Origin of the sequence: Streptomyces sp. NPDC091292 (assembly GCF_044757265.1) — a bacterium.
GTDB lineage: Bacteria > Actinomycetota > Actinomycetes > Streptomycetales > Streptomycetaceae > Streptomyces.
The window spans coordinates 1-56576 of record NZ_JBIVUQ010000037.1 but is presented as its reverse complement, the minus strand read 5'-3'; the positions used below and the strand labels follow the sequence as shown (position 1 = coordinate 56576).

General features: G+C 68.1%; 55 protein-coding genes (1 of these 55 running past the window's edge). 30 read left to right on the top strand and 25 right to left on the bottom strand.

Annotation, left to right across the window (positions count from 1 at the left end):
- The 10 genes from ACIQNU_RS43030 to ACIQNU_RS42985 form a co-directional block, all read right to left on the bottom strand.
- Positions 1 to 175, bottom strand: the 5' portion of a protein-coding gene (locus tag ACIQNU_RS43030; RefSeq protein WP_401377988.1) for a helix-turn-helix transcriptional regulator. 92 nt of this gene lie to the left of the window's left edge; the window shows 175 of its 267 coding nt (coding positions 1–175); the start codon lies at positions 173 to 175; its stop codon lies off the left edge, out of view.
- A 417-nt stretch (positions 176 to 592) separates the two neighbouring features.
- A complete protein-coding gene (locus ACIQNU_RS43025) occupies positions 593 to 1384 on the bottom strand; it encodes a hypothetical protein (RefSeq protein ID WP_401377986.1) in 792 nt (263 codons plus the stop codon).
- The gene (locus tag ACIQNU_RS43020; RefSeq protein ID WP_401377983.1) at positions 1365 to 1949 is read right to left on the bottom strand and encodes an RNA polymerase sigma factor; all 585 of its coding nucleotides are present in this window, start codon (positions 1947 to 1949) and stop codon (positions 1365 to 1367) included. The genes ACIQNU_RS43025 and ACIQNU_RS43020 overlap by 20 nt, the downstream gene beginning before the upstream one ends.
- A 437-nt stretch (positions 1950 to 2386) precedes the next feature.
- On the bottom strand, positions 2387 to 2692 hold the full coding sequence (locus ACIQNU_RS43015) for a MazG-like family protein (RefSeq protein WP_401377980.1): 306 nt from the start codon (positions 2690 to 2692) through the stop codon (positions 2387 to 2389).
- Between the two features lie 84 nt (positions 2693 to 2776).
- Entirely contained in the window at positions 2777 to 3277 is a 501-nt protein-coding gene (locus ACIQNU_RS43010) for a hypothetical protein (protein ID WP_401377978.1), read from the bottom strand.
- Positions 3274 to 4227, bottom strand: a complete 954-nt coding sequence (locus ACIQNU_RS43005) for a nucleoside 2-deoxyribosyltransferase (RefSeq protein ID WP_401377976.1) — start codon at positions 4225 to 4227, stop codon at positions 3274 to 3276. The genes ACIQNU_RS43010 and ACIQNU_RS43005 overlap by 4 nt, the downstream gene beginning before the upstream one ends.
- A 23-nt stretch (positions 4228 to 4250) precedes the next feature.
- Entirely contained in the window at positions 4251 to 5093 is an 843-nt protein-coding gene (locus ACIQNU_RS43000; protein ID WP_401377973.1) for a PfkB family carbohydrate kinase, read from the bottom strand.
- A complete protein-coding gene (locus ACIQNU_RS42995; RefSeq protein WP_401377972.1) occupies positions 5086 to 5910 on the bottom strand; it encodes a hypothetical protein in 825 nt (274 codons plus the stop codon). Before ACIQNU_RS42995 ends, ACIQNU_RS43000 begins: the two co-directional genes overlap by 8 nt.
- Entirely contained in the window at positions 5907 to 6584 is a 678-nt protein-coding gene (locus tag ACIQNU_RS42990; RefSeq protein ID WP_401377971.1) for a hypothetical protein, read from the bottom strand. The genes ACIQNU_RS42995 and ACIQNU_RS42990 overlap by 4 nt, the downstream gene beginning before the upstream one ends.
- Before the next feature lie 16 nt (positions 6585 to 6600).
- Positions 6601 to 8121 (bottom strand): radical SAM protein, encoded by a 1521-nt coding sequence (locus tag ACIQNU_RS42985; protein ID WP_401377970.1) that lies wholly within the window; start codon positions 8119 to 8121, stop codon positions 6601 to 6603.
- Between the two features lie 524 nt (positions 8122 to 8645).
- Here ACIQNU_RS42985 and ACIQNU_RS42980 point away from each other — a divergent pair.
- Entirely contained in the window at positions 8646 to 9719 is a 1074-nt protein-coding gene (locus ACIQNU_RS42980; protein WP_401377967.1) for a hypothetical protein, read from the top strand.
- Between the two features lie 24 nt (positions 9720 to 9743).
- Here the strand turns inward: ACIQNU_RS42980 and ACIQNU_RS42975 are convergent, their stop codons facing one another.
- Positions 9744 to 10553, bottom strand: a complete 810-nt coding sequence (locus tag ACIQNU_RS42975) for an SDR family NAD(P)-dependent oxidoreductase (protein ID WP_401377965.1) — start codon at positions 10551 to 10553, stop codon at positions 9744 to 9746.
- Positions 10554 to 10729: 176 nt separating this feature from the next.
- Between ACIQNU_RS42975 and ACIQNU_RS42970 the strand changes: the two genes are divergently transcribed.
- From ACIQNU_RS42970 to ACIQNU_RS42925, 10 genes are all read left to right on the top strand, one after another.
- The gene (locus tag ACIQNU_RS42970; protein WP_401377962.1) at positions 10730 to 11425 is read left to right on the top strand and encodes an ATP-binding protein; all 696 of its coding nucleotides are present in this window, start codon (positions 10730 to 10732) and stop codon (positions 11423 to 11425) included.
- A 245-nt stretch (positions 11426 to 11670) separates the two neighbouring features.
- Complete coding sequence (locus ACIQNU_RS42965; protein WP_401377960.1) at positions 11671 to 11970, top strand: hypothetical protein; 300 nt, start codon at positions 11671 to 11673, stop codon at positions 11968 to 11970.
- A gap of 16 nt (positions 11971 to 11986) precedes the next feature.
- Positions 11987 to 12394, top strand: a complete 408-nt coding sequence (locus tag ACIQNU_RS42960) for a hypothetical protein (RefSeq protein WP_401377957.1) — start codon at positions 11987 to 11989, stop codon at positions 12392 to 12394.
- A gap of 86 nt (positions 12395 to 12480) precedes the next feature.
- Entirely contained in the window at positions 12481 to 13503 is a 1023-nt protein-coding gene (locus ACIQNU_RS42955; RefSeq protein WP_401377955.1) for a thymidylate synthase, read from the top strand.
- A 23-nt stretch (positions 13504 to 13526) separates the two neighbouring features.
- Positions 13527 to 14552 carry a nucleoside-diphosphate kinase gene (locus ACIQNU_RS42950; RefSeq protein WP_401377952.1) on the top strand — a complete coding sequence of 342 codons (1026 nt, stop codon included), beginning with the start codon at positions 13527 to 13529 and terminating at the stop codon, positions 14550 to 14552.
- Between the two features lie 62 nt (positions 14553 to 14614).
- Positions 14615 to 15727, top strand: coding sequence for a radical SAM protein (locus ACIQNU_RS42945; RefSeq protein ID WP_401377949.1), 1113 nt, complete (start codon positions 14615 to 14617; stop codon positions 15725 to 15727).
- A complete protein-coding gene (locus ACIQNU_RS42940) occupies positions 15724 to 16326 on the top strand; it encodes an exonuclease domain-containing protein (protein ID WP_401377947.1) in 603 nt (200 codons plus the stop codon). Before ACIQNU_RS42945 ends, ACIQNU_RS42940 begins: the two co-directional genes overlap by 4 nt.
- The gene (locus ACIQNU_RS42935; RefSeq protein WP_401377944.1) at positions 16323 to 16931 is read left to right on the top strand and encodes an AAA family ATPase; all 609 of its coding nucleotides are present in this window, start codon (positions 16323 to 16325) and stop codon (positions 16929 to 16931) included. The genes ACIQNU_RS42940 and ACIQNU_RS42935 overlap by 4 nt, the downstream gene beginning before the upstream one ends.
- On the top strand, positions 16928 to 17713 hold the full coding sequence (locus ACIQNU_RS42930) for an aldo/keto reductase (protein WP_401377941.1): 786 nt from the start codon (positions 16928 to 16930) through the stop codon (positions 17711 to 17713). The genes ACIQNU_RS42935 and ACIQNU_RS42930 overlap by 4 nt, the downstream gene beginning before the upstream one ends.
- A complete protein-coding gene (locus ACIQNU_RS42925; RefSeq protein WP_401377938.1) occupies positions 17713 to 18228 on the top strand; it encodes a hypothetical protein in 516 nt (171 codons plus the stop codon). The genes ACIQNU_RS42930 and ACIQNU_RS42925 overlap by 1 nt, the downstream gene beginning before the upstream one ends.
- Before the next feature lie 264 nt (positions 18229 to 18492).
- On the opposite strand, the gene ACIQNU_RS42920 is transcribed toward ACIQNU_RS42925, so the two are convergent.
- From ACIQNU_RS42920 to ACIQNU_RS42910, 3 genes are all read right to left on the bottom strand, one after another.
- Positions 18493 to 19368: an SGNH/GDSL hydrolase family protein gene (locus tag ACIQNU_RS42920; protein WP_401377935.1), complete on the bottom strand. Its 876-nt coding sequence runs from the start codon at positions 19366 to 19368 to the stop codon at positions 18493 to 18495.
- Positions 19369 to 19845: 477 nt separating this feature from the next.
- Positions 19846 to 20742 (bottom strand): SUMF1/EgtB/PvdO family nonheme iron enzyme, encoded by an 897-nt coding sequence (locus tag ACIQNU_RS42915; RefSeq protein WP_401377932.1) that lies wholly within the window; start codon positions 20740 to 20742, stop codon positions 19846 to 19848.
- Complete coding sequence (locus tag ACIQNU_RS42910) at positions 20739 to 22154, bottom strand: sulfatase (protein ID WP_401377929.1); 1416 nt, start codon at positions 22152 to 22154, stop codon at positions 20739 to 20741. The genes ACIQNU_RS42915 and ACIQNU_RS42910 overlap by 4 nt, the downstream gene beginning before the upstream one ends.
- Positions 22155 to 22494: 340 nt before the next feature.
- Here ACIQNU_RS42910 and ACIQNU_RS42905 point away from each other — a divergent pair, with 340 nt between their 5' ends.
- The 6 genes from ACIQNU_RS42905 to ACIQNU_RS42880 all read left to right on the top strand — a co-directional run bounded on the left by ACIQNU_RS42905 (position 22495) and on the right by ACIQNU_RS42880 (position 30360).
- Positions 22495 to 23547 (top strand): LacI family DNA-binding transcriptional regulator, encoded by a 1053-nt coding sequence (locus ACIQNU_RS42905; RefSeq protein WP_401377927.1) that lies wholly within the window; start codon positions 22495 to 22497, stop codon positions 23545 to 23547.
- Positions 23544 to 24818 carry a sugar ABC transporter substrate-binding protein gene (locus ACIQNU_RS42900; RefSeq protein WP_401377924.1) on the top strand — a complete coding sequence of 425 codons (1275 nt, stop codon included), beginning with the start codon at positions 23544 to 23546 and terminating at the stop codon, positions 24816 to 24818. The genes ACIQNU_RS42905 and ACIQNU_RS42900 overlap by 4 nt, the downstream gene beginning before the upstream one ends.
- Positions 24819 to 24820: 2 nt before the next feature.
- Positions 24821 to 25759 (top strand): carbohydrate ABC transporter permease, encoded by a 939-nt coding sequence (locus ACIQNU_RS42895; protein ID WP_401377921.1) that lies wholly within the window; start codon positions 24821 to 24823, stop codon positions 25757 to 25759.
- The gene (locus ACIQNU_RS42890) at positions 25756 to 26610 is read left to right on the top strand and encodes a carbohydrate ABC transporter permease (RefSeq protein WP_401377918.1); all 855 of its coding nucleotides are present in this window, start codon (positions 25756 to 25758) and stop codon (positions 26608 to 26610) included. Before ACIQNU_RS42895 ends, ACIQNU_RS42890 begins: the two co-directional genes overlap by 4 nt.
- A gap of 112 nt (positions 26611 to 26722) precedes the next feature.
- A complete protein-coding gene (locus tag ACIQNU_RS42885) occupies positions 26723 to 28279 on the top strand; it encodes a glucoamylase family protein (RefSeq protein WP_401377916.1) in 1557 nt (518 codons plus the stop codon).
- Positions 28280 to 28527: 248 nt separating this feature from the next.
- Entirely contained in the window at positions 28528 to 30360 is a 1833-nt protein-coding gene (locus ACIQNU_RS42880) for a glycoside hydrolase (protein WP_401377914.1), read from the top strand.
- Here the strand turns inward: ACIQNU_RS42880 and ACIQNU_RS42875 are convergent.
- From ACIQNU_RS42875 to ACIQNU_RS42865, 3 genes are read right to left on the bottom strand one after another with little or no spacing between them, the layout of a single operon-like run.
- Positions 30313 to 31107, bottom strand: coding sequence for an MAB_1171c family putative transporter (locus tag ACIQNU_RS42875; RefSeq protein ID WP_401377911.1), 795 nt, complete (start codon positions 31105 to 31107; stop codon positions 30313 to 30315). The two genes, ACIQNU_RS42880 and ACIQNU_RS42875, sit on opposite strands and share 48 nt — an antisense overlap.
- Positions 31059 to 31619, bottom strand: a complete 561-nt coding sequence (locus tag ACIQNU_RS42870; RefSeq protein ID WP_401377908.1) for a hypothetical protein — start codon at positions 31617 to 31619, stop codon at positions 31059 to 31061. The genes ACIQNU_RS42875 and ACIQNU_RS42870 overlap by 49 nt, the downstream gene beginning before the upstream one ends.
- 17 nt (positions 31620 to 31636) lie before the next feature.
- Positions 31637 to 32182 (bottom strand): regulator component, encoded by a 546-nt coding sequence (locus ACIQNU_RS42865; protein WP_401377905.1) that lies wholly within the window; start codon positions 32180 to 32182, stop codon positions 31637 to 31639.
- 347 nt (positions 32183 to 32529) lie between these two features.
- Here ACIQNU_RS42865 and ACIQNU_RS42860 point away from each other — a divergent pair, with 347 nt between their 5' ends.
- Positions 32530 to 33372, top strand: a complete 843-nt coding sequence (locus ACIQNU_RS42860; RefSeq protein ID WP_401377903.1) for a helix-turn-helix domain-containing protein — start codon at positions 32530 to 32532, stop codon at positions 33370 to 33372.
- Between the two features lie 47 nt (positions 33373 to 33419).
- On the opposite strand, the gene ACIQNU_RS42855 is transcribed toward ACIQNU_RS42860, so the two are convergent.
- On the bottom strand, positions 33420 to 33866 hold the full coding sequence (locus tag ACIQNU_RS42855) for a Secondary metabolite protein (RefSeq protein WP_401377902.1): 447 nt from the start codon (positions 33864 to 33866) through the stop codon (positions 33420 to 33422).
- 428 nt (positions 33867 to 34294) lie between these two features.
- Between ACIQNU_RS42855 and ACIQNU_RS42850 the strand changes: the two genes are divergently transcribed.
- The 10 genes from ACIQNU_RS42850 (at position 34295) to ACIQNU_RS42805 (ending at position 49021) form a co-directional block, all read left to right on the top strand.
- Positions 34295 to 34651 (top strand): transcriptional regulator, encoded by a 357-nt coding sequence (locus ACIQNU_RS42850; protein WP_401377900.1) that lies wholly within the window; start codon positions 34295 to 34297, stop codon positions 34649 to 34651.
- A gap of 1 nt (position 34652) precedes the next feature.
- Positions 34653 to 35672, top strand: a complete 1020-nt coding sequence (locus ACIQNU_RS42845; RefSeq protein ID WP_401377999.1) for a hypothetical protein — start codon at positions 34653 to 34655, stop codon at positions 35670 to 35672.
- Positions 35672 to 36373, top strand: coding sequence for an ATP-binding protein (locus ACIQNU_RS42840; RefSeq protein ID WP_401377897.1), 702 nt, complete (start codon positions 35672 to 35674; stop codon positions 36371 to 36373). Before ACIQNU_RS42845 ends, ACIQNU_RS42840 begins: the two co-directional genes overlap by 1 nt.
- A gap of 117 nt (positions 36374 to 36490) precedes the next feature.
- Positions 36491 to 37057, top strand: a complete 567-nt coding sequence (locus ACIQNU_RS42835) for a WhiB family transcriptional regulator (protein ID WP_401377894.1) — start codon at positions 36491 to 36493, stop codon at positions 37055 to 37057.
- A complete protein-coding gene (locus ACIQNU_RS42830; RefSeq protein WP_401377892.1) occupies positions 37054 to 38046 on the top strand; it encodes a DUF2637 domain-containing protein in 993 nt (330 codons plus the stop codon). Before ACIQNU_RS42835 ends, ACIQNU_RS42830 begins: the two co-directional genes overlap by 4 nt.
- 202 nt (positions 38047 to 38248) lie before the next feature.
- Positions 38249 to 38371 carry a hypothetical protein gene (locus ACIQNU_RS42825; protein WP_401377890.1) on the top strand — a complete coding sequence of 41 codons (123 nt, stop codon included), beginning with the start codon at positions 38249 to 38251 and terminating at the stop codon, positions 38369 to 38371.
- Positions 38372 to 38499: 128 nt separating this feature from the next.
- Positions 38500 to 39042: a plasmid mobilization protein gene (locus ACIQNU_RS42820; RefSeq protein ID WP_401377888.1), complete on the top strand. Its 543-nt coding sequence runs from the start codon at positions 38500 to 38502 to the stop codon at positions 39040 to 39042.
- Positions 39042 to 40817: a relaxase/mobilization nuclease domain-containing protein gene (locus ACIQNU_RS42815; RefSeq protein WP_401377886.1), complete on the top strand. Its 1776-nt coding sequence runs from the start codon at positions 39042 to 39044 to the stop codon at positions 40815 to 40817. Before ACIQNU_RS42820 ends, ACIQNU_RS42815 begins: the two co-directional genes overlap by 1 nt.
- 126 nt (positions 40818 to 40943) lie before the next feature.
- Positions 40944 to 41300 carry a hypothetical protein gene (locus ACIQNU_RS42810; protein ID WP_401377883.1) on the top strand — a complete coding sequence of 119 codons (357 nt, stop codon included), beginning with the start codon at positions 40944 to 40946 and terminating at the stop codon, positions 41298 to 41300.
- A gap of 1175 nt (positions 41301 to 42475) precedes the next feature.
- The gene (locus tag ACIQNU_RS42805) at positions 42476 to 49021 is read left to right on the top strand and encodes a polymorphic toxin-type HINT domain-containing protein (RefSeq protein WP_401377881.1); all 6546 of its coding nucleotides are present in this window, start codon (positions 42476 to 42478) and stop codon (positions 49019 to 49021) included.
- 1283 nt (positions 49022 to 50304) lie between these two features.
- Here the strand turns inward: ACIQNU_RS42805 and ACIQNU_RS42800 are convergent.
- The 5 genes from ACIQNU_RS42800 to ACIQNU_RS42780 all read right to left on the bottom strand — a co-directional run bounded on the left by ACIQNU_RS42800 (position 50305) and on the right by ACIQNU_RS42780 (position 52429).
- Complete coding sequence (locus ACIQNU_RS42800; RefSeq protein WP_401377878.1) at positions 50305 to 50538, bottom strand: hypothetical protein; 234 nt, start codon at positions 50536 to 50538, stop codon at positions 50305 to 50307.
- Between the two features lie 302 nt (positions 50539 to 50840).
- The gene (locus ACIQNU_RS42795) at positions 50841 to 51170 is read right to left on the bottom strand and encodes an esterase (RefSeq protein ID WP_401377876.1); all 330 of its coding nucleotides are present in this window, start codon (positions 51168 to 51170) and stop codon (positions 50841 to 50843) included.
- 92 nt (positions 51171 to 51262) lie between these two features.
- Positions 51263 to 51475, bottom strand: coding sequence for a hypothetical protein (locus ACIQNU_RS42790; protein ID WP_401377873.1), 213 nt, complete (start codon positions 51473 to 51475; stop codon positions 51263 to 51265).
- Positions 51476 to 51531: 56 nt separating this feature from the next.
- On the bottom strand, positions 51532 to 51795 hold the full coding sequence (locus tag ACIQNU_RS42785) for a hypothetical protein (protein WP_401377871.1): 264 nt from the start codon (positions 51793 to 51795) through the stop codon (positions 51532 to 51534).
- A 292-nt stretch (positions 51796 to 52087) separates the two neighbouring features.
- Positions 52088 to 52429, bottom strand: a complete 342-nt coding sequence (locus tag ACIQNU_RS42780) for a DUF317 domain-containing protein (RefSeq protein ID WP_401377869.1) — start codon at positions 52427 to 52429, stop codon at positions 52088 to 52090.
- Positions 52430 to 52996: 567 nt separating this feature from the next.
- On the opposite strand from ACIQNU_RS42780, the gene ACIQNU_RS42775 reads away from it, so the two are divergent.
- Entirely contained in the window at positions 52997 to 53668 is a 672-nt protein-coding gene (locus ACIQNU_RS42775) for a hypothetical protein (RefSeq protein WP_401377867.1), read from the top strand.
- On the top strand, positions 53668 to 54168 hold the full coding sequence (locus ACIQNU_RS42770) for a hypothetical protein (RefSeq protein WP_401377864.1): 501 nt from the start codon (positions 53668 to 53670) through the stop codon (positions 54166 to 54168). The genes ACIQNU_RS42775 and ACIQNU_RS42770 overlap by 1 nt, the downstream gene beginning before the upstream one ends.
- 202 nt (positions 54169 to 54370) lie before the next feature.
- Here ACIQNU_RS42770 and ACIQNU_RS42765 read toward each other — a convergent pair whose 3' ends face one another.
- Positions 54371 to 55315, bottom strand: coding sequence for a DUF317 domain-containing protein (locus tag ACIQNU_RS42765; RefSeq protein ID WP_401377861.1), 945 nt, complete (start codon positions 55313 to 55315; stop codon positions 54371 to 54373).
- Between the two features lie 120 nt (positions 55316 to 55435).
- Positions 55436 to 56071 (bottom strand): hypothetical protein, encoded by a 636-nt coding sequence (locus ACIQNU_RS42760; RefSeq protein ID WP_401377858.1) that lies wholly within the window; start codon positions 56069 to 56071, stop codon positions 55436 to 55438.
- Positions 56072 to 56576: the final 505 nt, after the last annotated feature.

Sequence of the window (56576 nt, the reverse complement as noted above, 5' to 3'; positions counted from 1 at the left end):
CCCATGCGTCAAGGGCCGTGATGCGATACATCACGCGTCGGCCCATGCGGAAGCTCGGGGGCCCCTGGCGGCGATGACGCCAGACATAAAGGGTGTTGGGGGAGATGCCCAGATACTCGGCGGCCTTCGGGAGATTCAGGAAGGCGGTCTCAGATGCGTGGCTGCCCTGCGGCACGGGTGTACTCCTGTCGTGGTGAACGTGGCGACAGGGTGAGGATCCGGAGAAAGGGCGACTTGGCCGGGCCGGGGCTTTCTGGTAGACGGTGGTGTCGACTGGTGCAGCTCTGATGACACTTCGGTAGGGACTTTCACCTCAGACGTAGGGTCTGGGGACACCCGAGTTTCACTGTGGCCGTCCGCCGTTTCCGGGCTCCAGTCGACGTACGGTCACTCCGGGGAATGCCCCCACGGCACCCCACACCAGAATCCCGCACCGCAGATTGGCGCGGGTCCTGGTGTGTTCACTTTCTGCGGTTGTCGCACACCGTGACTACTGCCTGCCGAGTGAAGAGATGATGCCGACTGCTCGACATGAGCTGTGGTTATGCGCCAGTTGGAGGTTCGAAGCTGCCCGGCCCTCCGACGGCGTCATTCAAGCACGGGTTGCCAGTTCTCCGATGCGTTCGGCAAAGCCGGCCGTCGGCAGTGGGAGTTCGACGTCGTCGACGTACTCGATCGCTGTCGGCACGTAGCTGACCACTGCCGCAGCGGCCTGGGGAAGGACCACGTGTTTCCACGTGACCGTGGCCGTGGGCGGGTCGTCCTCCAGGCCGATGACCATCCGGGTCCAGGTCGTTGAAGTCCACGGGATGTCCTCCCACGCCCTGCCCGTGGGCATGGGTGGTTCCGGAACTGGTTCTACGGGACTGTCGGGCATCATCTGGTCGCGCCACCAGTCGGCTTCAGGAGTCTCTCCCAGAGAGAGGTGGTGCAGGTAGAGGCAGCAGGCTGCCGACATCTCGCCCGCGCCGGCGGCGAACTGCCACCAGAAGCGGGCATTGTCGTCGCGGGCGGCCAACTGCAGGACGCAGCCGAGGATGACGGCCCCGTCGGGGTCAAGGACGCGGTGTCCGACGAACGAGGCCATCTGATGCAGCGCGTCCGGCTGGCTCACCAGGCTCCGGCACAGGGCACGCAAGGCACCGGCCGCGTCGGTCCGCAGTTTCTCCTCCGGCTGCCAGGTCGCGAAGTCAGAGCTGTGTGTCCGAAGGGTCTGGGCGCGGGCCGACCTCATGTCGTCGTCGAAGGACAAGGCGCCGTGCAGCAGCCGGTCGGCGACGCGCGCGGTAATGCGTTGCTCGGCCGCCTCGATGTCCTCGGTGCTGTACACGGTGTCCTCCAGTCGTGCCTTGGCCAGGGTCCCTTCAATCGGCGACGGGCTCATCAAGCCTCCTCTCGTCCTCATCCAGTCCGAGACTCTGCTTCAGGCGCCGTTTGGCGTAGCGGGCGGTCGAGCGGACCCCGGCAACCGTGATTCCCATGACATCGGCTGTCTCCGAGGTGTCGTAGCCGAGGCAGTAGCGCAGCACGATCACGTCGAACTGCCGCTCCGGGAGTTGGTTGATCGCCTGGTAGATGCTGAGGGATTCCTCCAGCTCGCCGATCGGGTCAACAGCCCAGTGCAAGGCACGGGTCTCGAATGTGGCCACGTCTACGACGGAGGGACGTCGGCTGCGGCCTCGGGCCGCATCGATCGTGCGGTTCTTGACGACCCTCCACGCGTACGCCTCCGGCACCGGCTGCCGGAGCACATGAACCCAGTCGATGGCCAACTGCTCGAATGCACTGTCGACGGCTTCCTCGGCATCGGCTCGCGAGCCCAAGTGGGCCTCGGCCCAGCGCATATACCGGACGCGGCAAAGCTGGTGAAAGCGCAGAAGTCGGCGGCCAGCATGGGGGAAACCGTGCGAGTCAGGTGACTTGGGGACTTCGCGGTCACTGTCGTTCATCCCGCCTGTCGCAACGCCGCGGTCCGGGCCAGCTCGGCGTTCCCCAGCCGCACACCAGCCATAGCGGTACGGCGCAGCAGTAACCACGCATCTGCGCCGAACACCCCGGTCATCAGCGCGCCCGCAGCCCAGTCACCCATGGAGTGATTCATCACGAACCTTCAGGTCCCCTCCGTTGCCCGTACGGCGCGTCGCGCTCAGCGCCGGAGAGCGATTGGCCCTCTCCCTTTGAAAGCGACCGGGAGCGTCTGAACGTGCATCGGGTGACTTCAAAATCTCACTCGCCGCTACTGCTCGGTTACTTGTCTCCGAGTTGCCCAGTGCGATCACGGCGACTGTGTTCATGAGAACTCTCGTGATCAGGACACAGAGCAACGGCAGAAGTGAAGGCTGCGGTCTTGCCGCCTGGAGCGGCGTCAACCGAGTGGCGGGAAGACCTACGTGTCGCTCGTCCGGATCAGCGCGCCGTGCTCGTTCCGCTCGTACGTGCGGCGTGTGTTCTTCTCGATCTTGCGGACGACTTCGGCGTCCAGGTCGACGCCGTTCATCTCCGCGAGGGCCGTCAGGTAGAGGAAGACGTCGGCCAGTTCTTCGCCGAGGTCGGGCAGGTGCTTGCGCCAGGCGGTGAAGGCTTCGCCGACCTCGGCGGTGAGAAGGCCGAACTCCAGTGCCACGTCGGTGGTGTTGAACCCCTTATGGGTCTTGTTCTCCCAGGCGAGCTTCTGGGCGGCCCCGATCTCCAAGACTCCTCCAGCGGCGGCGGTACGGCAGGTGCGCCCGAAGCCTAGCGGGAGCGGTGTGCCGGGCGGGCCGGCTTCGGCAGGCGGTCATCCTGCTGAGGGGAGTTCGAGGGTCGTGGTGTCGAGGGTGAGCACGCGGGTGTAGTCGGCGAGCGTGGAGAAGACCCTCTCGTAGCCTGCCGCCAAGGCGGAGACTTCCTCCAGGCTGACCGCCTCGCCGTCGCGCGCGAGAAGGCGTCGGCGTATGACGGCTGGTGGCGCGGTCAGGTACACCAGTACGCCGGTTCGCTCGATGACGCTCTCGGCCAGGTCGATCGCCTGGCTCCAGTTGATCCGGGAACGGCCTCGGTGGAGAGGGCCGTAGACCAGCTCACTGATGAAGCAGCGATCGAAGAGGATCCGTCCGGTCCCGGCGAGGATGTTCCGGTAGCGGCCGACCAGGTCGAGGTGATCGGGAGTTTTCGGGGAGTGCACGACGACGAAGCCGTGGTGTGTCGACAAGCGTGCGCCGAGCGTGCTCTTGCCGACTCCGTCGCAGCCTTCCAGGACCAGGGTCTGGTACTCGCCGGCGATCTCGTCAAGGTTCATGTGGCCAGCCAGGACATGACGGCGTCGCGGTTGTCGAGGTGCGCGTCGGCGGCGTACTGGACCATGAGGTTTCGCCAGTTGGGCTCGCGGCCGTGGGCGTGGGTGAAGGTCGGGCGCGGCTGGAAGGCCGCGACGGGTACGCCGCTGGCCACAGCCGCGCCGATGAGCAGGGCGGTTCCCGGGGGTGTTTCCGGGCCGGAGACGTCGGCCAGCAGCCGGGCAGCCGAGCAAACCGCGGTCAGATCGGCCAGGGCCCCCGCCACAGGGTCCGGCGCGGTGAAGCGCTGGGGCACCACCACGGTGTGGCCGACATCCACACATGCCTTGGCCAGGTGATCTCGGCCCCATGCCGTGTACGGCGACGCCTCGACATACACGGGCGCGCCGATAACCGCGGGCGAACCTACGAGGCGCGGAGTGTCATCCGGCAGGTCGAGCAGTGCGTCGACCGTCGCATCGAGTGCCGTGATCGTCTGGGCCGCATTGCGTGCTTGGAAGCTCTGGAAGCGTGACTCGGTCTGAGTTGGCGGCGGAGTCGGTGGTCCGAGTTTGGGGACGCGCACGACGCGTGTGGCTACAGCCTGGAGCAGGGGGTCGGGGAAGTCGAGGTGAGGGCCGGCCTCGGACAGCGAGTAGGTCTGGAAGTCGGTGGTGAGCACGATGACCGGGACACCGGAAGCAGCGGCGTGCCCGATCTCCATGCAGACCCCGTCGTCAAGGCTCGGGCCGTGCAGGATGGCGACCATGGCGTCGAGACTGGCGAGGCGTTCGCGGTCCAGCTCGAACAGACGGCGCCCCTTGACCTCGGCGACCAAGTCCTCCTCGTCGGTGTCGCAGAACGGCAGGAAGACGCGATCGGGGCCGACCTTCGCGGCGATTCGGTCGGCGAGGCCGGCGGCGAGCGCACGGTCATGCGCGGAGAAGAGTCGGTGGGCTACGTAGATGGACACCGGAAGGCCCCCAAGTCGGTGGGTCAGCCGCGGCGGGGCGCGGGGATCGGAAGAGGAGGGGCCGCGACGTAGTCGGCCGCAGCGGCTGTCGCCTCTGCCAGAGCCTGGGCAGTCGTCGCACCTTGCCATCGACGGGCCAGAAACGTCCCGGCCAAGGCGTCTCCGGCGCCGGAGACCTCGCGCGGAGAACGCGGCGGCGGAACGGCGGAAGCGACCTGATGCCCGAAGCGGCGAACCACTGCGGCCCGGGGGCCATCGGTGATGACCACCTCCGGGAGCGTGGCGCAATCGATCGCTTGCTCCAGGAGCCGGTACTCGGCGGCGTTGACGAACACGGTCGTCGCCTTCGGCAGCCAGCGGGCGGTGGCGCGGATCATTGCTTCCGCGCTCGGCAGGAAGAAGTCGACGCTGAAGTCGGCGGCGTTCCCCGCGAGTCGGCCGAGCACTGCCGCCACGTCCAGCGGGCGGCGGCAGCAGACGTGGTAGGTGTCGCGCGGGTGCAGGTCCATGTGCCTGAGCGCATGATCGGTCAGCTCCTCGGCCACGCCATAGTTCGTGCCCACCCCCACCAGCTCGCCTTGGAGGTCGTACTCCAGGTCGAAGGCGGTGGACTTGCCGTCGGCCTGGGTCCGTGCCGACCAGTCGAGCGCGGACAGCTCCGGCGCCTCCGGAAGATGAGCGAGATCGTTTCCGAGAACGCAGACCGGGGCCGCCCGGCGGCCGGCCTTCGCCGCCGCCAACGACAGGAGCAGAGCACCGCCGCCGAGCCGGGTTCCACCACGGTGGTCGGGATAGCGGGTCAGGTCCCGGCTGATGTTGCCGATCACGGCGAGCCGTTCCGTGGTCACCCCCAGGAGGTCACTCATGGCGGGTGCGGTGTGCGCAGTCGACGACCTTGGTGCACACCGGTCGCCGACGGCAGAGCTGTGAGGCGGGACCGTTGAGGTACAGGCGCTTGAAGTAGATCAGGACGAGATGCACCCACCAGGTCGGCACAACCCCTTCGGGGATGGTGACCCGGTACTCGTTGTCGGTGACCAGCGAGCGGAACTCGGCCGAGTGGGCGTGTACGGCCGCCTCAAGGATGTGCCGCATGCGTTCATGAGCCACCGCTCCCGACGGAAGGGCGATGCCCAATGCCGGCGCCAGTTTGGTGACCATGCCGGAGTCCACCGGGATGATGCCGCAGTGATACCCGCGCGCGGTGAGCAGTGCGCACTGGGCGACCTTGTAGGACGCACCTCGCACCCGTGCGGCGAAGTCGAGGACCAGGGTGTCGCAGTCGGCTGACTGCGCCGTCGGGTTGGTCCCCTCCTTCTCCCAGCCACGGAGAAGTTCGGCGAGGGAGCGCAGGTAGTCGATCCGGGCCTGCGGCAGACCGATGGGACGTACCAGTGAGGCCAGTTCGGCGTCAGTGGCCGCAGCGAGGTTGTCGAAGCCATGGGCATCCGCCGATGTGATCACTCGGGCGTACGTCTCCACCATGCGATAGGAGACCCGGGTGGACCAACCGGCGGCGAGCATTCGTACGCGCGGATCGCTGATAGACGTCGGCCACCACCGGTTCTCGTCGTGATTGGCCTCGACCTCGGCCCGCACAGCCGGCAGGCCGGCGGCGCGGGCGACCAGCCGGTGGACGCGCCTGACCTCCAGCGGCTTCGCCTTTACACGTTCGATCGTCATGAACCGACTCCAGCACGGGCTCGGGCGGCCAGAAGTGCCATGGCGAGGTTGGACGAGAGCACTGGCTTCCCGAAGTTGTGCTCCAGCTGCGTGATCACCGGCAGGGTGTGCCACCCGGTGCACGACAGGACCACCGCTTCGGCGGACCCGACCGCGTCACCCGGTATCTGCCGCACCAGGGCGCGAATTTGATCCGTGGTGACTTCCGGGTAGCCGTCGGTCAGGCCCAGGCTCGCATGAGCCAGGACCTCGACGCCGACCTCAGCGAGCGCCGCACCTTCCGCTTCGGTCACCAGGGTGGGATAGGGCGTGACCAGTACCACGCGCGCCACGGCTGCCTCGGTCAGAGCCTGCACGAGGGCGTCGAAGGCGGTGAACACGCCGGGCGGCAGTGGCGGCCCGTCGGTGAAGCCCGCTGATGTGCACGCCAGCATCACCACGTCGAGCGGAATATGGGACAAAGAGTCCAGCGCCTGCGCTGATGCCTCACGCAGTCCGTGCCAGAACGAGGCGTCGATCGCCGTCGTCCTGGACTCGGGTACGAGTCGCGCGTGGTGGAAGAACGTGCGGCGCAGGCCGAGGCGGGCAAGTTCGGTCTCCACGGCGACGTTGGCCCAGGGCAGCAGCAGCCCCGCGCGGATCGTGCGGTCCGCCGCCGCGTCCAGGGCTGCCAACGTCGCGAGCGTCCCATCAGGAAGCTGAGGCAACACGTTCTCCGTAGATCTTGCGAGGAGCATGGCCTGTCACCACCAGGTCGCCAGTGGTGCCGAGCGGCACCGCCGCGTCGCGCTCGACGATCTGGATGGAGTACGAGCCCAATCGCCGCCACCAGGTGCCGCCCTGGTCGATGAAGTACGAGTGGAGACCTGGTACGCGCAGACCGGTCGGGTAGACCCGCTCCTTCATCGGCTGGTCCCAGGTGAAGTCGATGTCCGCCTTCCACGACGGGAAGTGCTCCGCCGACGGCAGCGGCTCCAGCTTGCCGAGCGCGGCCAGCGGGGTACCGGGGAAAGCGCGCGCCAGACGGACGTTCGTCCGATGGCACAGCAGCCCGGCATCGAGAATCTCCGCCAGGCCCCGCAGGTTCGCCACGTGGGTGCCGTGGGTCTCTCCGGGCAGACCATAGATCAGGTTCAGGCCCGGAAGGAGCATCGGCAGACCACCAGGACCACGGGCGGCACCCGCTTCGTTCACGTGCTCGACGGCGCGCTTCAGGATCTCGGGCGTGCAGGTGAGGGTGTTCCTCTCGATGACTGCCGGGTCGAAGCTCTCGATCCCCATCGGCGCACAGTTGCCCTCGGTGCAGTAGTCCGCCACCAGCTTCGCGATGCGCAGACCGACGGGAGCGGCCACAGCGAGGGGGTCCGCATTGTCGATGTGGAGGACCTCCAGCTCGGGGCAGCGCTCCCGGATGCCGCCGAGCAGGGCGCGGATCGCGTCCTCGTCCCGGTTGCGATAGGAGAAGAAGCAGGTCTGCTGGCCGAGTCGGAAGTTCCGGACCCCCGCCGTGTAGAGCTGGGCAGCCTCGGTGACGACATCGTCGACCTCGCGGAAGGCGACGAGGGGTGACTTCGCCGGCTCGTTGCAGAAGTCGCAGAACTTGCGCCGGGTGCAGCCGCGGTACAGCTCCAACTCGGCGATGGGGCGCCAGGGCATCTGCTCGACCAGGCCGGTGAACGAATCGCGCTCGCGCCACATCTGCCCGTAGTCGGCGGGGCGACGGCTACCGAGCAGAAGGTCGCCGGAGGTCACGGTGTGGGTATGCACGGCGTCGAACAGCCCTGCGTACTCCGCAGGAGCGGCGAGGGCGTAGGTGGACAACGGTCCGAGCAGGTACCGACGGCCTCGCGTGCAAGCGAGCGCACGGGCGATTTCCTCCAATGACCCGTTCACGGCGTGCAGATGGACGGACGGAACCGCGTCGCCAGCTACGACCACGACGATCTCGGCATCCCGGAGGAGCTGAATGGCGGCGTCGCGGTTGGCCGTTGTCGAGTAGGTGAACGGATCGCTACAGGGTGGTTCGACAGTGGGCTTGCCGCCCGCCAGACACCACCGGACATCGTCGATGGTCACGTACCGCACGTCCGCCTCCGGCCTTGCCCGCCGCAGCGCGGACCAGGCGTTCCGGACGTAGGTCGACAGGTATGGCGGTACGCCGAGACCGCTCGGTTCGACGGTGAAGCAGTCCAAGACCACTACTGGCTGCATGGTGTTCTCCCTCCGGTGCTGAAGGCGTTGGGGACGTTCCAGCAGCGTCCCCGCCGGGAAGGGGCCGTCGGCCCGCAGCCCTCTCAGTCTCAGCGCCAACGCGGCTACCGAGGAGGGGGCAACAGGGTTGTTCGGTTGTACGGGGGTTGTATTTATATGGCCCTGTGTCCAAAGACTGGGACGGAGAGTGATCAACAAGGCATCATCTACGCATGGGAAGTGCGAGGGGGACCGACAAGCCCAACGCCGCGCTCGCGGCTGTGATTCTGGAATCCGGTCGTTCGCATGCTGCACTCGCACGCAGGGTCAACGAACTGGCCGCGCTACAGGGCGTCGTCACGCGCTATGACAAGGCTTCAGTGACCCGGTGGCTGCATGGAATGACCCCTCGTGATCGCGCCCCGGAATTTGTCGCCGCTGCCTTGGCCGACTTCTTGGGCCGCCGTGTCACTCCTGTTGACATCGGTCTCCCGGAGCAACCCCAGCGCCCTGTCGTCGCAAGGGCTTTGACGTACCGTGAAGACGTGGGTGAAACAGTGCACACGCTCGCGGAGCTGGGCTCCACCGACATCTCGCGGCGCAGCCTCCTCGGGGCGGTGCCGTTCGTCGCGACGGCCCTGATGGACCCCCAGCGGCAGTGGCTTCTCTGGCTCCTTGAGGACGATCAGGCTCCCCGCCTGGCTGTTGTGGCCGATGGAGGCCCGGTCGCGCAGGTCCACGCCATGATCGACATGTTCGACGAGATGGACAACCGCTTCGGCGGAGGCGGAGTCCGAGCAAGCATCGTGCACTACCTGAGCACCCAGCTCGCCCCCATGCTGCAGCAGCGCGGCATGCCCACCCACCAGCGCCGACTCCTGTACACCTCGGCCGCGAAGATGGCGGCGACCGCCGGCTGGTGCTCGTACGACACCGCCGACTACGGACTCGCGGAGCGGTACATGATCCAGGCGCTCCGGCTGTGCGCCGAAGGCGGTGACCGGGTACTCGGCGGACAGATCCTGGCGGGCATGTCCCACCTTGCCACCAGCCTCGGCAACCCGGCCGAAGGAGTCTCGCTCGCCCGAGCGGGCATCGCGACTGCCAAGTCGGCGGGCAGCCCGCTCGGACTCATGCGTCTGCACGCCATGGCTGCCCGCGGTTACGCCGCTCGCGGCGAATCCCGTCAGGCCACGGCCTCTCTGAGTGCGGCCGACAAGGAGCTGGACATCAGCCGCGGGCCGGCCGAGGAATCGCCGTGGGTCCGCTTCCTGGACCACCACTATCTGGAAGCCGAGGCCGCCCTGGTCCACCGCGACCTCGGCGAGGCATCCGCGGCCGAGCGCCTCGCCAACGCGTCGGTGGAGGCGAACGGCGACCGGCGTCGCCGCCAGGCGATCAGCCGCTCGGTACTCGCCACGGCGTTCCTCCAACAGGACCGGCTGGACGAGGCAGTCGGCACCGCCGACAAGGCCCTGGGTCTGCTGAGCGGCGTTCACAGCGAGCGATCCGTCCAGGCCCTGCGCGACTTCCGCGCACGTCTTGTTCCTCACCGGGGCGAGCCGATCGTGCGCGAATTCGAACGCAATGCCAGGCCCATACTCGGCGCTGCGGCCTGACCGGTCCAGACCGCCGGTCGTCGGTCAGTAACCCTTCGGTGTGGGGGCGTTCTGCCCCTTGTCGACAGGGAGATTGACTCCCGTTACCCCCCGGGACTGGTCCGAGAGCAGGAACGCGATCGCGTCCGCCACCTCCTCCGGACGCACCAGGTCACCCCCGGGAAACTCTGCCCGGAAGCGGTCGAAAGCCGACGGGTCCTCTTGACGCATGCGGTCCCACCGCTTGCCCGGGATGAGCATCGACCCCGGCGAGACCGCGTTCACGCGGATGCCGTCCACGGCCAACTCCCTCGCCAGCGACGACACCATGTGGATCTGGGCCGCCTTCGCCGCGCCGTACTGAGCCTGTGGTCCCGGCTTCCAACCGGAGACCGAGGCCACCACGACGATCGGGCCGCCACCAGCCGCCCGCAGGTGGGGGGCGCTCGTCGCGACCAGCCGTGCAGCATGGCCGACGTTCACCTCCCACGTGGCCGACCAGTCTTGAGCCGTTGCCTCGGCGATTCCGCGACCACGCGCGCCCCCCGCACAGGCGACGACACCGTCCAGGCCGCCCAGCTTTGACGCGGCCTCGTCCACAAACCGCTCCAGCAGCTCCGGCACGGAGACGTCCAGAGGGCGAGTGAACAGCGTTTCCGGCGCATTGAGGGAACGGCGCAGCGCCTCCAGCGGCTCAGGCTTCCGGGCACATGTCGCCACGCGTGCTCCTTCCGACAGCAGCAGGCGCACGACGTGTTCGCCCAGCCCCCTGGAACCGCCCGTCACCACAATGCGGCGACCCTCGAATCGTCCCCTTGCCGCTGGCTGTCCCTGTTCAGACCCTGCGCTCGTCATCCGTACAACCCTTCACCAACCGTGCCGACCCGCGTGTCGGGAGACATCCTCTGTGCTCCCTTCTTACCGGGCCGCTGGAGCGGTTCCCTTATCGACGTACCCGGTCCGGGGACAACCGTGAGGTCGGCGATCAACCGGCGCCGGTTCCGCGGATCCGCAGACGGCGCGATCCCGGGATGTCGCCTGCCGCTTGCTCAACCGCCGAACCCGGGGCCGGCGGTCCCGTCACGAAACGAGCGAGAGCCGGCGAACGCACCCCCCGCGCTCCTCTCCCCACCGGGAGGCACACCATGTCCCAGGCACCACACCCGCGTAACAGTCTTACGTTGGCCGATACCCCCAACGCTGTCGGCTTGGCACGGCTGCACACCGCAGACGTTTTGTCCTGCTGGGGCGTGCACTCCGACACCGTTGACACGGTGCAGCTTCTGGTGTCGGAGCTGGCCACGAATGCCGTTCAGCACCCCAAGGAGGGCGAGAAGGACGCCTCCCTGTTCTCGGTACGGAGCAGGGTGCGGACCTTCCAGTTCACCCTGGAGATCATCGGCGACGCCGTGAGGGTGTCGGTGTGGGACCGCGACACGAGGCCGCCCGTGCTGAAGGAGGTTGGCGTCGAGGCGGCGGGGGGCCGGGGCATCTTCATCGTCGCGGCGATGAGCAGGCGCTGGGGCCACTATCCGACTCGCGGCAGCATGCCCGGCAAGGTGGTGTGGGCCGAGGTGGGTCTTGTCCCTGCCGGTCGAGTGGGGGAGGACGAGGGGCCGACGCGCTCGCTCGGCCCACCTACAACAGCCGGTCCCGGGCAGCCTAGGGCTGCACACGTCGACCCGAACTTGATCGGCCGTGTGCTCGTAGGCGTCAGGAGCATCTGAGTCGTGTTGGTGCGGATTGCCAGGCGCCGGCACCGAGCGGTTCCTGCGGGCGCGGCCTCCACGCCCTCCGGAGGAGTGGTTGCTTCGGGCCCGATCCGTCGGAGGGTCCAGCCCTCATCGCTGAAAGACCACCCGGCTCACCGCCACGCCAGAACCCCGTTGGGGCCCGCTCAGCGCCCTCGCCTACTTGCCGCACCTGCGGCTTCATGCCGACCTACCGCAACCACCGAAAGAGCCGATCGACGATGTCTCGCTTCCGAACCGTGCACCGCATCCGCGCCCAGCGCTCCCGGCGCAAGGACTACGAGCCGCACACTCTTATCGGCATCCTCATGGAGGATGCCCCTGACCAGTCGGTGCACCAGTCGTCCGTAGAAGTCTCGTTCCTCGGCTTTCGTGCGCGGTCCGACGGCAAGACGGGCTTCGCCGCGCTCAGGGCACTGCGCCGGGAGCACCCCGTACTGGTCCATGTGCTCGGTACCTACCTCAGCGTCACTTGGTTACTCGCCGCCGTCATCGCGGCCCACACGATCCGGGGCCGTTGACGATGCGGGTCACGCCGTGAAGTTCGACAGAGACACGCTTCAGCGTGTCATCAGCGATCCGGCCTATGCGAAGGTCTTGGCCCAGCGTCTGATCGATACGGGCGAGAGCGTTGCGGTCTGCGCCCGGCGGGGCCACTACCTCACTGCGAAGCAGATCGAGGCCGTATCCGCCATCGTCGCCGGCCCGGGTGCGGACGAAACCATCACCTTGAATTCCTGGTGCACTCTGCCTCCCCGCCACCGGGGCCCGCACCACCGCATCCTCCGCTACTTGGGCGGCGACCAAGTGGTCTGGGTGCGATGGCTTGGCCACTTGAGCGAGGTGGTCGCGCTCTCCGATTGCACCCGCTCCTCTCATCCTGACTTCGCCTGCTCGCTGTTCGCCGGGCACCTCGACGCCTGCCCCATTCCACGAAACGTCTGACGTTATCCGCCTGTCGGACCGAACCGGCGACGCATCGACCGTCCTGTCCACCACCCACATCTGCGGCTGTATCAGATGGAGAGCCCATGCTCACTGCACCGACCTTCCGCAGCCTGGAGGGGGCGTACCTCGCGTTGCTCGAACTGGTCCTGACCGCCCCCGAGCAGCACATCGAGGCGCGGGGCAACGCTGCCCGTGAGGTGATCGGTGTCGCCTTCCGGCTGCCTGATCCCCGTCAGAGGCTCCCGTACCTGGCGGCGCGCAAGGCCAACCCGGTCTTCCAGTTCGCCGAAGCGCTCTGGTACCTGGCCGGCCGCCGTGATCTGGAGATGATCGGCCACTACGCGCCGTCCATGGGCTCCAGTTCACCCGACGGCGTCAATCTCGGCGGCTCCGCCTACGGCCACACTCTGTTCAATCCGGCCGCGGGCGACACCGTCGCGCCGTTCGACCGGGTCCTGGACCTGTTGCGCACGGAGCCCGACAGCAAGCGCGGATACCTTCCCGTCTTCTCCGCGTCCGAGCTGGCCGTCGGCGACAACCCCGACATGGCGTGCCTGGCCGGGCTGCATCTGCTCGCGCGCGGCGGGCGCCTGCACATGGTGTGCCAGATGAGAGCCAACGACTTGGACTGTGGCCTGCTCAGCGACGTGTTCTCCTTCACGGTGATCCAGGAGTACGCGGCCGTTCAACTCGGCCTGGAACTGGGCTCGTACACCCACTTCATCGGCTCGGCGCACGTCAACGACCGCGACGCCGAGCGGGTAAAGTGGGTGCTGGAGGAGGCGGACGAGCGAGGAAGCCCACGACACTTCCCGTTCCCCGCGATGCCGGCGGCGACCACGCCCGCCACCATCGCCCGCGTCCTCGAACACGAGGAGCTGCTGCGTACCAACAAGACGCGGTACAGCGCGGGCGACATCGCCGCCCTTGACGTGGACCCGTACTGGCAGCAGGCGATCCTGCTGTTCGAGGTCCACCGGCAGATCGAGCACGACCGGACCGACACGGTCAGCCGTGACGTACTCGATGCGCTGCACCCGGGCCTGCGCTGGCTGGCCGGTCATCGCTGGCCGGCCTGCGCCGCGAGCACCGGGGGACACCGGTGAGCCGGAAGCCGAGGAGCGGCAGTGTGGTGGACGGCGTCGACTTCGACCGCTGGGCCGTCATCCTGTGCAAGCCGGATGCCGTCGAACGCGGCCTGGTCGACGCCGTGCTGGAGCGGATCGAGCGGACCGGGTTGTCCGTGGTGGCGCGTACGGAACTGGTGGCCGAGCCTTGGCAGGCTCACGTCGCGTACCGGGACATGCTGGCCGACCCGGGCCGTTTCCCGCCGGATCTGCCCGCGTACATCGACGCCGCTTATGCCGGCCGTCGGGTGGCGGTCGCGCTGGCGCACGGCGGGCCTGACGTCCACGGCCGGTTGCGGCGTCTGATCGGGCACACCGATCCGACGCAGGCCGTGCGCGGCACGATCCGGGGTGACCTCGGCGACGACAGCCTCACCGCCGCCGCCCTGGGCGGGCGCCTGGTGCGCAACCTCGTACACACCTCCGACGACGCTGCGGCGGCCCGCCGTGACTTCGGCACTTGGTACGGAGCCGGGCGTTCGCTGCGGGTCGGCGACTTCGAGTGGTGCTCGGTCATCCTGTGCAAGCCGGACGCCGTCGAGCACGGCCTGGTCGATGCCGTGCTGGAGCGGATCGCCGCCGGGGGTGTCACGGTCACCAACCGGTGCGAGGTCACGGTGCGGCCGTGGCAGGCACATGTGCACTACTGGGATCTGCTCGTGGACGCCGACTGGTTCCCCGACCGGGACATCCCCGCCTGCCTGGACGAGGCGTACGCCGGCCGCCAGGTCACTGTGGCGCTCGCGCACGGCGAACCCGGCATGCACGCCCAACTGTGCGACCTCCTGGGCCACTTCGACCCGACACACGCTGCGCGCGGCACGATCCGGGGTGACCTGGGCGACGACAGCCTTGCCACCGCGCTCGCCGAGAAGCGTCTCGTGCGCAACCTCGTACATACCTCGGACGACCCCGGCGCGGCCCGCCGTGACTTCGGCACCTGGTACGGAGCCGGGCGCCGGGACCTGATTCTTCCCGCGCCGCGCAGTGCGGACGCTGCTCCCCCTCGTCCTCTGGAGACACCATGACCGTCCCCGCGCCCCGTCGACGCCGTGACTTACCGATCCTGGTCCCTGACGACATCGCTCGCATGAAGCCGGAGTTGGCGGACGTCATCGAGTACCGCAAGTCCGGTCTCTCCCTGAACTGGATCGTCGGCTGCCCGCTGGACTGCGGGTACTGCGTGCGGCACCTCTTCGACAACTTCGAGATGAAGGTCCCGCGCCGGCTGATGAGCGACGAGGACGCCGTGGCCCGCCTTACCGGTCACCCGTACTTCCGCGCGCACAGGACACCCATCCAGCTCCTGAACCGTGCCACCGACCCGATGCTCCCGGTCGTGAAGCCACATCTCTTCAGCGTGCTGCGGCGACTGGACGCCCGGGGCCTGACCAACCATGTCCTGGTCATCACCCGGTGGCGTGTCACCCCGGAGGACTGCGCCGTCCTCAACAGCTTCGAGAACCTGCGCCTCACCGTCCTGGTGACCCACTCGAACATCCAGGACGCCAGGATCGAGCCGGTGAACAGCGAGATCGCCGCCGAGAGCCTGCTCACCCTCTACAAGCACGCCGAGCGGTACCGGACCGTTCTGTACTGGCGGCCCATCGTGCCCGGCCTGAACGACTCCGACGCCGACATCGAGCGGGCCCGTGAACTGTCCCGGCACGCACACGCCACCGTCTTCACCGGTTTGTTCTTCCGGGAGGAGATCGCCTCGTACTACGAGGCGCACGGTCTGCCCCTGCCGTACGGGGAGACGGCCCGGCGCAAGATCATGCCGGAGGCCGCCGAACGGCGGATCCTTTACGCCTTCGAGCGGGACGGCTCCTGGGGTGCGCTGTTCCGCAAGACCTCCTGCGGTGTGGCGTACGCGCATGGTGAGGCCGACTACAACGGGCACTACGGCATCCGCGAACTGTGCGACATCTGCCCGCCGGAACAGCTCGCCAAGTGCCGGGCCGCGTGGGTCAAGCCGGACGAGGCAGCAGTCGTACGGGAAGCGCGAGGTCTCGGCGCGACGGGAGGGGTCGAGATCAACGAGCGTGCCATCGTCGTGGAGGGACTGGACGAGCCGCCGCGCTACTACCTCCAGCACGGGTTCGGCTACCAGTGCCACGACCGCGCGAAGCCCCACCACCACCGCCAGCACGGCCGAGCCCCCGTCGGCTGGCAGGCGGAGAACGGAACCCCCGGCCCATGAACTTCGCCTCCTGGCCCTCACTCCTCGTCGTCGATGTCGAGGGCAACGGCGCCAACCCGCCCGACCTGGTCGAGGTCGCCGCCCTGCCGGTACGGGATGGACAGCCCGATACGAGCACGGCGGGGGCGTGGCTGACCAAACCGGAGCATCCGGTCACGCCGTTCGCCGCCCGCATCCACGGCCTGACCAACGAGCGGCTGGCGCGCGAACCTGGCTGGACGGAGATCGCCGGCCAGGTCCACACCCTCCTGGCCACCTCGTGGATCTGCGCCCACAACGCCCACGTCGACTACCGGGTCCTGTCCGCTCACCTGCCGCAGTGGCGACCGGCCGGCGTCCTCGACACGCTCCGCCTCGCCAAGGTCACGTACCCGGACCTCCCCAAGTACCGTCTCGACGCCCTCATCGAACACCTGAAGCCGGACCTGAGCGCGGCTCCCGCCCAGCGGCACCGCGCCACGTTCGACGCCTATGCCACGGCGCAGCTCCTCGTCGCCATGGCCACCCACTACGACACCTGGGACCAACTCGTCGCCGTGGCCGTGCCGCCCGGCCTGCCCGGATCTCCCGAACCAGAACAGGAGCCCACCCTGTGGTGACCTCGCCCGCTCTCCTGCGCATCGGCGTGATGGGAGCCCACTCCACCGGCAAGACCCTGCTGATGCGGCGCATCGAGAGGGAACTGCGCGGCCGGGACACAGCGGTGGTTCGCACCGGCCGGCTCGGCCGACGCGCCGCTCTGGTGCCGCTGCCCAAGATGCAGCATCACACCGTCGATTCCACCAAGTGGGTCATCGCCACCGGCATCGCCGACGAGATCGCCGCAGCCGTCCGCCTTGAACAGGGCCCCGTCCAGGTCGTGTTGGCTGACCGCGCGTGCTGGGACGCCCTCGCCTACTTCCGCGCCGCGCAAGAGTGGCGTCGGCAGCCCTCCCCGCGCGCGGACCGTGAGTCACTGCACCGGCTCGCCTCCGCCCACGGCCACGAGTACCACCTGATCCTGGCGACCGTCCTCGACCCGGACCTCCCCGTGGAACACAAGCACGACTACGACGCCCGTTATCGCACTCTGGTCGACCGCCACACCCACGCGCTCCTGCGCGAGGAGAACATCCCGCACGTCCGCGTCACCAGCGACCCCGCGAGCCAGGAACTGGCCATCGAGCACGCCCTCCAGCTCTGCATGACGCAGGCACCGCTATGACCGGCACCCCACCGGCAGGGACCATCACCCTCGCCGGCAGGACCGTGTCCCGGCTCGGCCTGGGCACCATGCGCCTCACGGGCCCCGGCACCTGGGGCGACCCCGGCGACCGCGACATCGCGCTGAAGGTCCTCCGCCAGGCCCTCCACCTGCACGGCATCACCCACATCGACACCGCCGACGCCTACGGACCACACACCGTCGAACATCTCATCCGCGACGCCCTCCATCCCTACCCCGAGGACCTGTTGATCGCCACGAAGGTCGGCATGGTGCGGCCGGGCCCCGACCTGTGGGCCCCGCACGGACACCCGATCTACCTACGGGCCTGCGTCGAGGCGAGCCTGCGACGCCTCGGCGCCGAGCGGCTGGAGCTGTGCTACCTGCACCGCATCGACACAGAGGTGCCGATCGCCGATCAGCTCGGAACGCTCCAGGCACTCCAGGACGAGGGCAAGATCGGGCACATCGGCCTGTCGAAGATCGTGCCCGAGGACTACCGGCGGGCGACGAAGCACATCACCGTCGCGGCCGTACAGAACGTCCTCAACATCCACGACCGCTACGACCCCATGCTCGAACTCTGCCGCGACGAAGGCATTCCCTACGTGCCCTACCGTCCGCTCGACGCGGGAAGCGCAGCCCTCGGCGGGAACGTCGACACGCCCCTGTCCTGGCTGCTCCGCCTCGGCCCACACGTGGCACCCATCCCCGGGACGAGCAACCCCCGACACCTCGCGGCCCTCGTGAACGCCGCCATCGCGGACGGCGGGCCGCCGTAATGCCGACCATCACCACGGCCACAGCCCTCCGACACCCGAAGAAGCCGTACGAGAACTGGCGGCCCCCACTGATCGGCGTGACGCTCCTCGTACCCGTCGGAGTCGACGGACTACTCGTCGCGGACACCACCGGCCACGGCGACATCACGCTCCCCACCGGCTCGGTGGAAGCCGACGAACCACCCGAGCGGGCCGCCCGGAGAGTGTTACGGGGAACGCGGGACGAATTACCCGTGCTCCGGCGAGTCGCCGTGCGTCAGGTGCAGATGCGGCGCCGAAGAGTTATTTCACACCTGATAGCCACGCGTCCACTCACCCGCGACGACACCGCCGGCCTCACATACCGCGACCCGCGCGCCGTACTACGAGTCCTTCCCACAGGCCAGGTCATCGCCGACTTCCCCGAGCAGGTACGCACCCTGATTCTCTACGGGCTACAAGCACTCGCCATCGGAGTGATCGCCCACCTGGAAGGAGACACCGTCCAGCACCTTGAATCCGTCGCTCCTACGTAACTGGCAGGGACGAACGCAGTCAGCCGCGTTCTGGTTGAAGTCCTCGGCGTCCTGGGGGGAGAGAGCCAGAGGTCCGGTGCAATCTCCCCGAGCTGGGCAACGAGCCTGGCGACGCTGCTGTGGGCTTCACGCTGCCGGCGCGAGGTGCGCTGTCGCCTGACAGGCGAACCCGACCGGTGGCGGATTGTCCCCTCCGCGCGGTTGCGGAGGGGACAGCCGTGTGGACCGGCGGCGCCCGGGTCTTCCCGGTGTGTCAGTCGCCGCTCAGCCGATGTTCAACGCCCGCATTGCCTCACTGGCCATCTTCGACTCGCCCAGGGCGTTGGGGTGCACCGGGTTGAGTTGATCGAAGAAGAACATCGGATCCACCCATCGGACTCCTCGGGGCTGGCAGGAGTCGTGGCCGTCGGAGGCGTCTGCCATGTCGGCGTACGACGCCCCCGTCTCGTTCGCGGCGCGTTCGAGGATCTTGTTCATGTGGCCCTGCATGCTGCGCAGGTACGGTACGTCGCCTTCGGCGATCGGCATCTTCGCGAAGCATGTCTTGTCGGCCTGCGCCGGGAGCAGCCACGGGTAATCCACCACGACGACCCGTGCGTTCGGCGCTTTCGCCTTGATCTTCTGGAGGGCCGTCCTGACCGCCGGGTAGGTCTTCTCTTCGATCAGCCGGTCGAAGTGGCTTCCCCAGGTGTTCTTGCAGGGGCTGCCTTTGCCGGCGGAGAGCACGCCGGCCGAGCCGCAGGCGACGACCGCTCCGGCGAAGACGAAGCTGTCGTTGCCGCCGATGGTGACCGTCACCAGGTCCGTGTCCGCGGTCAGCGCGTTGAGTTGAGGGGCGACACCGGGATACTGGGAGTTCTCGAAGTGCCGGGTCCCGGCGCCACCACACGTCACGTCCGTCAGCTTCGCGTTCGTGGCGGCGGCGATGACCTGTGGATAGTTCTTCGAGGAGCGCAGGCACAGGAGAGGTGCCGAGGGGGCGAGTGGCAGTACGCCGGATCCGGCCGCGTAACTGTCGCCGAGGGCAACGTAGTTGAGCGTTTCGGTGTCTTCCGCGGCTTGTGCCGGTGCCGCCAATCCCGTGAGGGACACGGTGACGGCCAGAGCCGCGAGGCCGTACCCGGCTGAACGTAGGGACATGTCGTTCTCCTTTGAAGGACACGATCCTGGCAACGGACCGGCAGGGTGCCAGCCGTTGGCGCGCACCGACTCGCCATGCGCCTCTCGCAGGCCAAGCCGGAATGAACGGTTCCACCGGCCCGCCCAGGGGCTGCGTACGTCTTCCTGTGCGAGCCCGGGGCGGGGCAGGAGTAAGAGGGCGCTCCGCGCGCATCGGGCAGGCCGGACACAGGGTTGCCGTGGTCGGAGTGGCCAATCTCGGGGGAGCGGACGCCGGTGCGGGTGGGTGGTGGGCCTAGAAGTTACCGGCGGGTTTGAATAATAGTCAACAAGCGGGGCGGAATCAGGTGCCGTCATCCGCTGACCCGGATCGACCGCCATGGCGCCCGGTCGCGCCGCGGCGGGCGGCGGACCGGGTGCGTGGCGGCAGCCGTCGGCCGGCCGTACGCGTCCGTTGTCCACGCGGTCCAGGGTTCGGACGACACGAGACATGGCCTGTCAACGCACGCAGCGGAAACCCGTGTTGCCGCTGGAGCTGTCCGGGGTGTTGCCGATGCGCGCGGACGTGCGGTAGCGAAGACAGTACGACTCGTGACACAGGTGCGAACCGCCGCGCAGTGCCCTGGTGTCGCCGGGCCGGAACCAGTCCGCCGTCCACTCCCACACGTTGCCCACCGTGTTGAACAGCCCGTACGCGTTGGGTTCGAAGGCGTCGACGGGGCAGGTGGACCGGAAGCCGTCGGCTGCGGTGTTGTGCTCGGGGAAGGTGCCGCGCCAGATGTTCATGCGGTAGGTGCCGGCGGGTTCGCGTACCCCACCCCAGGGGTAGGGTTCGCCGACCAGGCCGCCGCGCGCCGCGTACTCCCACTCGGCCTCCGACGGCAGCCGGCAGCCGGCCCAGGCGCAGAAGGCGAGCGCGTCGCCGTGGCTGACGTGGACGACCGGGTGTTGTCCGCGACCGTCGAGGTCGGAGCCGGGCCCCTCGGGACGGCGCCAGTCGGCTCCGTACACCTGACGCCACCACGGGGCGTCGGCCACGGCCCGCGTGGGCGGGAAGTCCGCGGGCAGGAAGCCGGAGAAGACGAAGGACCAGCCGAACCTCTCGGCATCCGTGACATGGCCGGTCGCCTCCGCGAATGCCGCGAACTGCGCTGTCGTGACAGCGGTCGCCGCGATCGCGAACGGCTCCACGGCAACCTCGCGAACCGGTCCCTCGCCGTCCTGCGCATAGGGACTGTGGTCGCTGCCCATCAGGAAGGTGTCCGTACCTGCTTCCCACCAGCCGCCGACCGGCCGGTAGGGACTCCCCGCAGGCCGCCCCGGCGGAGGCGAAGCGGCGTCCCGCCGCGTGGCGCAGCGGCGCTGCGGAGCGCAGCACGAGTCGACGCGCGTCACGCGTGCTCCGGTGTGTCGGCGTAGTGCAGTTGAAGCCGGGTGAGTTGCTCGGTGAGTTCGCGGACGATGTGCGCGTACGTCGGATCGTCGTAGCGGCTGCGCAGCTCGTCCGGGTCCTGCTCCAGGTCGAAGAGCTCCCAGGCCGGCTCGCGCTTCTCGTCCTTTGCGCCTACCTGCCCCGAACCATGACCCGGGTAGTGGATGAGTTTGTACCGGTGGGTACGGATTCCGTAGTTGGCCTGTACGTCGTGGCAGGCGTCGAGGTGCTCGAAGTACCGGTAGTAGACCGCCTGTCGCCAGTCCGGGGGCTGCTGTCCGCGGAGCAGCGGGACGAGGCTGCGGCCCTGCATGCGTGGGTGGGGTTCGACTCCGGCCAGGTCGAGCAGAGTCTGAGCGAAGTCCACGTTGACCACCAGTTCGTCAGTGGCGGCGCCCGCGGGGACGACTCCGGGGTACCGGACGATCAGCGGGATGCGCAGCGACGGCTCGTACATGAAGCGTTTGTCGAACCACCCGTGTTCGCCGAGGTAGAACCCGTGGTCGGAGGTGTAGGTGACCGCGGTATCGGCTTCGAGGCCGCTGACGTCGAGGTAGTGGAGGACCCGACCGACGTTCTCGTCCAGGGCGGCGATGACCCGCAGGTACTCCTTGATGTACCGCTGGTAGCGCCACTCGCGCTCCTGTCGTTCGGAGAGTCCCTCGGGTACGGGGGCCTTCAGGTCGTGGGGCTGGAGGTCGGACATCCGCATGGCGGCCTCGGCCGCGGCGGGAGCCCGGTCGCTGTAGTCGTCATGCAGGGTCTCCGGTGCCGGAATGTCCTCGTTCTCGTACAAATGCCGGTGACGCGCCGCCGGTTCGAACGCCCGGTGCGGTGCCTTGTGCTGGACGAGCAGCGCGAAGGGGCGCTCGGGGTCCCGGCCGTCGAGCCACTGGAGGGCCAAGTCGGTGATGATGTCGGTGACGTAGCCCTGGTACTGCCGTTCGCCCTCGGCGGTGAGGAAGACCGGGTCGTGGTACACGCCGTGCTCGGGCAGAACCTCCCAATGGTCGAAACCGCGAGGGTCGCTGTAAGCGCCGTGTCCCAGATGCCACTTGCCGATGATCGCGGTTTGGTAGCCGGCCTTCTGGAGCATGGCGGGGAAGGTCGGCTGGCTCGCGTCGAACTTCTGGCCCGGCTGCTCCAGCGTGGTCATCCCGTGGACGTGGCTGTATGTACCGGTGAGCAGGGTTGCCCGAGCGGGTGAGCAGATGGAGTTCGAGCAGAACGCGTTGTCGAAACGTATCCCCTCGGCGGCGAGCCGGTCCACTGCGGGGGTCTTGTTGATCACGCTGCCGTACGCGCCGATGGCCGGCACGGCGTGGTCGTCGGTCATGAACAGGAGGAGGTTGGGGCGGCGCACGCGGCCGGTCATACGTCGCGTTCCTCCTGGGGCGGCGGTACTTGCTCTGACAGCTCGGACATCCGGCATCTCCCTGGGTTGTCGCGACCGAAGTGCTTCCCTTGCCACTCGGCCGGCGTGTGTGGCAGCCGAGGCTCGGACACGTAAAGGCGTCTGGGATCCCATTGCGGCGGGTGATCCGCAGCCAGGTCCGGCGCGGCGGCCACTGACAGCCCGCCGGATGAATCAAGTACTGCACGACCCTTTACACATCCGGTCGCCCGTCACCATACTCACCATCTCAAGGGAAATGGAAGCGCTTCCAAAAAATATGGAAGCGCTTCCACTCCGCAGTTCGGCATGGAGAAGGCGGATGGATGATCAGGCGGGCAGCAGGCCCGAGGACACCCCGGTGACGATCTACCAGGTCGCACAGCGGGCCGGCGTCGGAATCGCCACCGTGTCGCGGGCGCTGCGGGGGACCGGATCCGTAGGGGCCAGGACGCGGGAGCGGATCCTGCTGGCAGCCCGCGAGCTGAACTTCGTCCCCAGTCGGCTCGGCGTCTCTCTCGCCGAGGGTCGGCACGCCGCCAACGGCATCGTCTTCCCTTCCCTGACCGGCCCGTACTTCGGGGAGGTTCTCCTCGGCTACGAGGAGGCCGCCGCCGAGCTGGGGCGCTCGGTGATTGTCGTCGCGACCGACGGGCTCGGTTCCGCGCAGGAGCACATCCGGGACCTCGCGGGGCGGGTGGACGGGGTCGTGATCTACGGTCGCACCGCCGAGAGCGACGTCGTCGCAGAACTCGTCGCCGAGCACAAGCCGACCGTCCTGCTGGCTCCTTGGGCCGACGTGGACGGACCCGACGTCCTCACCACGGAGAACACCCGCTCCGCCCGGGAGCTGACGGAGCATCTGCTCAGCCATGGGCACCGGAGGTTCACCTACTTGGGCGGTCCCACAGGCGGGCGGGACATCGATGAGCGCTGGGCCGCGCTCGTCGGCACTCTGGCCGCGGCCGGCGTCCCGGCACCTCTCCCCGTGCCTCTCTCGGGGTACGGCGAGGCGGAGTTGTATGTGGCGGCCCGTGCCGTCCTGGCCGATCGGGGCCGGCCCGACGCGCCCGACGTGATCGTCTGCTCCCATGACGAGGTCGCCCTCGCCGTACTGCTGGCTGCCCGTGAGCTGGGACTCACCGTGCCGGACGACGTGGCCGTCACCGGCTGGGACGACGTGGTGACGGCCAAGCACTCCTGGCCTCCGCTGACGACGGTGCGTCAGCCCATGCGTCGCATGGGTGGCATGGCCGCGCGCTCCCTCGACGAACTCATCTCGGGAACCCGTACGACTCCGCGCCACGAGGTGCTGTCCACGCGACCGGTCATCCGTGAAAGCTGCGGCAACCACCCTCAATCCTCAAGGAGATGACTGTGCACAGACGCCAGGCAACACGTATGGGCATCGGCCTGCTGGCCGCATGCCTCACGCTGAACGCGTGCGGTCGCTCCGAGGGCGGCGCCGCGGACACCCCCAAGGCAGTCAAGAGCGGGGCGGCGAAGGGCACCCTCACGGTCTGGGCCATGGGCGGCGAGGGCGACAATCTTCCCAAGCTCGCCAAGGACTTCGAGGCCGCCAATCCCGGCGTGCGGGTCAAGGTCACCTCCATGCCGTGGAATGCCGCCCACGACAAGCTTGCCGGTGCGGTCGCCGCGGGCACGACGCCCGACATCAGCCTGGTCGGCACGACCTGGATGCCGGAGTTCGCCAGGTCCGGCGCGCTCGACCCCGTACCGTCGCTCGTGGACACGAGCAAGTTCTTCCCGGCCGCGATGGAGCCGGTCACCGTCGGCGGCAAGGTCTACGGCGTCCCCTGGTACGTCGACACGCGCCCCCTCTTCTACCGCAGTGACCTCGCCCAGCAGGCGGGCATCACGAAGGCGCCGGAGACCTGGGACGAGCTGAAGGCCGCCGCCCGGACGTACGTGGACAAGGCGAACACGAAGTACGGCATCTTCCTGCCGCCGGGGAAGGCCGGATCGGGACAGGTGCTGCTGCCACTGCTCTGGCAGCAGGGCGGTGACGTGATCGGGACCGACGGGAAGTTCACGCTGGACACCCCTGAGATGGTCGCGGCGCTGAAGTACTACAAGTCCTTCTTCGACGAGAAGCTCGCGCCGAAATCCTTCCAACAGGGCGACGTGGAACGCTGGTTCACCAAGGGCGAGCTGGGGATGGTGTTCACCGGGCCGTGGATGGTGGGCCAGTTCACTTCCATCGGAGGCGCCGGGTTCGACCGGAAGTTCGCTGTGGCCAAGGTGCCGGGGGAGACCACCCGTACCTCCTTCGCGGGCGGCGCGGACCTGGTGGTCTTCAAGAACGCCGAGAACCGCGACGCGGCCTGGAAGTTCGTCCGCTGGCTGTCCGAGCCGGACGTCCAGGTCAAGTGGTACGCGATCCAGAAGGGCCTGCCCAGCGTGCAGAGCGCCTGGAAGGACCCTTCCCTCAAGGGCGACGCCAAGATGGCCGCCTTCGGTGACCAGATGTCCGAGGCCAAGGCGCCGCCCGCGATCGCGACCTGGGAGCAGGTCAACCAGATGATCGAGGACGAGATCGAGAAGGTGGTCATCGGCGGCGAGAAGCCCGAGGACGCGGCCAGCACCATGCAGGAGAAGGCCACGGCGATCGGGACAGGCGGCTGACGATGGTCACCACGACCCTGGCCGGGGCACGCTCCCGGTCCACGGCCCGCACCCAGCGGGCGTCGGCCCGCACCCGGCGGGCCGTGGCGGGCTGGGTGTTCTCGCTGCCTTTCCTGGTGCTGTACGCCCTCTTCGAACTGGTGCCGGTGGTCGCCTCGATCGCGATCAGCTTCACCGACATGCGCTCGACCGACCTGCGTAACCCGCTGGCCGTGGACTCGGTCGGCCTGGACAACTACGTCCGGATCTTCTCGGACGACGTGTTCTGGCAGGCAGTGCTCAACACTCTCTACTTCACGGCGGTCAGCGTCCCTTTCACGCTGGCCGCCGGCCTGGCACTGGCGGTCGCACTCAACCGGGGCGTGGGCCGGCTCCAGACCTTCTTCCGCGTCGGCTACTACCTGCCGGTGGTCAGCAGCGTCATCGCCGTCGCGGTGGTCTGGAACTACCTGCTCGCGCCCGACTCGGGACTGGTCAACACGGTCCTCGGTGCCGTCGGCATCCACGGGCCCGACTGGCTGAAGGATCCCGCCTGGGCGATGCCCGCCCTGATCGCGATGGCGGTGTGGCGGCACATGGGCTTCGCCATGGTGATCTTCCTTGCCGGGCTCCAGAGCATCCCGGGGGAGCTGTACGAGGCGGCGCGGCTGGACGGCGCCTCGCGAAGGCAGGTGTTCCGGTACATCACACTGCCGATGCTGCGGCCCACAGTCCTGTTCATGGTCGTCATCTCGGTGATCGGCAATCTCCAGTTCTTCGAGGAGCCGTTCGTGATGACGCAGGGCGGACCGCTCAACAGCACGACGTCGATCTCTTACCAGATCTACCAGACCTTCGGCTCCGGGCAGTACGGGTACGCCGCCGCGATGTCGTATGTGTTGTTCCTCCTGATCGCGCTGCTGGCGCTGGTCCAGTTCCGACTGCTGCGGGAGAAGCCATGACGGTGTCCACGCCATCGGTACGCGGATCGGACAACGCCTATCGCGGGCAGCGCTGGATCTACGCGGTGCCCGCCCTGGGACTCGCCGTGGTCGTCGCCCCGTTCGCCTGGATGGTCCTCAGCTCCTTCAAGAGCCCCCAGGAGATCTACGCCTCGCCACCCACCTGGCTGCCCGGGTCGCCGACGACGGCGAACTACAGCAGCCTGCTGGACAAGCTGGACATCGGGCAGTTCTTCTTCAACAGCGTGTTCGTGGCCGTGTGCACGACCCTGGGCAACCTGCTGTTCTGCTCGATGCTCGGATACGCCCTGGCGAAGATCGACTACCCCGGGAAGAAAGTCGTCTTCGGGCTGGTCATGTCGAAGCTGATGATCCCCGGGATGGCGCTGCTGGTGCCCACGTTCGTAGTGGTCGCCGGCCTCGGGCTGGTCGACACGTACGCCGGGATCATCCTGCCGGGGCTCGCCGCGCCCATGGGCGTGTTCCTGATGCGGCAGTTCATCCTCGGGCTCCCCGACGACCTGATCGACGCGGGGCGGGCGGACGGGGCGGGAGAGTTCCGGATCTTCTTCCAGATCATCCTGCCGCTGTGCCGCCCCGCGCTGGCCACGCTCGGCATCCTGACCTTCCTCGCCTCGTGGAACAGCTTCCTGTGGCCCCTCGTGGTGGCCCAGAGCGAAGACAAGTACACGCTGCCGGTGGGCGTCGCCCTGTTCGCCCTCGACCACCAGAACCAGGACTACGGGCTGCTGCTCGCGGGCGCCACGATGCTCGTGCTGCCGGTCATCGGGGTGTTCGTGTACTTCCAGCGGCACTTCGTACAGGGCATCGCGACGACCGGACTCAAGTGAGAAACGGTCCCAGGGCTCACCGGACAACCCACGACGCACAGCGGCCAAGGCGTACCACCGCACTCCCGAACCCGGCACAACCGAACCCGAAGTGAGAGGGACGACGGACCGCATGAGACGACGCACACTGATCCACGCCACGGGTGCCACCCTCGGCACCACCCTGCTGACCCCGAGCCTCACCGGCACGGCACAGGCCGCGCCGCACACGGGCAGGCACAAGGGCAGGCGCAAGGCCGACCGACGGCTGACCGCCGACGACCGCGCCACTCTGACGCGCTACGCCGCCGACACCTGGCGCTCTCTGGAGGCGCTGGTCTCCCCGGAGACCGGACTGCCCGGCGGGTTCATCGACGCCACACTTACCACCCGCGGCCACCAGACCGGCCCCACCCCCTTCGGTACGTACCTGTGGTGCGCGACCGCCGCCTGGAAGACCGGGCTGATCACCCGGTCGGCCGCCCAGTCCAAGGTCGAGCGCACGCTGGCCGCCCTGTCCCGGCTTGAGTACCACGCGCCGTCGGGGATGTTCCACCGGTGGTACGACCCGTACACCGGCGGCCTCAAAGACACCACCGTCGCCTCCCGCTTCCTGTCCAGCGTCGACAACGCGTGGACGGCGACCGGCCTGATGGTGGTGGAGAACGCCTTCCCCGAGCTGAACACCAGCATCCGGGCGCTGTTGGACCGGATGGACTTCTCCTGGTTCTACGTCCCTGGCGCCACCGCGGGCAACGCGGGCGGTGGGCTGATGCGCGGCGGCTTCTACGACGTGGATCCGGGCGGCACCCCGCCGACCGTGCTCGAACGGGGCGTGTACTACGCCCCGGCCCTGTACGGCGCGATGGGCGAGACGCGGCAGGCCACCTATGTGGCGATGATGCTGGGCCACGTGCCCGCCCAGGCGTACTTCGGGCCGAACCGCTCCTTCCCGCCCACCCGCAGCGACCAGGAGACCAAGCCGTCCGGCTTCTGGCAGACCTATCGCGGCGTGCGGGTCTGGGAGGGAGCGTACGCGTACCGCGGTATGAAGGTGATGCCGACCTGGGGCGGCTCGATGTTCGAGTCGATGATGCCGAACCTCTTCGTTCCCGAGGAGCTCTGGGGCCCCGACAGTTGGGGCGTCAACCTGCCCCTGGTCGTCCGGTCCCACATCGAGCACGGCCTGGACGAGGCACAGTACGGCTACTGGGGGTTCTCGCCGTGCAATAACCCGGTCGGCGGCTACCGCGTCTACGGCGTGGACGCCATCGGCATGAACCCCAACGGCTACGCCTCCGACCAGGAGAACACCTTCGTCGACCCCGGCTTCGAGGGCGTCCGCGAGCCCAAGCCCGCCCCCGGGAGCTACGGCGACGGCGTCGTCACCCCGCACGCCTCGTTCCTCGCCCTGCGCTACGCCCCGCGCGAGGCCATCGACAATCTCGCCAACCTAGAACGTGACTTCGACTCCTACGGCCCCGGCGGCTTCTACGATTCCATCGCGGTCCGCTCCCGGCAGATCTCCCGCGAGCACCTCACCCTCGACCAGGGCATGGTGATGGCCGCACTCGGCAACGCCCTGGCCGGCGACGTGCTGCGGGACCTCTTCATCCAGGGGCGATGCGCTGCGCTGCGGTCCTGCATCGCCGAGGAACGCTTTGCCGCCGCGCCTCGCGTGAGCCCGTAGCCGACGAGGGCGCGCCGAGCGTCGTCGCGCACGGCGCCGCCTTGGCCACCGGCTTCAACGCCACGCCATCCTGCCCATGGGGGGGCGGTCACCGCCGGAAGTTGACCGCAGAAGCTGACCGCCCCCCACCACCGACAAGGAGCCCGGATGCCCCAGCGGCACCCCACTGTCCTGTCCCTCCCTACCGATGGCCGCACAGCGCACACCGTCAGCCCCTACCGCAGCACGCCGCACAGCAGGGGGCAGGTATGAGCACCCCCGCACAGGCCGCCCGCGAGGACTGGCGGCAGCGTATCTACCAACCGTCGGGACAAGTCGACCCCCTCGACCAGCCCCTCTCCCTGACCGCCCCGCGCAATGTCCGGACGCGGTCCGGTGCCGGGCACGTCACCCTGGAGTGGGACCCGGTGGACGGCGCCATCGGCTACCTCGTCCACAGGGCGGTGGGTGCTGGGGACTTCTCCACCGTCAAGCAGCCCGATGTGGACGTCCCCCAGGTTCCCTCCCCCCGGTACGTCGACACCGCGCTCCAGCCCGGCGAACCGGTCCGCTACATCATCGCCGCGGTCGCCGGGATGGATGTGGCCGGTCCCTTCTGCGCTCCGGTCGCCGCCGCGGCGGCGACCGGTCGCGCGGGCGCACCGGCCCGGGTCGCGGTAACCGTGCACGCGGACCGGATCACCCGGGAGCTGCCCCGCCCCTGGCGGCCGGTGATCGGTTCGGAACACCTCTCGTACGCCCTCTCCCGGGGCACTACGGGAGGGCGGCCCATCGGCGCCGAACTCACCGCGGCACTGCGTACCGTGCACGAGGAGATCCGGGTGGGCGCGGTAAGGGCACACGCGATCCTCTGCGACGACCTCGGCGTCTACCGTGAGGTCGACGGCGAACCTGTGCACGACTTCTCCGGAGTCGACAAGGTCTACGACAACATCCTCTCCTGCGGCCTGCGCCCCGTTGTCGAACTGGGTTTCATGCCGCACGACCTGGCCTCCGACCCCTCAAGGACTGTCTTCGGCTACCAGGCGATCATCTCCCCGCCCAAGGACTACGGCCGCTGGAGTGACCTCGTCCACGCCCTCACCCGGCATCTCGTTGATCGTTACGGCCACGAGGAGGTCCGGGACAACTGGGCCTTCGAAGTCTGGAACGAGGCCAATCTGGAAGTCTTCTGGTCCGGCACGCCCGAGGAGTTCTTCCGGCTGTACGACGTGACCGCCGCCGCCGTGAAGGCGGTTGATCCCGGCCTACGGGTCGGCGGCCCGTCCAGCGCCGCCAACGGCTGGGTGAACGAACTCCTGGACCACATCGGCACGTCGGGCGCCGCCCTCGACTTCGTCTCCTCGCACACCTACGGCAACGCGCCGCTGGACTGGCGGCCCGTACTCGAACGCCACGGCCGCCGGGGCACCCCGGTCTGGTGGACGGAGTGGGGTCCCACCCCGACGCACTTCCACGGCATCGGCGACGGCCCGTTCGGCGCCACGTTCCTGCTGCACGGCATGAAGTCGGCGGCGGGCAGGATCGAAGCACTCGCGCACTGGGTGGCCTCCGACCACTTCGAGGAGCTGGGCCCCCCGCCGGCTCTTTTCCACGGCGGCTTCGGCCTGCTCACCGTCGGCAATCTGCGCAAGCCCCGCTATTGGGCGCTCACCCTCGCGGAACGACTGGGTGAACAGGAACTGGCCGTGGACGCGGTCGGAGACCTGGGCGGCGTCGAGACCTGGGCGGCATGGCACCCCGACGGCCGAATCGGGATCCTGGTGTGGAACGGCACGCTCAACCACGCCCAGGCGGACGGCGATCCGGTCCTGTCGCGGCGGGTCGACGTCGAGGTCGCTGGGCTCGACGGCGCCGAATACCGGGTGACGCACCACCGGATCGACCATCAGCACTCGAACATCCGGGCGGTGTGGAGGCGGATGGCCGGCGGGACCTGGCCCGACGACGCTCAGTGGGAGGAGCTCGCGCGGGCCGACACTCTCGACGAGTACGAGCCCGAGCAGCTCTGTACCGGAGAGGTGTCATTCGACCTACCGATGCCGGGTGTCTCCTTCCTGGAACTGACACCCGGGAGCTGAGCATCCCCGGACGGGCGCGGCGCAGTGACCTCCGCCGGCTCGTCCCTCACAGCAGTCCCGCAGACGAACTCGCCGACTATGTCCTACGCAGAGATGGAATCGCGTATCCCAATTGACGGTCGAGTCGTCTCGGGGCTCCGGGCAGCCAACACGGTTCGCGTACGCGTCGGCAACCAGGAGGAGCCACTGCGTCTCCGTGCGGAGGTCCTTGCGGGTGGCGGCGTGCGCCAGCGGCGGGGCGACCTCGTCGGCGAGCCGGCCGGCCTTTGAGGCGGCCAGCGCCGCCTTCACAGCAGCCGCCTCAACTGCTGCGGCTCCTTCGTCCGTTGCGGCGTCGAAAGCCCGCTGGGTCATTTCCTCCACTTTGCGGGACCGGTACGGCCGAAGGGCGAGGATGCCGTCGCTGATCTCGATGACCCGCCGCTGGAGCAGGAAGTCCGAGTCGTTCGAAGCCTCTTCGGTGAAGTCCGCAGGCGAAAGGACGATCTCCGGCGTCGCGGCTGACAAGTCCTCCCAGAGGGAACCGAGCGCCTCGAAGGACTGTGCCTCCCAGCGACGGCGGCGGCCCTGGCTGATCGGGTAGACCACAGCAGGCAGCGTGAGGCCGAGAGAGATCAGCAGGACGGCGAGCGCCGGAGACGCCACGCCGAAAACGCATGGCACGGTCGCGAGCGACGAGCACTCCGACTGATCGGGTATCAGGTGGGAGCCCAAGCTGAATGAGATGAGGACCGCCAGCTTGTACACGGCGTAGACCAGCGCGAAGGCGCAGCTGCTGCCGCCGCCCGCAGACCTATCCGCACGCTGCTACGACGAGTCGACTTCGACTGACGCACGACTTGGAGGAGAAAGTCGACCAGTGCGAAGGTGAGGTAGGAGACGAGCAGAAGCAGGTAGAGCGTGTACGCCTGCGGAGAGCGATGTGTCATCTGCTCGTACGCGAACAGCGTGGTCATTCCCGCGGCGGACGTGGTGAAGAGGACGAGGTGCAGCCGGATTCGCCGGTGTGCCGCATCAGGTTCCATGTTGAGCTGGAACGAGACGGCCAGGAACGCAGTACCAGCGGCCAGCGAAGCGCAGTTACCCACCAACCGTGCCATGTCCGGCACAACTGCTTCGACCGCGTTCTCGAAAATCGGCGAGGCATAGATCAGCGCGAATGAGCTGAGGAGGGCGCCCATGGCCCACGTGCCGGTTGGACGGGGCGTCCCTCGGCCGAGGATCCAGTAGCCGGCCGCCGCTGCGAGCAGGCAGGCCATGCCAAGAAAAACGGCATTCACCGCGAGCGGATCCGACCCTTCTTGATGGGTTGGGCGAAGAGCGCGTCCCAGCTCTCCGATCCCTTGTCCGGCCGATCAGACGGGGATTCTCGCTCGCGATAGATGCGCTGGCGGATAACCGTCGCCATCATCTCCGCTTCGCGCTCATCGGCCGTCGAGTAGCTCGTACGCCCCGACATGCGCATCACCAGCGTGGGGTTCACCCCAACGGTCCGGGCTGTTTCCGCGTCGACCTCCAGGCTTCCGGGGTGGTCGCAGTACACGTGGCACAGCTCGTGCGTGAGAATGTGCCGCTGGTGGTGGACCGACGTACCTTCCTCGTAATAGAGGACGTCGGCCGATGGGGTCTCGATCCTTATGCCACAGGGCGCATCGACAGCTTCGAGCGTGCTCAACGGCTTCAGGATGATCCGCTTCCCGCGCAGGTCAGCTATCGCCTCGCGCAATTCTCGTGTGCTGAAGCGGTGTGGCAGGTCCAGGAGATCGACCTGCTTCTCGCACGATGTGCGGAGTCGACTCTCGCCGGTTTCTGGCAGCGACATGGCAATCCCCCTCGGTTGTGCATCAACCTGCTGGTGAGCGACAGGCAAGAGGATGCCAAGAGGAAGGGGGAACTCACGCTTCCCGGAACCGATAGTTCCGATTACCGATCGTGACTCTGTCCGAGGCGGGAAGCGAGGGCCGTCCAGGGCGGCGTACCTGTTTGATCTCGAACGACATGCCGTAACCGGTCTGGATCTCGCGGCGATATGGCGGGCGCCATGCGTGGTTGAAGGCTCGACTATTTGCGCCTTGTGGCTACGCCGAGTTGCTATTCCGTGATCCTTTAATGGCGATCCCGGCCGTGTTGTGACACGTGTCACCTGGCCACGGGTTCTAGCCTCAGAACATGGACTCCCGGAATGGGCACGTCGAGGGCGGTAAGCCCGACGGTGAGTCCCTGCCTGAGCTGCTGAGATCGTGGCGGAGGCGCATGAATCCCCGCGCGATTCCGGGCCTGACGGTCTCGGGGCGCCGGAGTGAGGGGCTGACGCAGCGCGATGTGGCTCGCCTGACTGGAGTGAGCGAGCGGTGGTACGGCTCCCTGGAGCGCGGCAAGGAGGCCGCGTACTCCGCCGACTTCCTCGATCGGCTCTCGTCGGTGCTGGGACTGAGCCGTACGGAGCGTCACGCGTTGTACGTGAGGGCGGTTGGCCATCCGCCGGCGCTTGCCGCCGTTCCGGAAGCCGGCGCGGCGGCGGAGATGGACGAGGTGCTCCAGAAGTTCCTGGACAGCCAGGCCCCCAACCCCGCCTTCGTGACGGACCTCGCGTGGAACATGATCGGCTACAACGGGCCGTGCGTGGACTGGCTCCCTTGGGCCGCCTACCAGGCCAATCAGATGCGATGGTCGTTTCTGGTGCCGGAGGCCCGCGAGCAGCTCGTGAACTGGGAGCAGGACTGGGCCCGCCCCTACCTGGGGCAGATCCGCTACGAGCGGGCCCACCATCCGAAGAACGAGGCTCTGCGGCAACTGGAGCGCGACATCCTCGCGGGATCCCCGACCGCCAGGAAGATCTGGGACCGCCGCGAGATCGTCGAACATGTCGACGGCGATCTGCGTCGGCTCAGGCTCCCGTACCACCGGGGTCGGGAGGTTGCTGTGCGCATCATCGCCATGCGGCCCATACGCAGCGACCTGCTCCGGGTGATCGTGCTGATGGAGGACTGCCCAAGAGCTGACGATGACTGATCAGGCCAATGGGCCGACGTGCGCTGCGGTTCGGGACCGGGGCGAACTCATTCGTCGTCGAGCAGTCCCGAGTCGCCCGGCTCGTCCGGCATTCCCTCCAGTCGGCGGGCCTGGTCGATCACGGTGTTCAGCATGTGCAGGCTCGACGTACTGAGCCCATTGGCGCGCAGAGCGACCCGGCGTACGCGCTGGTCGCGCATGGCGGCGACTACTTGGATCTCCGCGCTCTGCCGCTCGGCCTCCACCTCGTCGAAGAAGTAGCCCGGGGTCACGCCGAAGAATCCGGCCAGTGCCCGGATGGTCTGCATCTTCGGGTTGGTGTTGGTCCCGGTGCGGAGCTGTTGGATGGCGCTTGCGGAGATGGCCACGCCGGAGGTGTCGCGGATCCCCTGTGACACCTCCGCGTATGTGTACGCGCCCCGCCCCTCCGGGTGTACCTCCCGGAACAGGTAGTCGAGCAGCTCCGCGAAGGTGCGCTCGTTCCTCTCGGTCATCCCCAACCCTTCGTCACGACGCCCATCGTATCCACTCCAGTGGTGATCATGGCCGCCGTTGTCCCGTGGGCCGACATTACAGTTGACGCGCGAGCGCCACTGCGGTGTACGTTGACTCCCCATTGCGTCCAGTGTGGTGTTCCATGCCTGGTCAGGGTGGGTGTGGGGGGTGGACTTGTGCCAGGGGTCGCCCTATGGTTCTGGTCCCCGCACAAACGGATCACCGGCCGGGACGGGCCAGGAGGGGAGGGGCGATGTACGTGCACGGGCCATGACGGCCGCAGAGGCGAAGGAGACCGGCGCCCGGGAGCTACCAACTCCCAAGCGCCGGGCCGGCACCCCAAGAGGCGCCGATTCACATCTCGCGGGCGGCGGGGCTTTTGCACGAGAACCGCCGGACCGCGCTCCTACGAACCACGGAGTATCGCATGCCCGCCATGCCGAGCGGCACCCCGGCCTGCCCAGACAACGACCGCACCCAGGCCTGCCCGGACACCGACCGCCAGCACCGCCTCGCCGCCCAGCTCGCCGACATGATTTCGGGCGCGGCCACCATTCGGGTCAGTCTTAACGACCCGAAGCACGCGTGGCCCCACCCGCACGCGATCGTCAAGGACGAGGCCGGGCAGACGGTGGCGCTGGGCCGGACGACCGCCAGGGTCGCGGCCCGCTGGATCCTGCGGGTCTGGCCGGAGGCGGACTGGACACGGCCGCACACCTTTGACCTCGCCGACGCGACCCTCACCCGCAGCGACCTGATCGCCGTCGATGGCCGGGGCCGCTGACGTGGCGCGGATACGAACCATCAAGCCGGAGGCATTCTTCTCCGAGTCGCTCGCCGAGGTGAGCGTCGAGGCCGAACGGACCTTCTTCGGACTGCTCACCCAGTCCGACGACCACGGCCGCCACCGCGACAACGCCGCGATCATCGCCGGGCTGCTCTGGCCCCTGCGTGCCGAGCGCACCTCGGTTCATGTCGAAGACGACCTCCAACAGCTCGCGAACGCCGGTCTGATCTGCCGGTACACCGGCTGCGACGGCCGCCGCTACCTCCATATCGTGACCTGGTCCCAGCACCAGAAGATCGACAAGCCGAGCCAGTCCCGCCTGCCCTCTTGCCGGCAGCGCCACGGTGCCGAACGGTGCGGCCCCTGCAAGGGGACCTGCACCGGGCCGACCGAGGACTCGGCCAGCTCTCCCCGAGGGCTCGTCGAGGCTTCGGGGAACGCTCCCCGAACTCTCGATCCGCCCGCGCGGTCCGCCGCGACGCCTCGCGCCCACGAAGGCGAGGCTCCCGCCGCCAGGCAGAATGCCTGCGACGGCACCGTCGGCACGCTTGGCGACGAGGATGCGAAAAGCGCAGGTCAAATCGCATTCACCGAAGACTCCCCGAACCTTCCCCGCAGCCTCGGAGAGGGCTCGGCGCCTGGATCTAGGATCTTGGATCCTGGATCTCCTTCCCCTACGGGGCGCACAGCGCCCGCAGCCACCGTCTCGGCCAACCAGCTCGTCGGCGAGTACATCGCCACCTGCGGCGAGCGCCCGCCCAGCGACGTGATCGGACACCTCGGACGGATCACCAAAAAGCTCCTGGGAGAGGGCATCGCCCCGGAACACATCCGGGCCGGGCTCCAGAACTTCGCAGCCAACCCCAAGCACCCGAGCGTGCTGACCAGCATGGTCAACGAGGCCATGAACGCCCGCTCCGGCGGTTTGGCGCGGCCGGGAATCCGGCCTAACGTGCCCGCCCACCAGGCGTGGACCAACCCGATCGACGCTGCTGCCGCCTATGCCGAGGAGCTGTGATGCGCACCCGGAACCGCGAACCGCAGACCCTCGGCGCGAGCACCCTGGACCGGATGGTCGGGATCCTGACCGCTCGCAACATCGACCCGGCCGCCGTCGCCGAACTGGTCGAAGACCCCAAACCGTTCTCCCCGCTGGACGCCCTGTCGGCTGGAATGCCCCCGCGCTACCGGGCCGCAGTCGCCGACCATCCCCAGGTCCTGGCCTGGGCCCGGAACGTCACCGAGGCAGCCGTCGCCCCCAGCCCGGGAGCCCGGCGGCAAGTCACCACCGGCCCCAGCCTGCTGATGGCAGGGGTCGTAGGCGCGGGCAAGACTCACCAGGCGTACGGCGCGGTCCGGCGGTTGGTGCAGAGCGGAGTCGGCGTGCGGTGGCGCGCGACCACCGCCGCCGACCTGTACGCCGAACTGCGGCCCCGGCCCGGGGCCGACAGCGAGCGGGAGCTGGCGGCCGTCAGCCGCTGCCCCCTGCTGATCATCGATGACCTCGGTGCGGCCAAATCATCCGAGTGGGTCGAGGAAGTGACGTACCGGCTGATCAATCGCCGGTACAACCACATGCTCCCGACCTTGATCACCACGAACCTGCGTATCAGCGACCTCCGGGCCCATCTCGGCGACCGGGTCTCCAGCAGGCTCGCGCAGATGACCACCCGGGTCGAGTTCGAGCCGGTCGACCGCAGACGCCCCCGCGCAGCCTGACCCGCCGCAGGCCGCCACGCCGGGCCGCGCCCTCAGCGCGCCACCCCGTGCACCTCCCGACCCAGCGCACCCCTCCGCCGACGCCCCTGCGCGCGGAGAGCGATCGGAGCAACTCGCATGACCACCACGACGAGCAGCCCTGCCCGCCACCGGTCGCTCGGCGACCACACCTGGCAGGACCAAGCCGTCTGCCAGAGCACCGAATACAACCCGGTGGACCCCGAAGTCTTCTTCCCGGAGCCCGACGAGATGGACAAGATCTACGCCGCGAAGTCGCTGTGCGGCCAGTGCCCGGTCCGCCGTACCTGCCTGGACGCCGCCCTGGAAGGTGGCGACACCGAGGGCATCCGGGGCGGACTGACCGAGGAGGAGCGCGGGCCGCTGCACGAGAAGCTCGCCCACCGCCTCGACTACAGCCGCGTCAACGCCACCATCGCCGGGCGCGACGTTCACCTCACCAAGGCCGAGCGCCGCGCGGTCGTTTACGCCGCGTACCGCCACGGGGTGACGGAACAGCGCCTGGCCTGGCTCCTGAAGATCACAGAGGAGCACGCCCAGAAGCTCTACCGAGAGACCCGCCGGGCCCTGCGCAACCGAGACTTGGAGCAGAACGCGAAGGCCACCCCGCCTCCCGAGACCGAAGGCGAGCGCCTGGGCCGCGACGACTTCGGGACGGCTGCGTGAGTATCGCGAGCGCGCCGAAGGCGGCAGACATCACCGGCTGGGACCGTGCGGCCGTGATCGCCCTGGGCGGCGCGGGGTGCGCGTTGTCGTACGACGCCCTCCAGCAGATGGCCGTCGCCATCCACGTCCGCGGTTTCCTGACCTACGTTTTCCCGCTGGTGATCGACGGGTTCATCGCGTACGGCATACGGGCGCTCCTGGTTCTGCGCGACGCACCCCTGCGCGCTCGGTTCTACGTCTGGGCGCTCTTCGGCACGGCAACGGCCGCCAGCATCTGGGCCAACGCGCTCCACGCGGTGCGACTCAATGAGGAAACGGGTGCGGCCGGCGGGCTCCGGCTCGGGGACACGGTGGTCGCGGTGCTGTCCACCATCGCTCCGCTCGCGCTCGCCGGAGCCGTCCACCTCTACATTCTCATCGCTCGGGGGCCGGTGAAGGGCAGTGACCGCGAGGACCGCGGTCGGGCCGGTCACTTCGGTCAGGCTGACCGACCCGAGGGCATCGCGGTCACTCGGACTGACCAGGTCGGTCATCAGCAACCGCAGGTCGGTCAGGTCAGCGCCGGGCAGCCGGTCACGGCCTTGACCGACCGGTCGCGACTGTCCCTGGACAAGCAAGCCTCAGGTCCTCGGTCAGCGACCGGGGACAGCGCCCCGGCGGACAGCGGCAACCCGGTCACCAGTCACCACGAGCAGTCGCACGAGGCCGCTGACCGGCCCGGACAGTCGGACACCGCGCCGCCGGTCACTCCGCCGCCGTTCACGGTCCGGGACACCCGGACAGCCGGTGACCGGCGGCCTGACCCGGACACCGAGGAGCTGCTGGAGATCGCCCGATCAGCGGTCAGGGCCAAGGACAAGCTGACTCGCAAGGTGGTCGCACAGGCGATCCGAGGTCAGCAGATCCCGCTGTCCAGCGACACGCTGACCGCCCTGATGGTGCGGCTCCGCGAGCAGCACGGTCAGCCGGTCACCGCAGCCCGGAACTGACCGGACGGCACGCGGCGGGTGACCGAGCCGGCCGCCTCGGCCGGTCACCCGCTCCAGGACACGCCCCTACTTCCTTCCGTAGCGAACACGGAGAACACCTCATGCGAACCCACCCGGCAACACCTGCCGAGGTCGGCTCCTGGCTGACCGTCCTGCACCAGCACGGCCACCTTCACCACGCGCAATCCGGCCCCGACAACACATGGACCGTGCAACGAACCCGGCTCACTCGCCCCTGGACCTCCACCACCCGGTCCTGGCCATGGACTGGATCGAAGAACTCGTCCGCGACATCCGGCAGCAGAATCCGGAGAGCAGCCGCTGACCGCCAACGACCCGGCGGCCACGAGGTCCGGACAGCAGCGTGACCCGACGACGGCTCCGGGCGGAGCAAGTTGTCGCGTACGACGGTCCTACGGTCCGTCGTACGCACTTGCCCCCGCCCAGGGGGGCGTGGGAAGCCCGGTTGGTCCCCGAGCGAGGGCGCACGGGGACCAACCGGACTCCCGGCACCAGGGGGCGCCGGTCGCAGGGGGAGAAGCAGACCGCCACGCCCACCACGCCCACCGCGAGCAGCCGAGCCCGACCCCGCCCGCCTTTCCCGATCGCAAGCCGCGCCGCCGCAGCCGCAACCCGAGCGAACGCACGCGCAAGACGACCACCCGCTTCTCCGACACCGAGAAAGCCGAGATCGTCACCGCAGCCGCACGGCGCGGCATCACCGTCGCCCGATTCCTCGCCGCAGTCGGCCTCGCCGCCGCCCGCGGTTCCACCACCCTGCACACCAACGAACAACTCGACGCCGCCATAGACGAGTTGGCCGCCCTTCGCACCGCTCTCTCCCGGGTCGGCAACAACATGAACCAGATCGCCTACGTCTACAACGCCGGAGGACAGCCCCGCCCCGGCGAACTCGACCACGCTCTCTCGAACCTGACCCGACTCCTGGCCCGTATAGACGACACGGCCGACGCCCTGGTGAAGAAGCGACTCTGATGGTCCCCAAGATCCGACGCGGCTCACGAACCCACGGCCTGCTCGTCTACCTGTACGGCCCCGGCAAACGTGACGAACACATCGACGCCCACCTGGTGGGGAGTTGGGACGGCTTCGCCCCCGACCCCGGACGCGACTCCAGCTCCGACCCCGACCCCAAGGTCACCCTCGCCCGCCTCGCCGCCGCGCTGGACCTGCGCGTCAAGCAGGCCGGCACGAAGGCACCGGCCGCGCACGTCTGGCACTGCTCGGTCCGCACCGACCCCGGCGACCGGACCCTGACCGACGCCGAGTGGAACACCGTCGCCCGCCGCCTGGTCCAGGCGGTCAACCTGGCCCCGGAAGGCGACCCGGACGGCTGCCGCTGGGTCGCCGTGCGGCACGCGGACGACCACATCCACATCCTGGCCACCATGGTCCGAGGCGACCTGCGCCGCCCCAGGATGAACTACGACTTCAAGAAGGCCCAGGCCGAATGCCGCCGCATCGAAGGGGAGATGGGCCTGCGGCGACTCAAGCCCGGCGACGGTACCGGAGCCAAGACGCCCACCAGTGCCGAACGCTTCAAAGCCGAGCGCACCGGCCGACCCGAGACACCACGCGAGACGCTCCGCGAAGCCGTCCGCCAAGCCCTCGCCGGGGCCGCCACCGAAGAGGAGTTCTTCACCCGGCTGCGCGAGGCTGGCCTGCGCGTGAAGATACGGAACGCCCCATCCGGTGATGCCATCGGCTACAACGTCGCACTCCCCGGCGACCGCAACCGGGACCGCGAGCCGATCTGGTTCGCCGGCTCCACCCTGGCCCCCGACCTCTCCCTGCCGAAGATCCGCCTGCGCCTGGCCGACGGCACCGCCGACCCGACGACGCCTTCCGCCGCCACCAGCGGTCGACCGGAATGGTCGCCTCCCGCGCGGGAACGTCGAAGCGCCACCGGAATCGCCGAGCGCGCCGCCGTCCTGCTCGACAGCGACGACGACGAAGCCGCAGCTCAACTCGTAGGCATCGGAGAACTCCTGGACGCGGTCGCACAGACCTCCCCGGCCGCCACCCGCGCCGAACTACGAGCAGCCGCCCGCGCCTTCGAACGCGCCACCCGCAGCCACGTCCGGGCGGAACGCGCTGACACCCGGGCGATCCGCTCGGCGGCTCGGGGAATCATCCAGGCCGGCAGCGCCCTTGGCCGAGGCGAAGACGGCGGCACCACCACCATGCTCGTCTCCACCCTGGTCCTGGTCGCCCTCGCCGCCGCCCGCTGGCACTCCGCTCGCGGCCATGCCCAGCAGGCCCACGCCTCCCGACAGACTGCCGAGCACCTACGAGCCGCCTACCGCCAGGCCGCCGTCACGCCCATGCAAGTGCTACGCGACCAGGGCCGGGCCCTGCCCGAAGCCGAACGCCGAACCTACGCGGCCACCATCCGTGCAGCCCTGCCGGAAGTCGGGCTCCGGGCAGCCAGCTCGTCGACGAGGACCGACGCCCTGGTGGCCACCCTTGCCCAGGCCGAGCAGGCAGGCCACGACTCCAAGGCTCTCTTGCAGCAAGCCATCAACATGCGCGAACTCGACACGGCAGAGGACGTGCACGACGTCGTCCTGGTATGGCGCCTGCGCAGTCTCGCCCACCTCCCCGCTCACCCAGGCACGACGACCCGCCACCCGCAGGCCGGCGCAAGCCAGCCGGGAATCTTGGCCAACCGCACCATCACCCGGACGTCACCCACATCCGCAGCTCGCCCCGCTGTCCCCGACCGGGGCAACCGCCCACCACGCCGCTGATCGGAGGTCCGGCGAAACCCCTCGACAACCACTTCCACCGGCTGTTACGGATGGAAACAGAAGGCCCTCGATCGAGAGATGACATTCGTGCCCAGAACCACCGACCGCACCCCAGAGACGAGACCCGTGCTGCCTGTCCTCTCGGCCGCCACCGAACCCGTGCCGCAACTCACGTACGAGACACAGCCGACCAGCGGCCCCGGCGTGACGCGCTGCCTCAGCCACCCACGCCAACTGGCCTTTCGCGGAATCCCCGTGATGTGCTCGGCCTGCCGTGCCCGCCGCGACTGGCTACTCATCAACCACGGCCGCAACGTCTGGGTCTGCTGCCGGTGCAGCAACCAGTGGCTCGAACCCGAGATCAGCCGCGCAGACTTCGACGCCTTGATCGCCATCCCGGACGGGACGACCTACCCCAGCGTCGCGCAGGGCCTCACCGCGCTCGGTTTCGACGGGGCCTTCGCCGGCACCTATCTGGAGTAGGGCAGTGCTCGCCTTTTTGAGGGCTTGCGCGAGGCCAGGACCAGCCCCAACCTCAAGACGTTCCGCAGCGCGCTGAACTACAAGTACGAAGTGCCCGCCCTCGCCGCTGCGGCGAGCGGCTGGGCGGGAACGTGCCGGTCCCCGCCAGAGGTCTCGCGGCCGTGACGCTGTCCGTGCCTCCCTCTTCCGCATCCCCGGCCGACTTGCCGTCCGCGCCGGTGCCACCTGCGGCTTAATCGCCGGAGGAGGATTCTTCGGTCATCGGCTTTATTCACACCGGCGCGGTACGCGCATACGACGTGACCCGGGTGCTGTTGAGCTACGGCCGACCGACGCCGCTGGGCGACGCAATTAAGGACGGATCGCCAAGACGCTCGGTGCTCCGAGCGTCCCGATGCGGGACGGCGCGCGAGCCTGCAGCGACTATGACGCCGCGGCCAGCCGGGTCCCTGTGGTCGACCTGATGTGGCATGCGTCACTTGCCCAGTTGGGAACCGGATTGCATTCCCCCTGTTCATGGGGTGTTCACTCCGGCTACTGTCCCGATTCACTGTTCGATCCGGGTGGGAAGCCTGTCCGTCGCGCTGGGGAGTGCGGCTGGTGGGTGCCCGGGTGTCGGCGGTGATTTCACAAGGCTGCGTTCGGTGCCCGTGCCGGTCGCTTGGGGTGGGAGTGTGCGGGTGGCTGTTCGGCGTGCGCGTTTGGTGTCGATGGGTGTCGCGGGTGTCATGCTCGCGGGGCTGTTGTCGGCGATGTCGGTGGTGGTGCCGCAGGATGCGAGGGCCGCCGATGATCCGACTCCGGTGGTGCCGTCGCAGTCACTGGGCACGGTGACGCCTCAGGAGACGGAAGAGGTCGGCAGACCGCTGCCGGTCCCGGAGTGGCCCGGTGCGGCACAGGCCACGGTGGATTTGTCCCAGGCGGCTCCCGGTGAGCCGGGCTCGGTGACGCCGAGTCCGAGTTCGCCGGCGTCGGGGGGTGTCGGCGACGTAGTCGAGGTGGCCCCCGCGCCGGAAGACACGGGCCCCGGAACGCAGTTGGGCCGTTCCCGGCCCGCCGACGGAGAGTCCCCGTCGCCCGGTGCGAGTCCGACGGATTCGGCCGCGGCGAGTGGTGAACCGTCCGGGGCGCCGGAGTCACCTGGCCCCGATCCGTCCGTCCCTGTCCCTGATCAGGTGTCTCCGGATCAGGTCGATGTACGGGTACTGGACCGTGCGGCCGTGGCCCCCGCCGGTGGGGTGGGCCTGGGCCTTGAGGTCCGGCGCACCGACGGTGTGGATCAGCCGGGCCTGGTTCAGGTCTCCATCGACTACTCCGGTTTCAAGTACGCCTACGGTGGTGACTTCGCCGCACGGCTTCAGTTGGTGAAGCTGCCCGCGTGTGCGCTGACGTCTCCGGGCGAAGAGGGCTGCTCCGCACGGGAGTTCGTGCCCGTCGACAACGACACCGCGACGGCCAGTCTGACGGCGACGGTGACCGCCGAGGCCGATGAGGGCCCTGCGGAGGACGGCGGCGGGCTCTCACCGCAGCTCGGCTCGGGTTCGGCGAGTGTGTACGCGCTGACCACGGGTTCGTCCTCTGACCAGGGTGACTACCGTGCTTCGACGCTGTCGCCGACGGGTTCGTGGAGTGTGTCCACCGGTTCGGGTGCGTTCAACTACAGCCTGCCGGTCCAGTTGCCGGCGCCTCCGATGGGTTCGGCGCCGCCTTTGGCGATGACGTACAACTCGCAGTTGGTGGACGGCCGTACGTCGGCGTCGAACAATCAGGCGTCCTGGGTCGGCATGGGCTGGGACCTGAATGTCGGCTACATCGAGCGGCGTTACCGCAACTGCACCGAGGACGGCCTGGACACGATCGGTGACCTCTGCTGGGACTCCCCGAACTCGTCCGCCGAGCCGAGCGGCGCGGTCTATGTCATCAATCTCAACGGCGTCACGTCGGAGCTGATCCAGGACAACACGGGCACGGGTGCCTATCACCTCAAGGACGATCCGGGCTGGCGCGTGCAGCGTCTGTTCAACGGTCATGGCGCGGGCCGCGACGGCGAGTACTGGGTCATCTCCACGCAGGACGGCCAGCGGTACTACTTCGGCTGGGGCCGCTCGGAGCGGACCAACACCGCGACCGCGTCCGTGTTCACCGTGCCGGTGGTCGGCAACGACGCGGGCGAACCCTGCCACGCCCAGTTTCCCGAGCCGTGCACCCAGGCGTGGCGGTTCAACCTCGACCGGGCGGTGGACGCCAACGAGGTCGAGACCATGTACTTCTACGACAAGGAGTACAACCACTACCGTTCGGTCGCGACAACGGACACAGCCCGCTCCTACGTCTCGTCCGGCTATCTGAAGGAGATCCAGTACGGCTGGTCCTCGCAGATCACGGATGGCAAGCTGCCGGCGAAGGTGGAGCTGTCGCACGTCAACCGCTGTATCGAGCGCATGGCGGAGAACGATCCGCTGCGGGACGAGCCCGCCGCGTGTCCCACGTTCAAGGACAAGCCCGGTTCGTATCCGGACGTTCCGATCGACCTGATGTGTGACGGCACCGCCGGGGACTACCAGTGCGCGGGCAAGACGTACTACCCCACGTTCTTCTCGACCGACATGCTCTGGGACATCAAGACGTATGTCTCCGACCAGGACGGCACGGGCTGGGATCTGGTGCAGCAGTACCAGACCAAACACGGTCTGCCGAATCCGGACGGCACGGTCGGCAAGACGCTGTGGCTGGACTACGTGCAGCGCAAGGCGTACGGGGACGGCACGGATCTGGTCCTGCCGGTCGTCAACTTCAACGGCGTCGATCTCGACAACAAGGTCGGCTCCACCGAACTGAACTTCCGCCGTGTCAACGAGATCCACGGAGACCTCGGGGCCACCACGTCGGTGTCCTACGGGTTCGCCAACGCCTGCACCGCGGACGCCCTGCCGGCCCAGTCCACGAACACCAAGGACTGTTTCTGGCAGAAGTGGACGCCGGAGGGTGCGAGTGAGGCGCGGTCCGGCTGGTTCAAGAAGTTCCTGGTGACGAAGGTCGAGGTGGACCCCACCGTCACCAGCAACCAGGACGGTGCCCCGGTGATGACCACCTCGTACACCTACGAGGACGGAGCCGGGTGGCGCTTCACCGACGACCCGCTGACGGCGGATGACGACGAGTCGTGGTCGGAGTGGCGGGGCTACCAGGAAGTCCAGGTCAGCACCGGCGCGGGCACGGGGAAGCAGACGAAGAAGTACTGGCTGTACCGCGGGCTGTCGGGCGACCGTACGTCCAAGTCCGACCCGTCGGCCACCCGCACGGTCACCGTCAACGACGGGGACGGCAACAACTACACCGATCACGACTGGCTCTCCGGCAAGACCCTGTCCACCTCACTGCGGGATGACACGGACACCTCGCATCAACGGACTTACCACTCGTACTGGAGCCATAACACCGCCCAGTACACAGGTCTGCCGGACGCCCGCTTCGTCCGCGAGTCGAAGACGACGACCAACACCAAGATCAGCACCGGCTGGCGCGAACACGTCGTGGAAAGCGAGTACGACGACACCGAAGGCGCCTCCACCACCTTCGGTCTGCCCATGCGCACCCACGAATGGGGCCAGACCGGAGTCAGCGACGACCGCTGCACCACCTACGGTCGCGCCTACAACACCGACCCGTACGACTCCACCGGCGCGCAGCGCTGGACCGTCCTGCCCGACCAGGTCAAGCACTACTCCGTCGGCTGCGGCAGCATCGCCGACAGCAACCAGGACGGCTACACCTCCACGCTCTACGACCACGCGACCGGCATCGACACCAACAAGCCCGTCGACGGCAACGCGACCGAGACCCGCACCTACACCAAGGCTGGCGACTACCGCACCCTCACGTCGGACTACGACAACGCGGGCCGGGTGACATGGGCCGAGGACGGCCGCGGAAACCGCACCACGACCGCGTACCGGCCCGCCAACACCTGGCCCCTCGGCGGAATCACGACCACCTCACCGGACCCCGACGGGCCCGACGGCGCGCGGACGCGGCACACCGCGACGGCGTGGCTGTCAAGGTTCTGGGGGACGGCCACCAAGACAGAGGACGTCAACGGCAACACCACCACGGTCACTCTGGACGCGGCGGGGCGCCCCGTCGAGGTGTGGAAACCGACGGAGACCGGCTCCTCGCCGTCGATGAAGTTCAGCTACACCGTCCCCACCTCCACCGACGGCTCCGGGGTCCCCGACACCGTCGACGGCTACCCGCATGTGGCCACCCACGTCCTGCAGTCCGGCTCCGCCTATCTGACATCCCACGCCTACACCGACGCACTCGGCCGGGAACGGGAGAGGCAGGCCCCGCTCCAGGACGCCTGGGACAACGCGGCGGGGCACTCAGTGCCCTACCGGCAGGTCGCCGTGGTGCGCTACGACTCCGCGGGGCACGTGGCCGGCACGTCGGCGGTCTTCCGCAACCAGGGCACCGCCGGATCAGGCGGCCCCTCCAGCCCGCAGGTCGCGGACCTGCCCTCCTACAACGACGTCAGAGTGGACTGGGCCGGCCGAGTCGTCGCCTCCACTCTCCAGGCACTGGGCACACCGAAGATCCACGGCCGGGTCCTCACCACCTACTCCGGTGACTTCACCACCGTCCACCCCGCCGTCGGCGGCGACACCGACACGTACACGGATGTCTACGGTCAGACGTCCAAGGTCGTCGAACACACCGGCACGTCGGCCTACACCACCCAGTACGGATACACCGACAAGGGCGAACTCAAGAAGATCACCGACCCACGCGGCAACGACACGCTGTACGCGTACGACTGGGCCGGGCAGCGCACAGCCGTCGACGACCCCGACGCCGGGAAGTCGACGACTTCCTACGACGACGACGGCCGGATCGACACCACCACCACCAGCAACAACGGTCAGACGACCCTCTCCTATCACTACGACACGCTGGGCCGTCAGACGTCGATATCCAGCGGGGCCGACGAACTCGCCGCCTGGGTATGGGACATGCCGAACGTGCCGCAAGGCAAGGGGCAGATAAGTTCCGCCGTCAGCCGCGACAGCGACGGCACCACGTACACCACCAAGGTCGCCGAGTACGACACGCGCGGCCGGCCCCTCAAGACGACCGTCACCCTGCCCGCCGCGGTCAACGGACTGGCCGGCGACTACACGACCTCGTTCACCTACGACGCCGCCGACCACATCACCAGCGTGTCCTACCCGGCCGCGGGCGGCCTCGCGGCGGAGACGGTCACCAGCACCTACGACGCGTTCGGCCACCCCGACCGGCTCACTGGCACACTCGGCAACACCGCCTACGTCAACAGCACCCGCTATGACTCCTATGGCCGCCTCGACTCACGCACCTACGGACTCGCCCCCGACGGCAACGGCGTCACCGCCCAGCGCACCTACGACTACGACGACACCAACGGCACCCGCTGGCTGAAGACCATCTCGACCACCACCAGCATCAACGGACTCATCAGCGAAACCCAGAAAGACACCTACAGCCGGGACTTCACCGGCAAGATCACCGAACTGCGGGAACAGGCGAGCGGCCAGACCGCACAGTCCCAGTGCTTCCGGTACGACGACCAGGCACGGCTCACCCACGCCTACACCCGATCCTCGGAGAGCCTCTGCATCGCCGGACCCACATCCTCCGACTTCACCGGCGAAGCCCCCTACCAGAGCGCCTATACCTACGACCGGCTCGGCAACCTCCAGTCCGTCACCGACACCGACTCGGTCGGCACCGCGACCCGGCACGACTACCTCTACCCCGGCTACGACGACGCGGGCACCTGGACCACGCCCAACACCGACCAGCCCCACGGCATCCGCAAGATCGACCACATCACCGGCGCCACCACCACCTCCTCCGACACGTTCACGTACAACGCCGACGGAACGATGAAGAAGCGCGTCGAGCCGGGCACCGGCAGCGCCACCGCGAAGACCACCGACTACACGTGGACCAAGCACGGCCAACTCGCCACGGTCAAGACCACCAAGGCCACCGGCAGCGAACTGACCCGCTACACCTACGACGCCGACGGCGCCCTGCTCCTGCGCACCACGCCACAGGAGACCGTCGCCTACCTCGGCGGCATGGAACTGCGCACCACCGACGGCCAGACCGCAACCGCCACCCGCTACTACACCAGCGCCGGCTCCACCGTCGCCATGCGCACCACCGGCCCCGGCAACGGCAAACTCGCCTACCTCACCGCCGACACCCAGGCATCCACCCAGCTCACCATCGACGCCACCACCGGCACCTCCACCCGCCGCCGCTACACCCCCTTCGGAGACGAACGCAGCGGCACCCTCCCGGTAGGAACCGACCGCGGATTCCTCGGCAAGACCGAAGACCCCTCCACCGGCCTGTCCCTCCTCGGCGCCCGCGCCTACGACCCCGAACTCGGCCGCTTCCTCAGCCCCGACCCGCTCACCCTGCCCTACTCACCGCAAAGCCTCTCCGCCTACAGCTACAGCCACAACGACCCGGTCAACTTCTCCGACCCCTCGGGGCTGTCCGAGATGTGCGGCGCGATGAACGCCTGCTACGCCGACACACCGGGAGCCTCAGACAACCCCGCCAACTCCGGAAGCGAAGGCGTCCGCCGCCAGGAAGTACGCAACGCCGCGCAGGACGTCTACTACCACGCGCAAGAGGCGTTCGGTGACAGCGACAGCGGCCGGGCCGCCTACCAAGCGTGGCTCGCCGTATTCCGCGAGGAAATGGCCGCACTGGAGAAATCGACCCCCACAGCCATCACCAGCGACGACGTCACCGCGGCAGCCGCCAACTCCTGTTTCGGCCCCGGCTCAGCAACCTGCCCCGGGAGTCTCAGGAACTGGGTGCGGGACCGTGAGATGGAACGCATGGCCCAGTACATCGGCTGGGACGGACCAGGCGGCGTAAAGGGCAAAACCCCAGGCAAGAAACCCAAGACGAAGACGGGATCCTGCGACAGCTTCCTCCCCGACGCCGAAGTCCGCATGGCAGACGGCACCGTCAAAGCCATCAAGGACGTCGAAGCCGGCGAGAAAGTCCTGGCAACGGATCCCGAAACCGGCAAAACCGAACCACGGACCGTCCTCGCCACCATCATCACCAAGAACGACAAAGACTTCACCGAACTCACGGTGGACACAGGCAGCGGCGACGCTTCGATCACAGCCACCGATCACCACCCCTTCTGGTCACCGTCCCGCAACGCCTGGGTGGACGCCGCCGACCTGAAACCCGGCACCACACTGCGCACCGACACCGGCGCCACAGTCAAGGTGACGACAACCCGCTCCTTCCAAAAGGGGCTGGAAACACACAACCTCACCGTCGACGGAATCCACACGTACTATGTGCTGGCGGGCGAGACACCGGTACTCGTTCACAACAACAACTGTAATCTCTTTGATGGGGATGGTTGGCAGCACGTGCTGGATGAGCACGTAGATGGAAGTCCAGGAGTGACGCCAAACAACACAACTTTCTCCAATTATGCGGATCTGGACGAAATCGCAGAGTTGATTGAGGATACTGCAAAAACGCCAGGGCGGCGAAATACTCCCGATGGAGCTGGGAAACCTCGTGACGGAACAATTCACACACACGATTTCGGCTACCCTGTTGGATCCCGAGGTGAAACTAGCGTCGAAGTTATCCTCAATCCAGACGGATCTCTACGTACCGCCTATCCGAGGTGATGGCAATGGAGCAACTCTCTCTGCATTGGAAGATGGTGCGGACCGGTTCGGCAGACCTCGTTCTACGCTTTCCGCGAGAGACCGTCGAAGTACACACCACATATATTGGAGATGGTCTCGGTTCCGTGGTGCAAGCGGCCATCGACCTCCGACTGGGGTCCAGCTCGGCAACAGCGTTCCTTCCCGCCGAGCCCGCGGGTACCTTCCTGTTCCTTACGGGAGCAGACGAAGATGCGTACTTGCAGGTCGTTCAATTCGCGGACATGGAAACAGAGTCCCGCCGCTGGAGCGGTGGCAGTCTGCGATGGCGGGGTCGGGTTGACGTCCGTGCATTTATTCGCAGCGTGGTGGTCATGGCTGATGACGTGCTGGTTCAATGTGGCAGCACTGCCGCATATTCAAAGGCGTGGGGTGGAATTACCTTTCCGATTCGTGAACTGGAGACTCTCCGGCAAGGATCGTGATCCTTGTACGCCTAGCGGCTAGATCTGAGAAGGGTTTCTGAGTGGGTGTTCCGAGAAAGGGTATTGGGAACTCTATAGGATCAGTGAGTCGCCAGACGCGTGGAGTCGGATCACTTGGTATCGAGGACGGAGCGTCGTTGACAGCCCGTTCGAGTGAGCCAGTTAGCGGCTGGGTCGGGTTCAGTTCCGAGCGTACGTTTAGAGTGTGGCGATACGGGGTTGGTCATTCCCAATTGCTGCTCAGGGCGGTGCCCGACAAGGTAGAGAGAGCCACCCTGGATCTACTGTTCGAGGGGGTGGCCGCCATGAAATTGGCCACTCGGTATGAGTCGATAGAAATCGCCATGGCCAGCGTAAGTGAAGCTCGCGAGCTTCTTGAGCTATCCGGCCCGCCAGACGTTCGCGGCGACCGGACCCTCGCTCTTGCCATCCGGTCCGGAAGAAGCACTGGGCTTGTGCTGTGCAAGCGAGCAAGCGCTTTGCGTGGTGGTGCCGACCTGGTCGACGCTGCCGGTGCTCCTACGGAACAAAGCGTCGTTTGGAGTAGTGCGCGATAAATGGGCGAAGGCTTCGGCCAGCACCGTTTGCATTTCAGGGGCCGGCGGTAGGTGCGAGCGGGCGGCGGGTGGGCGTCAGGCGGTCAGTGGGGGGCAGGGGCGCGTAGTACACGCAGGCGCCCTCGGCGGGGATGACGCCTCTTGCGGGCGGCCAGGACGCCGGACGGGAACTGCGGGTTGAACTCTGGTGCGTGCAGGATGGTGCGCGGACGTGGCTCGTCGGGGCTGCGAGCGGTGCAGCGGAATTTCAATCAGGCGTCTCTCAGCCGCGGTTGCTCTTCTTCGGCAATCCACCCCGGAAGTCGCAACCGGTGCATTCGTCCTCGCCCTGGATATGGCCCTCGTACCAGCCGTGGACGGCGGCGTGCAGGATCGCCTCCTCCACCGAGGCTTCGCCGTTGCGGACTGACGCGATGGCGTTGCCGACGACCACCCGGAGCGCAGCGTTGTCAGGCGAAGGGAACGGTGGGGAGGGCATCGGCGAATCGGACGTCATGGCCGCAGCTTATGGGCGGGCACGCGTGCCGGTCAGCCGGACGACCCTGATCCCGTGCGAGGAGGGGCCGTGCAAGTAGCTCCGGATTCCTCGGCCGACCGGCTGACCGGCACGGGCAGGCTGCCCCGGCACTTGCGGCTACGGGCAGCCTCAACGCTGATGCCCTCTGGATAGCCCCAGAGTTGCTGGTCGTCGGCCATAGCATCCATCCCGTTTGTCGGTGATGAGCGTAGGCAACACGTGGCCGGGCGTACGGCAAGGCCGCCCCTGCTTGATCGGCGGGGCGGCCCTCTGTGGTTCGGTCAGACCTGGGTGAGGCGATTCGAGAGGTCGAGGGCGGCGGTCGCGACCGCGAGGGCGGCGCACAGGCCGAGTACCTCGTGGATGGTCGGGCGGACCAGGCGCGGCCAGTCGTCCGGGGCTGCGGGCCAGGAGGCGAGATGCACCTCGCGGGTGGCCAGGCCCAGGTGGGCGGTGACGTTCCAGCCCGCGAGGGAGGCGGGCTCCCAGTGCAGGCGAATGCGGCCAAGGGGAAGTCTCGGGGTTTTGGCGGAGAGCCAGGTGACGTCGAGCGGTCCGTCGGGCAGGGCGGAGACACGTTGAACCAGCGCGCCGCGTACCCAGCTCGGCATCGGTCGTACGGCGAGGGCGGGCAGGGCAAGTACGTGCGAAGGGCGGGATCGCGACGAGATAGGAACCTCCGAGGTTCAGTCGTTGGGGCGGGTCAGGCCCAGGTGAGGGCGTCGCTGACCGCCGCCGGGAGGTAGTCCTCCTGGCCGTCGTCGGCTATGAACGCCTTGCCGTCCCGGACGACGACGTTCGCCCCCACGTAGTGGGTGAAGGGGAAGTCAGGGTTGATGGCCAGGCGGATCGGCAGGTTGGGGTCAAGGTCCTGGAGTTGGCGGAGTAGGTGGCCGACGGTCAGGTAGTGGGGCACGAAACCTCCGGAAGCGGTACGGGATGGTAGGCAGGGCCGGGGTGGTGGCAGAGGCGTCAGGAACCGTCGAGGCGATGCAGGTCGCGACGAACCTTCGGCCCCTGGGCGACGTGGCTGGCGAGGTGCCGATTGCGGCTCTCGTTGACGTAGCCCTTGCCGGACTGCTTCAGTTCCCAGCCGCCGCACGAGCAGATGGCCTGCGCGTACGCGCGACCGGGGCAGTCAAGGTGGAGCGGTTTGCCGGAGCTGGTCTGTTTGTGGTGCGGCGGGCAGTCCGTGCCATCGGCGTGGTGGTTGGTCAGCGGGGCGCGGAAGGGCATGGTGGGTTCCTCGTGGGGATGGGCCGCAACCGATCGGCCGTACTCGGCGGGTACCAGGTGTGCGCGGTCATTCAGCGAGGTCGCGCTGCCCCTGACGTCGCTCGGCACGACGGGGGGCACGGCGGCGGACGGTCTTGGTCCGACGGGCGTGCTGACCGGGGAGGTAGAAGCAGGTGCAGCGCCGGGGGAAGGCGCGTTTTCGGCGGAAGCCGGGGTGGTGGCCGGGAGCATGCGTACGGTCGGAACTTCCCGGCGGTTGGTGCTGTTCGGAGCAGGCGGCTCGGATTCGCGGTCAGCGCTGGGCGACGAGGGCGGTGACGAATCCGGCGACGGCCTCGGACGGGGTGTGGAGGCCGAACTCCTGGACCCACGGGTCGCTTTCGGTGGGCTGGACTCGGACCTGCCAGACGATGCCGTGCTTCCAGGCGGCGGGATCTTCGGGAAGCCGGCCGACGTAGACACGGCCGTCCGGGCTCGTCGCGTGGACGTTGGCCTCCGGGGTGTCGAAGAATGCCCAGCCGAGGGCGTCGAGGAGGTCGAGCACCGGGCCCGCGCAGGGGTCGGAGGAGAGCCGGCAGCCGTCTTTCACGGAGGGGCGGACGACGGCGGGCGGGAGGGTGGCGGAGGCGGTCATGGTGGGACGATCCCTTCGTTGACCTGCGGTTTTTCCCAACACCCGTACGTTGACATGCGGTGTGACGAAGTACGTAGTCCTTTCCCGGGAAGCGACGTCTGCCGTGGGCGAACTGGGGGTCCTCAGCAGGTGGTGGGCGGCGCGGGAATGGATCGGCGGACGCGGTTGTCCTCTGCGGGTTGGGCAACGGGTCGCACGGAGCCGGGCTGGAGCGGAGATGGCGGAGGCGAATAGGCACTGGAACGGGGCCGGGCTGGAGCGCAACATCCGGGCGGCCAGGCGGCCGTGGACGGTGGGCGGCATCGCGATGGTCGCCGACGGCCAGTGGGCTGTCCGTGACCAGTCCGACGAACGGCGGGGCGAGGGCGCGGCGGTGGAGCATCGGGTCGCGAATGGGCTCCGCGTCGAGCTGACGCTGGAGGAGTTGGCCCGCGCGGTGGGCTCCCAGATTGGAAACTTCAAGCCTTGCGCAAGTAGATCAACATCCTCTTGTTGTGCACATGCCTCTGGCATATTCTTCACAGGCTTGGCCGCCCAGGGGGGTGGTCTCCAGCGGAGAGGAAACCGATGGGCAACCGTGCAAGCCGGTGCGTACTCGCGTCTGCGGCAGCGCTTTTGCTGTCCGTGGGACTGGCCGGACCAGCCGCCGCCACTGCGGGGGAGGATCCCCCGATTGATGACACGCCGATCAACACCGCCCCGCCGGCAGAGCCGGAGGAGGACGTCACCGATGTCCCCGACGGGGGCAACGGGTTGCCCGACGAGCCCACCTTCACCCCGCCGCCCCCCAAGGACTGGCCGAACGCCGACTACTGCGGCCCCTCGCACGGGGTCTACGTTCCGTCGACCAAGGGAAGCCAGTATCACAAGGGGGTTGGCCCGGTCCTGTCGACCTACAACGGCACCTCTCAGGTCGCCACGTCGACCTTCACTTCGGAAGTCAGCGGCGAAGTCGGGGTCAGCGTCTCCAGCGGTCTGACGGTGAGCGTCAACACGATGGTCGCGAAGATCGAGGGCAAGTACGATGTGAACCTTTCCATGAAGCTCACCGCGAAGCTGGGCATTGCTGTCAATGTCAAGACGCCGCCGAAGAAGACCACGAACGGCAAGTACGGCGTCTTCAGGCTGAAGAACACGGGCGTCAGTTACACCGTTTACAGCAACTGCAAGACCTCGGCTCACAAGACCATAACCAGTTACAGTCCGGTCAAGGTCGGTTGGTACCTCTGGGAGGATTGATGTCTCCACTGGCACGACTGGCAGGGCTTCGCAGTGCTTTTGCCATCGGCACCGTACTGGGCTGCCTTGCATTGAGTGGCTGCTCAGAGAGCGATCACGCGAACAGCCCTCCGGCCGGCGCAGGGACGGCCACCGCTCCGTCGGTCAGCCCGGCCAAGACACCCGAAAGGCCGGAGCACATTCCCGGAGAGTCCGTCACGCAGGCACCCAAGCTGATATCGGGTAAGCCGCTCACCGAGGTCGCTTCGGCCAAGGGAAACCGCGTCATGGAAATCGGGGAAATCCAGGCGCAACCGCTGTCCGTGCTCGTGAACTGCCAAGGCGAGGGAACTCTTACGGTCGAGCTGGAGCCCGTCGGCCTGAGCTTCCCGCTGGAATGTGTGGCCGAAGAGGTCAGCAGCACTTACAACGAAATGCGGCTCAAGCAGCCCAGGAAGAAAGGAACGGTTTCCGTGACCGCTCCTTCCACTGTCCGCTGGTCGCTGACCGTGGGGCAATAAGCCTGCCGCACTGCGAGGGGCTTCCGACTGCCAGGTCGGGAACCCTCGCAGTCGGCGTACTACCGGCCAACCCACAGGGAGCGGGGCATTCCCGGCTCTGGTGTTCCCTGTCTGACGGTGTGTTCGGGCCAGTAGATGGGTGGAGCCGCTGGTTGTGGCTGGGCGCTGAACTGTCACCTCGAAGTGGATAGTTGGCCCGGGTTCAGCGGCTGCGGCGTGGGGTAGGCGGACTGGCCATCGGCCTGGTCCCGAGGGTGTGCGCGGAACTGCTCGACCGATTCTGTGCCGAGACCGTCGTCCGGCTGCGGGCGGCCATGACCCGGAGGTCGGATGGTGTCTGCCGGGTATGGGCGGCGCGCTGTACGGCCTGGGTGACGGCGGTTCGGCGCACGTCGAGTGGGGCCGGAGCCCGAGAGACCCGGGGAGCAGGCGGGGAGACGGGGGTGAGCGTGACCAGGTGCCGCATCCTGCGATTGATCTGATGGCGCTCACGGATCACCGGGGCGGAATCGGTCATGGCGGCTGCGGTCGCGGCGATCAGGTGGGACGGGGTGCGGGCCGTGAAGACCGCCTCCGCGTGCGTGCCCCAACCCGGTGGGCCGGCCCACAGCGTGACGGTTTCGTCGTCCCAGCCGGAGAGGCGGTTGTCGATGAGGACGCCTGCTTGTCCGTCGGGCGCGATGATCTCGACGGTGCCGCGCTCAGCCCCGCCGTCGCGAGTCCAGCCGGCATCGGTCAGCGGTCGGACGGCGTCGGCCCAGTGATACGACGGGTTCGCCAGGAAGCGTCCGTTGCCGTCGTAGGCATCGGCTTCGGCGTAGTCGTGAGCCAGAGCGGTGGTGAGACCGGCGACAATCTCGGCCGGGGTGACGTGGTTGAAGGTTGCTGTCCAGCGGGTGGCAGAGGCGGCCTCCTTGGCTGCGGTGATCTTCCATAGGTCGAAGTCGTCGCCGAACCAGCCGATACGGATCCTCTGGTCGGGCGAGGTGACAAGGAGCTGGCAGGGGCCCTCGTCGAGGTAGTGGTGCGGCCAGTGAGCGACGGGGGCGAAGCCGGCGTCTCCGGTCCCGTTGGAGCCCGCCAGGTACCTGGGGCTGACCAGTACCTCTTGGTAGGGATCCTGGTCGTAGGGCTTCTGGGTGTTCATCGTCGGGGCTCCGGGGCGTAGGAGGGGAACGTGCCCGTGTGCCCAGCGGGACGGATTGCTCAACTGCGCGCGGGCACAAGGGCGATGGGGACAGGCGGCCAGCTCTCGGTGCCACGCGGATCACCGGCCCCGAGAGGTGGTCGACTGGGCGGTGACGGCCGCCGTCGGTACTCGTGGTTGCGGCTGCGGTGCGTGGCTGAACAGGCCGTTCGGCGCGGCGGTGCTCCGGCGTAGGGCCGCTGCGGTTCGGACGCCGTCCGGCCCCGGTGGGACGCCGGTTCGGGTCCGGGTGGCCTCCGTGACGGGGCCGTGGGTGACGAGTGCCTGCGCGTGGCGACGGGGTTGCTCCAGTGTTCGACGGCCGCGTAGACGGGGCCCAGCGCCCGTCCTGCTTCCGTCAGGACGTAGGGGTCGCCGTGGCGCGGTCCGGTGCGGGTGACCAGGCCGTCGGCGTGAAGCCGGTTGAGGCGTAGGCGGGTGAAGCCGTTGTCCAGGCCGGATCCTCGGCGATGTGGAGGAACCGCATGGGGCCGCCCGCGTCGAGGACCTGGATGACGGCGGTCGCATGCCGGAGGTGCAGACGCGTATGGCGTCCTCGACGCGTTCGGCTCCGGCCACCTCTCCGAGCGACAGGTTGGTCTGGGACCAGTCGGACAGGGCGCGGTGCACCGGAGACAGCGACTCGCCGAATGCGCTCAGCTGGTAAGGAGCCCAGTGGCGGTTGTCGGTTCGGGTGACCAGCCCATCAGCGTGCATCTGGGCGAGCCGCTTGCCGACGAGCTGCTCGCTGCGACATCACGTACACGCATGGGGTGACCCTCCTGCGCCAGGGTCTGCGCCGACCAGGTGGTCCACTTCGGTGCCATCAGGGAGAGAGCGTCCTCGACACGCTGAGGATCGACCGAACCGATGGAGGAGGCGGAGGGTGGTACAGGGGTGGACATGAAGGCGCCCTTTCTGGAGGTACTCAGCGGGAACGCGAAGGCTTGGTGGACGCGCTCGTTGGGGGTGCGACAGCCGGATCGGCATCGGCGCCGGAGATCGCCGCAACGCTGCTGCGGCTGAGGGCTGCGTATACGCGTGGCGTGGCCGTACGCCCATCTCGAAGGGCTGCTTCGCCCCGGGACGTGAGCGAGAGGAGCTGTCCGGGCCGGAACAGTCCCTCGCTAAGGGTTGTCCCGTAAATGATCTTCAATCGGTTTCGGGTGAGGTCGGCCGTTGTACGGGGCTACCGGCCTATCCGGCGTGGGCGAGGTTGTGC

What these genes read in the sequence shown, in the direction of transcription:
- ACIQNU_RS42780 (WP_401377869.1), bottom strand. Translation starts at nt 52,429, where the DNA reads ATGACCGCCTCCGCCACCCTCCCGCCCGCCGTCGTCCGCCCCTCCGTG.
- ACIQNU_RS42930 (WP_401377941.1), top strand. Translation starts at nt 16,928, where the DNA reads ATGACCGGCACCCCACCGGCAGGGACCATCACCCTCGCCGGCAGGACC.
- ACIQNU_RS42765 (WP_401377861.1), bottom strand. Translation starts at nt 55,315, where the DNA reads ATGAACACCCAGAAGCCCTACGACCAGGATCCCTACCAAGAGGTACTG.
- ACIQNU_RS43000 (WP_401377973.1), bottom strand. Translation starts at nt 5,093, where the DNA reads ATGAGTGACCTCCTGGGGGTGACCACGGAACGGCTCGCCGTGATCGGC.
- ACIQNU_RS42815 (WP_401377886.1), top strand. Translation starts at nt 39,042, where the DNA reads ATGGTCCCCAAGATCCGACGCGGCTCACGAACCCACGGCCTGCTCGTC.
- ACIQNU_RS42955 (WP_401377955.1), top strand. Translation starts at nt 12,481, where the DNA reads ATGCTCACTGCACCGACCTTCCGCAGCCTGGAGGGGGCGTACCTCGCG.
- ACIQNU_RS42775 (WP_401377867.1), top strand. Translation starts at nt 52,997, where the DNA reads ATGGGCAACCGTGCAAGCCGGTGCGTACTCGCGTCTGCGGCAGCGCTT.
- ACIQNU_RS42890 (WP_401377918.1), top strand. Translation starts at nt 25,756, where the DNA reads ATGACGGTGTCCACGCCATCGGTACGCGGATCGGACAACGCCTATCGC.
- ACIQNU_RS42965 (WP_401377960.1), top strand. Translation starts at nt 11,671, where the DNA reads ATGTCTCGCTTCCGAACCGTGCACCGCATCCGCGCCCAGCGCTCCCGG.
- ACIQNU_RS42970 (WP_401377962.1), top strand. Translation starts at nt 10,730, where the DNA reads ATGTCGCCTGCCGCTTGCTCAACCGCCGAACCCGGGGCCGGCGGTCCC.
- ACIQNU_RS42995 (WP_401377972.1), bottom strand. Translation starts at nt 5,910, where the DNA reads ATGACGATCGAACGTGTAAAGGCGAAGCCGCTGGAGGTCAGGCGCGTC.
- ACIQNU_RS42840 (WP_401377897.1), top strand. Translation starts at nt 35,672, where the DNA reads ATGCGCACCCGGAACCGCGAACCGCAGACCCTCGGCGCGAGCACCCTG.
- ACIQNU_RS42885 (WP_401377916.1), top strand. Translation starts at nt 26,723, where the DNA reads ATGAGACGACGCACACTGATCCACGCCACGGGTGCCACCCTCGGCACC.
- ACIQNU_RS42760 (WP_401377858.1), bottom strand. Translation starts at nt 56,071, where the DNA reads ATGCACGCTGATGGGCTGGTCACCCGAACCGACAACCGCCACTGGGCT.
- ACIQNU_RS43020 (WP_401377983.1), bottom strand. Translation starts at nt 1,949, where the DNA reads ATGAACGACAGTGACCGCGAAGTCCCCAAGTCACCTGACTCGCACGGT.
- ACIQNU_RS42880 (WP_401377914.1), top strand. Translation starts at nt 28,528, where the DNA reads ATGAGCACCCCCGCACAGGCCGCCCGCGAGGACTGGCGGCAGCGTATC.
- ACIQNU_RS42920 (WP_401377935.1), bottom strand. Translation starts at nt 19,368, where the DNA reads ATGTCCCTACGTTCAGCCGGGTACGGCCTCGCGGCTCTGGCCGTCACC.
- ACIQNU_RS42785 (WP_401377871.1), bottom strand. Translation starts at nt 51,795, where the DNA reads ATGCCCTTCCGCGCCCCGCTGACCAACCACCACGCCGATGGCACGGAC.
- ACIQNU_RS43010 (WP_401377978.1), bottom strand. Translation starts at nt 3,277, where the DNA reads ATGAACCTTGACGAGATCGCCGGCGAGTACCAGACCCTGGTCCTGGAA.
- ACIQNU_RS42925 (WP_401377938.1), top strand. Translation starts at nt 17,713, where the DNA reads ATGCCGACCATCACCACGGCCACAGCCCTCCGACACCCGAAGAAGCCG.
- ACIQNU_RS42865 (WP_401377905.1), bottom strand. Translation starts at nt 32,182, where the DNA reads ATGTCGCTGCCAGAAACCGGCGAGAGTCGACTCCGCACATCGTGCGAG.
- ACIQNU_RS42975 (WP_401377965.1), bottom strand. Translation starts at nt 10,553, where the DNA reads ATGACGAGCGCAGGGTCTGAACAGGGACAGCCAGCGGCAAGGGGACGA.
- ACIQNU_RS42900 (WP_401377924.1), top strand. Translation starts at nt 23,544, where the DNA reads ATGACTGTGCACAGACGCCAGGCAACACGTATGGGCATCGGCCTGCTG.
- ACIQNU_RS42870 (WP_401377908.1), bottom strand. Translation starts at nt 31,619, where the DNA reads ATGGCCTGCCTGCTCGCAGCGGCGGCCGGCTACTGGATCCTCGGCCGA.
- ACIQNU_RS42795 (WP_401377876.1), bottom strand. Translation starts at nt 51,170, where the DNA reads ATGCCGAGCTGGGTACGCGGCGCGCTGGTTCAACGTGTCTCCGCCCTG.
- ACIQNU_RS42940 (WP_401377947.1), top strand. Translation starts at nt 15,724, where the DNA reads ATGAACTTCGCCTCCTGGCCCTCACTCCTCGTCGTCGATGTCGAGGGC.
- ACIQNU_RS42855 (WP_401377902.1), bottom strand. Translation starts at nt 33,866, where the DNA reads ATGACCGAGAGGAACGAGCGCACCTTCGCGGAGCTGCTCGACTACCTG.
- ACIQNU_RS42835 (WP_401377894.1), top strand. Translation starts at nt 36,491, where the DNA reads ATGACCACCACGACGAGCAGCCCTGCCCGCCACCGGTCGCTCGGCGAC.
- ACIQNU_RS42770 (WP_401377864.1), top strand. Translation starts at nt 53,668, where the DNA reads ATGTCTCCACTGGCACGACTGGCAGGGCTTCGCAGTGCTTTTGCCATC.
- ACIQNU_RS42860 (WP_401377903.1), top strand. Translation starts at nt 32,530, where the DNA reads ATGGACTCCCGGAATGGGCACGTCGAGGGCGGTAAGCCCGACGGTGAG.
- ACIQNU_RS42800 (WP_401377878.1), bottom strand. Translation starts at nt 50,538, where the DNA reads ATGACGTCCGATTCGCCGATGCCCTCCCCACCGTTCCCTTCGCCTGAC.
- ACIQNU_RS42910 (WP_401377929.1), bottom strand. Translation starts at nt 22,154, where the DNA reads ATGACCGGCCGCGTGCGCCGCCCCAACCTCCTCCTGTTCATGACCGAC.
- ACIQNU_RS42825 (WP_401377890.1), top strand. Translation starts at nt 38,249, where the DNA reads ATGGACCGTGCAACGAACCCGGCTCACTCGCCCCTGGACCTCCACCAC.
- ACIQNU_RS42895 (WP_401377921.1), top strand. Translation starts at nt 24,821, where the DNA reads ATGGTCACCACGACCCTGGCCGGGGCACGCTCCCGGTCCACGGCCCGC.
- ACIQNU_RS42985 (WP_401377970.1), bottom strand. Translation starts at nt 8,121, where the DNA reads ATGCAGCCAGTAGTGGTCTTGGACTGCTTCACCGTCGAACCGAGCGGT.
- ACIQNU_RS42905 (WP_401377927.1), top strand. Translation starts at nt 22,495, where the DNA reads ATGGATGATCAGGCGGGCAGCAGGCCCGAGGACACCCCGGTGACGATC.
- ACIQNU_RS42945 (WP_401377949.1), top strand. Translation starts at nt 14,615, where the DNA reads ATGAAGCCGGAGTTGGCGGACGTCATCGAGTACCGCAAGTCCGGTCTC.
- ACIQNU_RS43025 (WP_401377986.1), bottom strand. Translation starts at nt 1,384, where the DNA reads ATGAGCCCGTCGCCGATTGAAGGGACCCTGGCCAAGGCACGACTGGAG.
- ACIQNU_RS42850 (WP_401377900.1), top strand. Translation starts at nt 34,295, where the DNA reads ATGCCCGCCATGCCGAGCGGCACCCCGGCCTGCCCAGACAACGACCGC.